This is a genomic window from Hydrogenophaga pseudoflava, assembly GCF_004353865.1.
GTDB lineage: Bacteria > Pseudomonadota > Gammaproteobacteria > Burkholderiales > Burkholderiaceae_C > Hydrogenophaga > Hydrogenophaga pseudoflava.
Map to the genome: position 1 here is coordinate 4,323,818 of NZ_CP037867.1, position 55,779 is coordinate 4,379,596.

The 55,779-nt window shown below is 68.8% G+C and carries 54 protein-coding genes and 1 riboswitch (2 of these 55 only partly in view); of the genes, 31 read left to right on the forward strand and 23 right to left on the reverse strand.

All coding sequences use genetic code 11. From position 1 onward, the window contains the following. Together HPF_RS20830 and HPF_RS20835 are read left to right on the forward strand one after the other, a co-directional pair. Positions 1–285, forward strand: the 3' portion of a protein-coding gene (locus HPF_RS20830; protein WP_066155081.1) for a phage tail protein. The gene continues 258 nt to the left of window position 1, outside the view; 285 of the gene's 543 nt are visible here — the last part of the coding sequence; the start codon falls outside the window, past its left edge; the stop codon is at positions 283–285. 1 nt (position 286) lies between these two features. After that, entirely contained in the window at positions 287–865 is a 579-nt protein-coding gene (locus tag HPF_RS20835; protein ID WP_165961752.1) for a GNAT family N-acetyltransferase, read from the forward strand. On the opposite strand, the gene HPF_RS20840 is transcribed toward HPF_RS20835, so the two are convergent. Then, a complete protein-coding gene (locus HPF_RS20840) occupies positions 858–1,148 on the reverse strand; it encodes a DUF6916 family protein (RefSeq protein WP_066155084.1) in 291 nt (96 codons plus the stop codon). The two genes, HPF_RS20835 and HPF_RS20840, sit on opposite strands and share 8 nt — an antisense overlap. A 106-nt stretch (positions 1,149–1,254) precedes the next feature. On the opposite strand from HPF_RS20840, the gene HPF_RS20845 reads away from it, so the two are divergent. Together HPF_RS20845 and HPF_RS20850 are read left to right on the forward strand one after the other, a co-directional pair. Next, entirely contained in the window at positions 1,255–2,046 is a 792-nt protein-coding gene (locus HPF_RS20845; RefSeq protein ID WP_066155086.1) for an SDR family oxidoreductase, read from the forward strand. A gap of 11 nt (positions 2,047–2,057) precedes the next feature. Beyond that, positions 2,058–2,435 (forward strand): dihydroneopterin aldolase, encoded by a 378-nt coding sequence (locus tag HPF_RS20850; protein ID WP_066155421.1) that lies wholly within the window; start codon positions 2,058–2,060, stop codon positions 2,433–2,435. Positions 2,436–2,527: 92 nt separating this feature from the next. Here HPF_RS20850 and HPF_RS20855 read toward each other — a convergent pair whose 3' ends face one another. Continuing rightward, positions 2,528–3,583: an outer membrane protein gene (locus HPF_RS20855; protein WP_133157713.1), complete on the reverse strand. Its 1,056-nt coding sequence runs from the start codon at positions 3,581–3,583 to the stop codon at positions 2,528–2,530. 238 nt (positions 3,584–3,821) lie between these two features. Between HPF_RS20855 and ttcA the strand changes: the two genes are divergently transcribed. Then, positions 3,822–4,748: a tRNA 2-thiocytidine(32) synthetase TtcA gene (ttcA, locus tag HPF_RS20860; protein WP_133157714.1), complete on the forward strand. Its 927-nt coding sequence runs from the start codon at positions 3,822–3,824 to the stop codon at positions 4,746–4,748. A 40-nt stretch (positions 4,749–4,788) separates the two neighbouring features. Further along, positions 4,789–5,424 (forward strand): DUF4136 domain-containing protein, encoded by a 636-nt coding sequence (locus tag HPF_RS20865; protein WP_165961753.1) that lies wholly within the window; start codon positions 4,789–4,791, stop codon positions 5,422–5,424. Positions 5,425–5,439: 15 nt separating this feature from the next. On the opposite strand, the gene HPF_RS20870 is transcribed toward HPF_RS20865, so the two are convergent. Beyond that, a complete protein-coding gene (locus tag HPF_RS20870) occupies positions 5,440–7,407 on the reverse strand; it encodes a hybrid sensor histidine kinase/response regulator (protein ID WP_165961754.1) in 1,968 nt (655 codons plus the stop codon). 106 nt (positions 7,408–7,513) lie between these two features. Here HPF_RS20870 and HPF_RS20875 point away from each other — a divergent pair, with 106 nt between their 5' ends. Together HPF_RS20875 and HPF_RS20880 are read left to right on the forward strand one after the other, a co-directional pair. After that, positions 7,514–8,155: a histidine phosphatase family protein gene (locus HPF_RS20875; protein ID WP_207959228.1), complete on the forward strand. Its 642-nt coding sequence runs from the start codon at positions 7,514–7,516 to the stop codon at positions 8,153–8,155. Positions 8,156–8,171: 16 nt separating this feature from the next. After that, complete coding sequence (locus HPF_RS20880) at positions 8,172–9,899, forward strand: lysoplasmalogenase family protein (protein ID WP_133157718.1); 1,728 nt, start codon at positions 8,172–8,174, stop codon at positions 9,897–9,899. On the opposite strand, the gene HPF_RS20885 is transcribed toward HPF_RS20880, so the two are convergent. Both HPF_RS20885 and ruvB read right to left on the reverse strand, forming a co-directional pair. Then, on the reverse strand, positions 9,887–10,873 hold the full coding sequence (locus tag HPF_RS20885) for an SPOR domain-containing protein (protein WP_133157719.1): 987 nt from the start codon (positions 10,871–10,873) through the stop codon (positions 9,887–9,889). The genes HPF_RS20880 and HPF_RS20885 overlap by 13 nt on opposite strands. Position 10,874: 1 nt before the next feature. Next, entirely contained in the window at positions 10,875–11,933 is a 1,059-nt protein-coding gene (ruvB, locus tag HPF_RS20890; protein ID WP_133157720.1) for a Holliday junction branch migration DNA helicase RuvB, read from the reverse strand. A gap of 98 nt (positions 11,934–12,031) precedes the next feature. On the opposite strand from ruvB, the gene HPF_RS20895 reads away from it, so the two are divergent. After that, entirely contained in the window at positions 12,032–13,129 is a 1,098-nt protein-coding gene (locus tag HPF_RS20895) for a carbonic anhydrase (RefSeq protein WP_066155114.1), read from the forward strand. Here the strand turns inward: HPF_RS20895 and ruvA are convergent, their stop codons facing one another. After that, positions 13,130–13,708, reverse strand: coding sequence for a Holliday junction branch migration protein RuvA (gene ruvA, locus HPF_RS20900; RefSeq protein WP_133157721.1), 579 nt, complete (start codon positions 13,706–13,708; stop codon positions 13,130–13,132). 37 nt (positions 13,709–13,745) lie between these two features. Here ruvA and HPF_RS20905 point away from each other — a divergent pair, with 37 nt between their 5' ends. After that, positions 13,746–14,720 carry a PhoH family protein gene (locus HPF_RS20905; protein ID WP_079366643.1) on the forward strand — a complete coding sequence of 325 codons (975 nt, stop codon included), beginning with the start codon at positions 13,746–13,748 and terminating at the stop codon, positions 14,718–14,720. A gap of 22 nt (positions 14,721–14,742) precedes the next feature. Further along, on the forward strand, positions 14,743–15,195 hold the full coding sequence (ybeY, locus tag HPF_RS20910) for an rRNA maturation RNase YbeY (RefSeq protein WP_079366642.1): 453 nt from the start codon (positions 14,743–14,745) through the stop codon (positions 15,193–15,195). Here ybeY and HPF_RS20915 read toward each other — a convergent pair whose 3' ends face one another. Genes HPF_RS20915 through HPF_RS20925 form a run of 3 tightly spaced genes read right to left on the reverse strand, consistent with a single transcriptional unit; the run spans position 15,196 to position 17,586 of the window. Continuing rightward, entirely contained in the window at positions 15,196–16,185 is a 990-nt protein-coding gene (locus HPF_RS20915; RefSeq protein ID WP_133157722.1) for a chorismate transformation FkbO/Hyg5 family protein, read from the reverse strand. A 34-nt stretch (positions 16,186–16,219) separates the two neighbouring features. Next, positions 16,220–16,660 (reverse strand): D-aminoacyl-tRNA deacylase, encoded by a 441-nt coding sequence (gene dtd, locus HPF_RS20920; RefSeq protein ID WP_133157723.1) that lies wholly within the window; start codon positions 16,658–16,660, stop codon positions 16,220–16,222. Continuing rightward, positions 16,657–17,586, reverse strand: coding sequence for a cation diffusion facilitator family transporter (locus HPF_RS20925; protein ID WP_066155135.1), 930 nt, complete (start codon positions 17,584–17,586; stop codon positions 16,657–16,659). Before HPF_RS20925 ends, dtd begins: the two co-directional genes overlap by 4 nt. 109 nt (positions 17,587–17,695) lie before the next feature. Here HPF_RS20925 and glgB point away from each other — a divergent pair, with 109 nt between their 5' ends. From glgB to HPF_RS20975, 10 genes are all read left to right on the forward strand, one after another. Beyond that, positions 17,696–19,591 (forward strand): 1,4-alpha-glucan branching protein GlgB, encoded by a 1,896-nt coding sequence (gene glgB, locus HPF_RS20930; protein ID WP_133157724.1) that lies wholly within the window; start codon positions 17,696–17,698, stop codon positions 19,589–19,591. Further along, a complete protein-coding gene (glgX, locus tag HPF_RS20935) occupies positions 19,588–21,774 on the forward strand; it encodes a glycogen debranching protein GlgX (protein WP_133157725.1) in 2,187 nt (728 codons plus the stop codon). Before glgB ends, glgX begins: the two co-directional genes overlap by 4 nt. Continuing rightward, positions 21,771–23,282, forward strand: coding sequence for a 4-alpha-glucanotransferase (gene malQ / locus HPF_RS20940; protein WP_243721633.1), 1,512 nt, complete (start codon positions 21,771–21,773; stop codon positions 23,280–23,282). The genes glgX and malQ overlap by 4 nt, the downstream gene beginning before the upstream one ends. A gap of 36 nt (positions 23,283–23,318) precedes the next feature. Then, positions 23,319–24,578 carry a glucose-1-phosphate adenylyltransferase gene (gene glgC / locus HPF_RS20945; protein ID WP_133157726.1) on the forward strand — a complete coding sequence of 420 codons (1,260 nt, stop codon included), beginning with the start codon at positions 23,319–23,321 and terminating at the stop codon, positions 24,576–24,578. Next, entirely contained in the window at positions 24,575–26,104 is a 1,530-nt protein-coding gene (gene glgA, locus HPF_RS20950; RefSeq protein WP_243721634.1) for a glycogen synthase GlgA, read from the forward strand. Before glgC ends, glgA begins: the two co-directional genes overlap by 4 nt. Positions 26,105–26,136: 32 nt before the next feature. Beyond that, complete coding sequence (locus HPF_RS20955; protein ID WP_133157727.1) at positions 26,137–28,617, forward strand: glycogen/starch/alpha-glucan phosphorylase; 2,481 nt, start codon at positions 26,137–26,139, stop codon at positions 28,615–28,617. Between the two features lie 33 nt (positions 28,618–28,650). Next, on the forward strand, positions 28,651–30,147 hold the full coding sequence (locus tag HPF_RS20960; RefSeq protein ID WP_133157728.1) for a sensor histidine kinase: 1,497 nt from the start codon (positions 28,651–28,653) through the stop codon (positions 30,145–30,147). Further along, entirely contained in the window at positions 30,144–30,770 is a 627-nt protein-coding gene (locus tag HPF_RS20965; RefSeq protein WP_133157729.1) for a response regulator transcription factor, read from the forward strand. Before HPF_RS20960 ends, HPF_RS20965 begins: the two co-directional genes overlap by 4 nt. A gap of 132 nt (positions 30,771–30,902) precedes the next feature. Next, a complete protein-coding gene (locus tag HPF_RS20970; RefSeq protein ID WP_127804163.1) occupies positions 30,903–31,394 on the forward strand; it encodes a GlcG/HbpS family heme-binding protein in 492 nt (163 codons plus the stop codon). Continuing rightward, positions 31,391–32,083, forward strand: coding sequence for an ankyrin repeat domain-containing protein (locus HPF_RS20975; protein WP_127804161.1), 693 nt, complete (start codon positions 31,391–31,393; stop codon positions 32,081–32,083). The genes HPF_RS20970 and HPF_RS20975 overlap by 4 nt, the downstream gene beginning before the upstream one ends. A gap of 295 nt (positions 32,084–32,378) precedes the next feature. On the opposite strand, the gene tyrS is transcribed toward HPF_RS20975, so the two are convergent. Then, positions 32,379–33,641 (reverse strand): tyrosine--tRNA ligase, encoded by a 1,263-nt coding sequence (gene tyrS, locus HPF_RS20980; RefSeq protein ID WP_133157730.1) that lies wholly within the window; start codon positions 33,639–33,641, stop codon positions 32,379–32,381. 167 nt (positions 33,642–33,808) lie between these two features. Between tyrS and HPF_RS20985 the strand changes: the two genes are divergently transcribed. Next, complete coding sequence (locus HPF_RS20985; protein ID WP_424955183.1) at positions 33,809–35,173, forward strand: M23 family metallopeptidase; 1,365 nt, start codon at positions 33,809–33,811, stop codon at positions 35,171–35,173. Positions 35,174–35,248: 75 nt separating this feature from the next. Here the strand turns inward: HPF_RS20985 and erpA are convergent, their stop codons facing one another. From erpA to rplM, 5 genes are all read right to left on the reverse strand, one after another. Beyond that, complete coding sequence (gene erpA / locus HPF_RS20990) at positions 35,249–35,614, reverse strand: iron-sulfur cluster insertion protein ErpA (RefSeq protein ID WP_066155176.1); 366 nt, start codon at positions 35,612–35,614, stop codon at positions 35,249–35,251. 89 nt (positions 35,615–35,703) lie between these two features. Further along, the gene (locus HPF_RS20995; protein ID WP_066155179.1) at positions 35,704–36,102 is read right to left on the reverse strand and encodes a bactofilin family protein; all 399 of its coding nucleotides are present in this window, start codon (positions 36,100–36,102) and stop codon (positions 35,704–35,706) included. A gap of 22 nt (positions 36,103–36,124) precedes the next feature. Beyond that, positions 36,125–36,832, reverse strand: coding sequence for a DUF6776 family protein (locus HPF_RS21000; protein ID WP_066155182.1), 708 nt, complete (start codon positions 36,830–36,832; stop codon positions 36,125–36,127). Positions 36,833–36,925: 93 nt separating this feature from the next. Then, complete coding sequence (gene rpsI / locus HPF_RS21005) at positions 36,926–37,318, reverse strand: 30S ribosomal protein S9 (protein WP_066155186.1); 393 nt, start codon at positions 37,316–37,318, stop codon at positions 36,926–36,928. 10 nt (positions 37,319–37,328) lie between these two features. After that, the gene (gene rplM / locus HPF_RS21010) at positions 37,329–37,760 is read right to left on the reverse strand and encodes a 50S ribosomal protein L13 (RefSeq protein WP_066155189.1); all 432 of its coding nucleotides are present in this window, start codon (positions 37,758–37,760) and stop codon (positions 37,329–37,331) included. Between the two features lie 193 nt (positions 37,761–37,953). On the opposite strand from rplM, the gene HPF_RS21015 reads away from it, so the two are divergent. The 6 genes from HPF_RS21015 to HPF_RS21040 all read left to right on the forward strand — a co-directional run bounded on the left by HPF_RS21015 (position 37,954) and on the right by HPF_RS21040 (position 42,793). Then, positions 37,954–38,868 (forward strand): 23S rRNA (adenine(2030)-N(6))-methyltransferase RlmJ, encoded by a 915-nt coding sequence (locus tag HPF_RS21015; protein ID WP_133157731.1) that lies wholly within the window; start codon positions 37,954–37,956, stop codon positions 38,866–38,868. A 118-nt stretch (positions 38,869–38,986) separates the two neighbouring features. Beyond that, the gene (paaA, locus tag HPF_RS21020) at positions 38,987–40,009 is read left to right on the forward strand and encodes a 1,2-phenylacetyl-CoA epoxidase subunit PaaA (protein ID WP_133157732.1); all 1,023 of its coding nucleotides are present in this window, start codon (positions 38,987–38,989) and stop codon (positions 40,007–40,009) included. Further along, on the forward strand, positions 40,006–40,308 hold the full coding sequence (gene paaB, locus HPF_RS21025) for a 1,2-phenylacetyl-CoA epoxidase subunit PaaB (RefSeq protein WP_133157733.1): 303 nt from the start codon (positions 40,006–40,008) through the stop codon (positions 40,306–40,308). Before paaA ends, paaB begins: the two co-directional genes overlap by 4 nt. Further along, entirely contained in the window at positions 40,308–41,150 is an 843-nt protein-coding gene (gene paaC, locus HPF_RS21030) for a 1,2-phenylacetyl-CoA epoxidase subunit PaaC (RefSeq protein WP_079366625.1), read from the forward strand. Before paaB ends, paaC begins: the two co-directional genes overlap by 1 nt. Before the next feature lie 5 nt (positions 41,151–41,155). After that, complete coding sequence (gene paaD, locus HPF_RS21035; protein ID WP_133157734.1) at positions 41,156–41,680, forward strand: 1,2-phenylacetyl-CoA epoxidase subunit PaaD; 525 nt, start codon at positions 41,156–41,158, stop codon at positions 41,678–41,680. A gap of 3 nt (positions 41,681–41,683) precedes the next feature. After that, positions 41,684–42,793, forward strand: a complete 1,110-nt coding sequence (locus HPF_RS21040; protein WP_133157735.1) for a 2Fe-2S iron-sulfur cluster-binding protein — start codon at positions 41,684–41,686, stop codon at positions 42,791–42,793. A gap of 45 nt (positions 42,794–42,838) precedes the next feature. Here the strand turns inward: HPF_RS21040 and HPF_RS21045 are convergent, their stop codons facing one another. From HPF_RS21045 to ahcY, 7 genes are all read right to left on the reverse strand, one after another. After that, positions 42,839–44,539: an AMP-binding protein gene (locus tag HPF_RS21045; RefSeq protein ID WP_066155210.1), complete on the reverse strand. Its 1,701-nt coding sequence runs from the start codon at positions 44,537–44,539 to the stop codon at positions 42,839–42,841. A 162-nt stretch (positions 44,540–44,701) separates the two neighbouring features. Further along, positions 44,702–45,979, reverse strand: coding sequence for an O-acetylhomoserine aminocarboxypropyltransferase/cysteine synthase family protein (locus HPF_RS21050; RefSeq protein ID WP_066155212.1), 1,278 nt, complete (start codon positions 45,977–45,979; stop codon positions 44,702–44,704). Positions 45,980–46,013: 34 nt separating this feature from the next. Further along, positions 46,014–46,547 (reverse strand): septal ring lytic transglycosylase RlpA family protein, encoded by a 534-nt coding sequence (locus HPF_RS24105; RefSeq protein WP_279512602.1) that lies wholly within the window; start codon positions 46,545–46,547, stop codon positions 46,014–46,016. Continuing rightward, positions 46,544–48,907, reverse strand: coding sequence for an autotransporter outer membrane beta-barrel domain-containing protein (locus tag HPF_RS21060; protein ID WP_133157736.1), 2,364 nt, complete (start codon positions 48,905–48,907; stop codon positions 46,544–46,546). Before HPF_RS21060 ends, HPF_RS24105 begins: the two co-directional genes overlap by 4 nt. 132 nt (positions 48,908–49,039) lie before the next feature. Further along, positions 49,040–49,882, reverse strand: coding sequence for a methylenetetrahydrofolate reductase [NAD(P)H] (gene metF, locus HPF_RS21065; RefSeq protein ID WP_133157737.1), 843 nt, complete (start codon positions 49,880–49,882; stop codon positions 49,040–49,042). Beyond that, positions 49,867–50,628 carry a TlyA family RNA methyltransferase gene (locus HPF_RS21070; protein ID WP_133157738.1) on the reverse strand — a complete coding sequence of 254 codons (762 nt, stop codon included), beginning with the start codon at positions 50,626–50,628 and terminating at the stop codon, positions 49,867–49,869. The genes metF and HPF_RS21070 overlap by 16 nt, the downstream gene beginning before the upstream one ends. Before the next feature lie 6 nt (positions 50,629–50,634). Further along, positions 50,635–52,068 carry an adenosylhomocysteinase gene (gene ahcY / locus HPF_RS21075; protein ID WP_133157739.1) on the reverse strand — a complete coding sequence of 478 codons (1,434 nt, stop codon included), beginning with the start codon at positions 52,066–52,068 and terminating at the stop codon, positions 50,635–50,637. A gap of 74 nt (positions 52,069–52,142) precedes the next feature. Further along, a riboswitch (S-adenosyl-L-homocysteine riboswitch) is annotated at positions 52,143–52,230 on the reverse strand. Positions 52,231–52,285: 55 nt separating this feature from the next. Here ahcY and HPF_RS21080 point away from each other — a divergent pair. Together HPF_RS21080 and HPF_RS21085 are read left to right on the forward strand one after the other, a co-directional pair. Next, positions 52,286–53,098 carry an HAD-IIB family hydrolase gene (locus HPF_RS21080; RefSeq protein ID WP_133157740.1) on the forward strand — a complete coding sequence of 271 codons (813 nt, stop codon included), beginning with the start codon at positions 52,286–52,288 and terminating at the stop codon, positions 53,096–53,098. A gap of 61 nt (positions 53,099–53,159) precedes the next feature. Continuing rightward, the gene (locus tag HPF_RS21085) at positions 53,160–54,413 is read left to right on the forward strand and encodes an MFS transporter (protein ID WP_133157741.1); all 1,254 of its coding nucleotides are present in this window, start codon (positions 53,160–53,162) and stop codon (positions 54,411–54,413) included. On the opposite strand, the gene HPF_RS21090 is transcribed toward HPF_RS21085, so the two are convergent. Beyond that, complete coding sequence (locus HPF_RS21090; protein WP_133157742.1) at positions 54,390–55,484, reverse strand: YeeE/YedE family protein; 1,095 nt, start codon at positions 55,482–55,484, stop codon at positions 54,390–54,392. The genes HPF_RS21085 and HPF_RS21090 overlap by 24 nt on opposite strands. A gap of 134 nt (positions 55,485–55,618) precedes the next feature. Here HPF_RS21090 and HPF_RS21095 point away from each other — a divergent pair, with 134 nt between their 5' ends. Next, positions 55,619–55,779, forward strand: the start of a protein-coding gene (locus tag HPF_RS21095; protein ID WP_066155236.1) for a hypothetical protein. Its footprint extends 247 nt past the window's final position; 161 of the gene's 408 nt are visible here — the first part of the coding sequence; the start codon lies at positions 55,619–55,621; its stop codon lies off the right edge, out of view.

Consider the following 55,779-nt stretch of genomic DNA (forward strand, 5'->3'; position numbering starts at 1 on the left):
GCGCTGACCAGCAACCAGATCCCGGCGCACAACCATGGTGTCAACGCGTTCTCGCAGACTGCTTCAGGCAGTGGCTCGAATTCACCGGTCAGCAACGGCGGGCTTTCATTCCTGGCCACGTCCACGGCATCGAAGAACTTCGTCGCCGCGCCCCTCAACACCAGCCTGGCTCCGAACATGGTCCAGCCCAGCCAGGGTGGCGGACTCCCCCACCAGAACCAGCAGCCGTATCTCGGCGTGAACTTCTGCATTGCGCTGCAGGGAGTCTTCCCCGCTTTCCCCTGACGTGGCATCACCTCTCCTGCCAGGCGTGGTGCCATTTCCGCCCGGCCGCGCAGAGCATCCTCCCCGACCCGCACTTTTCACGGAGTGCGGGTTTTTCCTGCGCCCGCTGCGCGATGCCGATCTGCCCTGGCTGTGCGACCTCTATGCCAGCACGCGTGCCGAAGAGATGGCGCTCGTGCCGTGGCCGGAGCTGGTCAAACGCCAGTTCATGGAGCAACAGTTTGCGCTGCAGCACCGGCACTATGTGACCCACTACCCCGAGGCCGACTTCTGGGCCATCGAGCATCGGCACCACGGTGTGTCGGGCAACTGCTATCTGCTGCGCACGCCGCCCGAGCACCTGATCGTCCACATCAGCCTGTTCCCACGCGCACGCAACGGTGGGCTGGGCTCGGCGCTGATCCGGCAGTGCCAGGCCCAGGCGATGGCCCAAGGTTGCGGCGTGCGCCTCCACGTGTTGCAGTCCAACACCGGCGCACGCAGGCTCTATGAACGACTGGGGTTTGTGGCCGGCGGTGACGAGGGGGCCCACCTGTCCATGCGCTGGACACCCCGGCCGGACACAGGCCCGGTCAGTTGAACACCGCCTGGTACAGGAAGCCGGCTTTCTCGTAGGCGATGGGCACCAGGAAAATCCCGACCTCGCCCACCTGCGGGTGGTGCATCGGGTAGGTTTTTTGCGGGAACACCACGGCCGCGGTGTTGCGGAACAGCAGGGAAAACGGCTTGCGCATCGGATGGGGCGCCGCCGCGCCGATGGGCCGCGCCTCGACCAGCACGAACTCCAGGTTCACGTCGTCCAGCCGGGTGGTGAAGGACTGGTTCACACAGCCCGAAAAGTGTTCCAGCGTCAGCAGTTCCATGCGATGAGCCTCCCTCCCCTGTGTCGGGGCAATGGACGATTATCGTCACGGCACGGCACACCCTGTGCTGCTCGCTACACTGCCAGCCTGCCCCTGCACACCCGACATGACCGCCCACACCTCCTCTGACAACAGGCCGTCGCGCACCGCGCTGGTCACCGGTGCCGGCAAGCGCCTGGGCCGAGAGATCGCGCTCACGCTGGCCCGCGCCGGCTGGAACGTCGCGGTGCACTTCCGGCAGTCGGCCGCCGAAGCCGGGCAGACCGCGCGCGACTGCGACGCGCTGACCGGACGCCCGGGCAGCGCCGCCACCTTCGGCGCCGACCTCGCCGACGAGGCCGCGGTGCGCGCCCTGCTGCCGGCCGTGGTGGCGCACTTCGGCGCGGTCGACGCGGTCGTCAACAGCGCCTCGCTGTTCGAACACGACGACGCGACCAGCTTCGGTTTTGCCACCATGGAAACCCACCTGCGCAGCAACACCGGCGCGCCCATCCTGCTGGCCCAGGCGCTGCACGCGCACCTGGCCACGCGCGATGCGGAGGGCGCGGTGGTCAACCTGCTGGACCAGAAGCTCTGGAACCTCAACCCCGACTTCCTGAGCTACACCCTCTCCAAGGCGGCGCTCGAAGCGGCCACCGGCATGCTGGCGCTGGCGCTGGCGCCACGCGTGCGCGTGGTGGGCGTGGCGCCGGGCCTGACGCTCACCAGCCACCTGCTGAGCGATGAGAAATTCCAGACCCTGCACCGCCAGTCGCCGCTGGGCCGCTCGTCCACCCCGGAGGACGTGGCCGCCACCGTGGCCTTTGCGCTAGGCAACCGCTCGGTCACCGGCACCACGCTGCTGGTCGACGGCGGCCAGCACCTGATGCGCTTCGAGCGCGACTTTTCGATGATGTGAGGCGGATGCCCATGAACTCCACGAACCACGCCGGCACCCAGATCCTCACCCTCACCGGGCTGCGCTTCGACGCCAACCTGGGCATCCTGGAGCACGAGAAGACCAGCCCGCAGCCGATCCAGGTGGATGCCGAGCTCAACCAGGGCACCCAGCCTCTGCTGCCGCACGACGACGACATCAGCCACGTGCTGGACTACCGCAAGGTGCGCCAGATCATCATCGACGAGTGCACCGCCGAACACGTGAACCTGCTGGAGAGCCTGATCGGCAAGCTCACGCGGCGCCTGATGCAGCTGCCTGGCGTGATCGGCGTGCGGGTCAAGATCGCCAAGCTGGAGATCTTCGACGACTGCGAGGTCGCGATCCGCATGGAAAGCGGGCAGTGGTGAGGCGCACGCCGTCCCGGTTCTGAAAAAAGAAAGGGCCCCTCGCGAGGCCCTTTTGATGTGCAGGCTGGTGCTTCAGGCCACCAGCGACGGCATCACTTGAAGTTGTACTGGACGCCGACGCCCAGGTACATCAGCTCTTTCCACGAACGCGCTTCGTCCGAGCTCTTCTTCAGGAACACATCGAAGTCGCTGCGCAGGGACAGGTTCTTGGAGAAGGCGTGGGTCAGGCCCAGGCCCAGGGTCGGGCGGGTCTGCGTGCCTTCGACGGCGTCGGTGTGCTTCACACGGGCCACGCCGGCCTTGCCGAACAGGCGGGTGGCTTCACCCAGGTCGGTGCCGACGGTGCCACGCAGGCCCAGGGCGCTGACCTTGGACTCCAGGCCGTTCTCGAAGTTGTGGCTGCTGCCGAACTGTGCAAAGGCTTCCGCACCCCAGAGCTTGTTGAACTGGTAGCCGGCGCCCAGTTGCAGGGCGGGCTTGGTGTCGTGGTCGTTGTGCTGGGCGATGCCGTCGATCGGGCCGTTGCCGATCAGGTCGCGCTGGGCGCCCAGGGTGCCGAAGACGTACGGGAAGGCCACGACTTCAGCGGCCTTGGGCACCACCGGTGCAGGTGCGGGCACCGGAGCGGGCGCCGGCGCGGCCGCCACCGGGGCGGGGGCGGGTGCAGCAGCAGGCACCGGGGCCGGAGCGGCCACCGGGGTCGGGCGCGGCAGCAGGTCGGAGAAGTGGTTGTCGCACTGGCGCATGGTCACGCGCACGATCTTGCCGCTGGCGTCCTTGTACGCGTTGACTTCCATGGTCGGGCTGAACGGGATCCACTTGCCCTGCAACGCCTTGCTCACGCCGCCGCGGCCGCGGGCCGTGGCTACACCCTTGTCGCAGGCGCCCTTGGCGTAGCTGGGGCTCAGGTCCTTGAGCAGCATCGGCGACACCGAGGCCTCACCGGCGCGCAGCTTGGGCTTCTGCTTGGTCTGGGGCTTGTAGAACTTGGCCGTGCCGCCCTGGATGGCGGCGTCGCAGGCCTCGGGCGTGGCGTAGCCGGTGTTGCCGTCGCGGTCGGTGGTCATGCCGGCGGTCTGGGCGGCGGCGACAGAAGAAACGGTGACCAGGGCGGCGGCCAGGGCCACCCGCTGAAGAGCAAAAGACATCAGAAGACTCCAAATAAAATCGTGGATTCCCGCAACGATCGGACCACCAGTCCGAAGCGGGTTGGGCGGCGCATTGTGCACTGCCCACCCAGACCGAAAGTGTATCTTTCGGCCTACATCGACCCGTGATCGGCCTGCGAGCTGCGGCTTTTCACGTTCAACTTGTGCATTGCAACATACAACAGGACGTCCCTGTGCGTTTCGCGCAACGCCGCCGCCCTGGCCCGAGGCCCGACCCATGACCCCCGAAAAACTCGCCTTCGAAAACCAGAAACTCGAAAAGCGCCTGTGCCGCGAAGTCGGCCGCGCCATCGTGGACTACAACATGATCGGGGAAGGCGACCGTGTCATGGTCTGCCTCTCGGGCGGCAAGGACAGCTACGGCCTGCTCGACATCCTCATGAAGCTGCAGAAGCGTGCCCCGGTGAACTTCGAGCTGATCGCGGTCAACCTCGACCAGAAACAGCCGGGCTTTCCGGCCCACATCCTGCCCGAGTACCTGTCCAAACTCGGTATCAAGTTTCACATCGAGACACAAGATACTTACTCGATCGTCAAGGAAAAGATCGAACCGGGCAAAACCATGTGCAGCCTGTGCAGCCGGCTGCGCCGCGGCATCCTCTATCGCGTGGCGCGCGAGCTGGGCGCGACCAAGATTGCGCTGGGCCACCACCGCGACGACATGCTGCAGACCCTGTTCCTGAACATGTTCTTCGGCGGCAAGCTCAAGGGCATGCCCGCCAAGCTGGTCAGCGACAACGGCGAGTTCATGGTGATCCGCCCGCTGGCCTACGTGCCCGAGAAGGACCTGATCCGCTGGGCCGAACACCGGCAGTTCCCCATCATCCCCTGCACCCTCTGCGGCAGCCAGGAGAACCTGCAGCGCAAGCAGGTGGGCAACCTGCTGCGCGACTGGGACAAGCAGTTCCCCGGCCGGCTGGAGAACATGCTGCACGCCCTGCAGAACGTGGTGCCCAGCCACCTGATGGACCGCTCGCTCCACCCCTTCCAGACCCTGCAGACCACCGGCGCGCCGGTGGAGGACGGCGACCTGGCCTTCGACGAGGAGCCACTGGTGGCACCCGCACCCGCCGCCGACGCGGACGCCGAAGAAGTGAACGTCCGGCCCCGTGCGACGGTCATACCGATTGCCGCCACCACCTGATATGGGTGCTGAGCCAGGCGTCCAACCCGCCGGAGGAACCATGACCCGCCTTGCCCTCGCCCTGCTGACCACCCTCGCCCTGGCCGGCTGCGCCGGCACCTACCGCGTGGACAACGCGGTGCAGAGCTACGCGCACTGGTCGGCCGACATCCCCACCGGCGCCCAGGCCCCGGCCGCCGTGCCCCAGGCGCCACAGACCTACCGCTTCGAGCGCCTGCCCTCGCAGCGGGAGAGAGGGTCCGCCGAAGACCAGAACCGGCTGGAAGCCTGGACCCGGACCGTGCTGGAAACACACGGCTGGACCGTCGCCGAGGCGCCGGCCAACGCCCCCTGGCGGGTGCAGGTCACGGCCACCACCGTGCGCAACGCCCGCAGCCCCTGGGACGACCCATGGCCCAGCTGGCGCTTCCGGGGGCAGGTCGTGGCCGGCAATGGCTATTTCTACTGGTCGCCAATGTTCGTCGTGCCGATGGACATGCCCTGGTACGAGCGCAAGGTGACCGTGGTGATCCGCGATGCAGCATCGGGCCGTGTGGTCTACGAAACCCAGGCCGGCCACGATGGCCGCTGGAACAGCACCCCTGCGCTGTGGCAGGCCATGCTGCAGGCGGCGCTGAACGGTTTCCCGGCGCCGCCTTCCGGCCCGCGGCAGGTCGACATCGACCTGCCGCGCTGAGCCCGGCCGGCGCCTTCAGCGCGGCGGCGCCTCCATCAACGCGCGCACCGCATCGGCCAGCGCATCCATGCTGTCCTGCTTGCCCAACACATCGGACACCCCGGCCGCGGCCGCGGCATCTAGCAGCGCCTCGTTCACATGCCCCGAGACGATGGCGATGCGCAACCCGGGCCGCAGCGCATGCACCGCCTGCGCCAGTTCCACACCGCTCATGCCCGGCATGTTGTGGTCGGTCACGCACAGGTCCACCGGCTCCCGGCTGACGCGGAACCAGGCCAGGGCCTCCTCGCCCGACAGGAAGGTGCTGACCCGGTACCCCTGCTTGCGCAGCAGCCGGCCGGCCAGGAACACCAGCGCTTCGTAATCGTCCACGTAGACGATGTGCCGCCCCGGCGGCGCGGGAACGGCCGGTGGCGGTGCGGCGGGTGCAGGCACCTCGGCGTCCGCGGCACCCGAGGCCAGCGGCAGGTAGACATCGAACCGGGTGCCTTCGCCCGGCGTGCTGTGCAGCGTGATCGCCCCCTGGTGCGCCTTGACGATGCCGTGCACCACCGACAGCCCCAGACCGGTTCCACTGCCCGGCGCCTTGGTGGTGAAGAAAGGCTCGAACACGCGCTGCTGCGTCGCCTCGTCCATGCCCGGGCCGTTGTCGGCCACGCTCAGCAGGACATAGGCGCCGGGCGGCAGGTGGCCCAGCCGCAGGGCCTGCGCCGCGTCCAGTTCCACCTCGTCCAGCCCCACGGTGATGTCGCCCGGCCGCTGGTCCAGCGCCTGCCAGGCATTGGTGCACAGGTTCATCAGCACCTGCTGCACCTGCGTGGCGTCGGCCAGCACCGGCAGCGGCGACGTGGCCAGACGGGCGTTCAGTCGCACGCCCGCGGGCAGCAGCGAGCGCATCAGCCGCAGCGCCTCGTTCACCAGCGGCTTCAGCGGCTGGCGCTGCAACTCCTGCGTCTGGCGCCGGCTGAAGGCCAGGATCTGCTGCACCAGCTGGCGCGCGCGGATGGCGGCACGGTGGATCTCGGCCAGGCTTTCCTGGGCGGCGTGGTCCGGCCCCACATCTTCGCGCGCCAGGGCCAGGTTGCCGAGGATGGCGGCCAGCAGGTTGTTGAAGTCGTGCGCCACGCCACCGGCCAGGGTGCCGATGGCCTCCATCTTCTGCGACTCGCGCAGCTGCGTCTCCAGCGCCCGCTGCTGCGCCTCGGCCTGCTTGAGTTCGGTGATGTCCGTGTGCGTGCCCACCATGCGCAGCGGCCGGCCATCGGCGTCGCGTGCGATCACCATGCCGCGCGACAGCACCCACTTCCACGACCCGTCCTTGCAGCGGATGCGGTGTTCGTTGCGGTAGAGGGCGGTGCGGCCGTCGAAGTGCGCCTGGCGGTCGGCCTGCATCTGGTCCACATCGTCCGGGTGGGTCCGCCCGTCCAGCTCCTGCGCGCGCGGCATCAGTTCCTCGTCGGTGTAGCCGTACATGGCCTTGATGCGCGGCGACACGTATTCGTCGCCGGTCACGAGGTTCCAGTCCCACACGCCGTCCCCGGCGCTGTCCAGCGCCAGCTTCCAGAGCGCCTCACTGTCACGCAGCGCCAGCTCGACCTGCATGCGCTCGCTGATGTCCTCGACCGTGCCTTCGTAATAGAGCAGCCGCCCCTGCGGGTCGTACACCCCGTGGGCGTTCTCGTTTACCCAGCGGTGCTGCCGGTCGCGGTGGCGCACCACCTCGGAGACGAAGCCTCGCACGAAGCCGTCGCGCACGAGTTGCGCCTGGAACTCGGCCCGGCGGCCGGGCTGCACGTACCAGTCGCTGCCGACCCGGTTCACGTCGTCCAGCATGGCCTGCTCGTCGCTGTAGCCGTTGAGCTGCACCAGCGCCGGATTGGCACGCAGCATCACGCCGTCCCTGGAGCTGCGGTAGGCGCCGATGGGCAGGAACTGGAACAGCGACGAGAAGTCCGCCACGCGGGCGTCGTGGTGTTCGGGCATCGCGTTATTGTGTCGCGTCGTCCTCCGGACCGGCCCATCGACCATCCGGTGGTCAGACCGTCCGTCCGGCGCTACAGTGACCGTTTTCTCACCCTGGGGCTTTTTCTTGCACGTCACCCGCATCATCGCCGTGCGCCATGGCGAAACCGCCTGGAACCGCGACACCCGCATCCAGGGCCACACCGACATCGCGCTGTCCGACAAGGGCCGCTGGCAGGCCGAGCGCCTGGCCCAGGCCCTGTGCGACGAACCCATCGCCGCGTTCTACGCCAGCGACCTCTCGCGCGCCTTCGACACCGCCAGCACCACGGCCCGCGCCCACGGCAAGCCGGTGCAGGCCCACCGGGGCCTGCGCGAGCGCGCCTTCGGCCGCTTCGAAGGCCTGACCTGGGCCGAGATCGAGGCCCACCACCCGGAGGACGCACTGGCCTGGCGCAAGCGCGTGCCCGACTTCGCGCCACCGGGCGGCGAGTCGCTGCTGCAGCTGCGCGAACGCGTGGTCGCCGCCGTCGACGAGATCGCCGCGCGCCACCCCGGCGAACAACTGATGCTGGTGGCCCACGGCGGCGTGCTGGACATCCTCTACCGTGCGGCCACACGGCTGGAGCTGCAGGCGCCGCGCAGCTGGGACCTGAGCAACACCGCGGTCAACCGCCTGCTCTGGACACCCGAGGGCCTGGGCCTGGTGGGCTGGGCCGACACCGGACACCTGCAGGACGACGGGGCGCTGGACGAGAGCACCGCCTGAGCCACCGACGCCTGCCATGACACCGAACCAAGTCATCGTACTCGCCACGCCGGTGTTCCTGCTGCTCATCGCCATCGAGTTCTGGGTCGGGCGACGGCGCAGGCGCAACACCTACGCGCTGGCCGACACATTCAGCAGCATCGGCCTGGGCATGCTCAGCCGCATCGCCGACGTGTTCACGTTCGCGCTGCGCCTGGGCATCTACGTCTGGGTGCAGGACCACGCGGCCCTGTGGCGCAACGACGGTTTCTGGACCTCGTCCGCCGGCTGGCTGCTGGCACTGGTGTTCTACGACTTCCTCTACTACTGGAACCACCGCCTGGGCCACGAGGTGGGCCTGCTCTGGGCCGCGCACGTGGTGCACCACCAGAGCCAGCACTACAACCTCTCCACCGCGCTGCGCCAGCCCGCCAGCTACGCGCTGCTGGGCTGGGTGTTCTACCTGCCGATGGCGCTGGCCGGCGTGCCGCCGCTGGTGTTCGCGGTGGTCGGTCTGGTGGACCTGCTCTACCAGTTCTGGATCCACACCGAGCAGGTCGGCTCGCTCGGCCGCTTCGACCGCTGGTTCGCCTCGCCCTCGAACCACCGCGTGCACCACGCCGTGAACGACCGCTACCTGGACAAGAACTACGGCGGCATCCTGATGCTGTGGGACCACCTGTTCGGCAGCTTCGAACCCGAGGACCCGGAAGAACCCTGCGTCTACGGCACGCGCAAGCCGCTGCAGAGCTGGGACCCGGTCTGGGCCAACGCCGAGGTCTACGCGGGGCTGGCCCGCGACAGCGCGCGCACCGGCCGCTGGGGCGACCGGCTGCGCACCTGGATCAAGCCCCCCGGCTGGCGCGCGCCCGATGTGGCGGCGCGCTGGCCGACCCCGGCCTTCGACCTCGGCGCCGTGCAGCGCTTCGACCCGCCCGCCTCGCGCGGCGCGCAGGCGCTGGCGGCACTGGTGTTCGTGCTGCTGCTCGGCGGCGTCGCCTTCTTCCTCTGGACCGCCGACGCGCGCGCCCTGCCGGGCAACCTGGCCTGGACCGCCGCCCTGCTGGCCGGGCTCTGGGCGCAGGGCGCGCTGCTGCAGGGCCGCATAGGCCCGGGAATGGTGCTGATGGTGCTCAGCGCCGCGTTGGCCACACTCGCCGCCGCGGAAGGCTGGACCGAACTGCACCGGGTGTTCAAGCCGCTGACCATGCTGGTCGTCATCGGTCTGGTGCTGCGCGCGGACGTCCGCCACAAGGGCTGGCTGCTGGCCGCGCTCGCAGGCTCGCTGGCCGGCGACGCCTTCCTGATGTTCGAGGGCTTCTTCATCGCCGGCCTGGCGTCGTTCCTGCTCGCGCACCTGGCCTACATCGCCCGCCTGCGGTCCGACGCGCCCTGGTTCGCTGACCGGCGGGCGCTGGGAGCGGTGGGCGCTGTGGGTCTGGTGATGTACGCGCTGCTCTGGAGCGGAGGGCCGTGGAGCGGCGGTCTGCCGCCGGGCCTGCGGGCGCCAGTGGCGGCCTATGTGCTGGTCATCGCACTGATGGTGTCGCAGGCGCTGGGGCGGGCCCGCGTGCACGCCGATCCGGCGGCCTGGCGCGTGGCCGCGGGCGCCCTGTGTTTCATGCTCAGCGACACCCTGCTGGCGACCGACCGCTTCCTTGTGCCGCTGCCAGCGCGCGACCTGTTGGTGCTCGCCACCTACTACGCAGCACAGTGCCTGATGGTGGCCGGCCTCCTGGGCAAGGCGCCGCGTCAGGGGACGTAGACGCGGGCCTCAAGTCCCAGGGCCCGAACCTTTGCCGCGGCCTGCTCGGCTTCTTCGCGCCGTTCGAAGGGCCCCACCCGCACGCGGGTGAGCGGACCACGGGCCGACTCGATCGGGTCATCCAGCACCGGCAGGCCGGCTTCGAGGAGCCTGGCCTTCGCCCGCTCGGCGTTGGCCTCCCGGGCGAACATGCCGACATTGACACCGAAACCACGCGGCCTGGACCGGAGCACCGGGTCCGGCTCCACAGGGGGGGGTGCCGGCGCAGGCGACGCAGGCATGGCGGCCGCGGTTTCGACAGGGACTTGAACAGGAAGAACGGTGGTCGGCACCGGAGCATCCACCGCTGGCGTTGCCACGGGCAATGGCGAGTCCAGCGACGAGGGCTGCTGCGGCGCCGGCGGCTGAAACTGCACAGCCTCCGCAAGGGACGGGCGCCACTGCTGCCAGATCACACCGGACAGCAAGGCCACCACCACCAAGGTAGCCGCAGCAGCCACCATGCCCGACACGCGCCAGCCGTACTCGGTGCGCCCGAGCCGCTCCACCGCGTCCTGGAAGCTGTCGGCCTGGGCAACGGCGGCGGCCACCCGGTCGCGCAGGCCCCGGTGCAGCCAGGCCATACCCCAGAGGCCGGGCAACGCGCACCACAGAACCAGGACCGACGCCGTCAGACCGACCCGGATGCCCGTGGGCACGCCGTCGGTGCGCGTCCACAGCCAGCCCAGGGCCACGGTGGCGGCAAGCGCCAGCCCCGCCTGCGCGAGCGCAGCGCTCCACAACCGCCAGTACACCAGCCAGGCCAGCTGACCCAGCGCTGCGCGGGTGTTCCAGACCATGGCCGAACGCCCGCGTTCCTCGAACCGCGCGATGATGGGCAGGTAGGCGATGGCACCGGCAGGACCCAGCGCGGCTCGGTACAGCGACGCTGCGCTGGCCGGCATGCCCGTCGGGTCGTCCTGCCCGGTATCCACGTCAGACGGCGTCTGGGAACAGGACGTCGCCCGCCGCCGGCGGCGCCACGCCCAGGTGACGGTAGGCTGCCAGCGTGGCGGTGCGCCCGCGCGGCGTGCGCTGCAGGTAGCCCTGCTGGATCAGATAGGGCTCGATCACGTCTTCGATGGTGTCGCGCTCCTCGCCAATGCTGGCTGCGATGTTGTCCAGCCCCACGGGCCCACCGTCGAAGCGGTGGATCACGGCTTCCAGCAGCTTGCGGTCCATCAGGTCGAAGCCCTGTGGATCGACGTCAAGCATGGTCAGTGCCCGGCCTGCGATGTCGGCGGTGATGCGGCCGTCGCCCTTGACGTCGGCGTAGTCGCGCACGCGGCGCAGCAGGCGGTTGGCGATGCGGGGCGTGCCACGCGAGCGGCGCGCGATCTCGAACGAGCCTTCGGCGTCGATCGGCGCGTTCAGCAGGCCGGCGCTGCGCGTGACGATGCGCGAGAGCTCCTCGGCGGTGTAGAACTCCAGTCGCGCCACGATGCCGAAGCGGTCGCGCAGCGGGTTGGTCAGCATGCCGGCGCGGGTGGTGGCGCCGACCAGGGTGAAGGGTTGCAGGTCGAGCTTGATCGAACGCGCCGCCGGGCCTTCGCCGATCATGATGTCGATCTGGTAGTCCTCCAGCGCGGGGTAGAGGATTTCTTCGACGACCGGCGACAGGCGGTGGATCTCGTCGATGAACAGCACGTCGTTGGGTTCGAGGTTGGTCAGCAGCGCCGCCAGGTCCTTGGGCTTTTCCAGCACCGGGCCACTGGTCTGGCGCAGGTTCACGCCCAGCTCCTGCGCAATGATGTGGCTCAGCGTGGTCTTGCCGAGGCCGGGCGGGCCGAACAGCAGCACATGGTCCAGCGCCTCAGCGCGCTTCCTGGCGGCGCCGATGAAGATCTCCAGCTGCTCGCGCACCTTCATCTGGCCCACGTATTCGTCCAGCAGCTTGGGGCGCAGGGCGCGCTCGATCGCTTCTTCCTTGGGCGAAAAAGTGGTGGCGGAAACGACCCGCGGAGCGGGGGCGAAATCGTCGGTCTGGATGCTCACGGAGCCGACTATACAGGCCCGTTTCCGGGGCGTTGCTCAAGTCGGGAGCGCCGCCTGCCGATACCCGAAAGACCCCCGTTTTTCGCCGCCACCCGACCATGAACCGCACCGCCGCCCACCGCCCAGCGACCCCGACGCTGATCCGGACCGCCCTCGCTTCGGCACTGGTCATGGCAGCGGCCTGGTGCCTGACGGCACCGGGCACGGCCCGGGCCTCCGATGCTCCCAGCCACTCCGCGCCGCCGCCGGCTCCCATCGCGATGCCGGTGGGCACGGCCAAACCCGGCGCCCAGCCCCGGAACGCCGCGGCGACCCCGGCCGGCGCAACGGCCGCCGAGTCCCGCTCCGACCCGCAGGCGGTCGCCGCCAAGATCAAGGCGGTGCTGGACAAGCACCGCGGCACCGAGGTCGCACCGCCCGCCAACCACCAGACCGCCGACCGGGTGGCCAAGGCCATCCGCAACGGCCACGCCGCGCCCGAGGCCCACGGCAGCCCCGCGTCCAAGGGGCACGACCCGCACTGGTCCTACGAGGGCGCCTACGGCCCCGAGCACTGGGCCCGCGTGAAACCCGAGTTCAACGTCTGCGCCATCGGCAAGCGACAGTCGCCCGTGCATATCCAGGAGACCACGACGCTGCAGGGCCCGGCCGAGCCGCTGCAGTTCGACTACCGACCCACTGGCGGCAGCGTGGTGAACAACGGCCACACCATCCAGGTCGACCTGGAGCCGGGCAACACCCTGAGCGTGCGCGGCGCCACCTACGAGCTGCTGCAGTTCCACTTCCACCACCCGTCGGAAGAGCGGGTCAACCACCGCAGCTTCGCCATGGTCGCGCACCTGGTGCACAAGAACCACGAAGGCCAGCTGGCGGTGGTGGCGGTGCTGATCGACCCGGGCGCGGCCAACGGGCTGATCAACAAGGTGTGGACCCACATGCCGCTGGACAGCGGCGACCGGGTGCGCCTGCCCGCCGGGCTGATCGACCTGCGCGAACTGCTGCCCGCCGACCAGCGCTACTACCAGTTCATGGGCTCTCTCACCACGCCGCCCTGCACCGAAGGCGTGCTGTGGAACGTGCTCAAGACCCCGGTGACCGTGAGCCGGGAGCAGCTCAAGCTGTTCTCGCAGATTTTCCCGAACAACGCCCGCCCGGTGCAGGCTCTCAACGGGCGGATCGTGCGCGAGGCGCAGTGATCACTTCGCCAGCGACTTCAGCGCCAGCTTGATGCCCTCGCTCACGCCTACGCCGGCTGGCAGCGCCTTGAGCGCCGCCGCGGCGTCCTTCTCGTTGTAGCCCAGGGCCATCAGCGCCTGCTGGATGTCGCCGGCCGCGTCGCCCACGGCGGCGGCTGCGCCCGGCAGCGGCAGGTCGGCGCCCAGCTTCCCCTTGAGTTCGAGCAGCAGGCGCTCGGCGGTCTTCTTGCCGATGCCCGGCACCTTGACGATGCGACCTGCCTCCTGCGCCGTCACCGCCTGTGCCAGCTCGGCGACGGACAGGCCCGAGAGCACCGAGAGTGCGGTGCGCGGACCGATACCGCTGATCTTGATGAGCTGGCGGAAGGCCTCGCGCTCGGCCGCGCTGCCGAAGCCGTAGAGGATCTGCGCGTCCTCGCGCACCACGAAGTGCGTCAGCAGCGACACCTTCTCGCCCGCCGCCGGCAGGTTGTAGAAGGTGCTCATGGGCACGTCGACCTCGTAACCGACCCCGTGGCAGTCGATCAGGATCTGGGGCGGATTCTTTTCCAGCAACGTGCCGGTCAGCTTGCCTATCATTGAGGTCCTTTCACCAATCAGCCCGGGATTATCTGTTTTGATCCTCCGCCACACCTTCTCGCCGCCCGACAACACCCGCATGGCCCACCTGTGCGGCCCGATGGACAGCCACATCCGCAGCATCGAGGCGGCGCTGCAGGTCAAGGTCGCGCACCGCTTCGAACAGTTTCGGATCGAAGGCCCCAAGGCCAAGGCCAACCAGGCGCTGGAGGTGCTGCAGGCGCTGTACGAGATGGCGAAAAAGCCCATCCCCGAAGAAAAGGTGCAGCTCATGCTGGCCGGCGACACGGCGCTGCCGCCCGGCGGCGACGAGGCCACCGCAATGCAGACGCGCCGCGGCGAGGTGCGCGGGCGCACGCCCAACCAGGCGCGCTACCTGGACAACATGGCCACGCACGACATCACCTTCGGCATCGGCCCGGCCGGCACCGGCAAGACCTACCTGGCGGTGGCCTGCGCGGTGGATGCGCTGGAGCGCAGCGCGGTGCAGAAGATCGTGCTGACGCGCCCGGCCGTCGAGGCCGGCGAGAAGCTGGGCTTCCTGCCCGGTGACCTGGGCCAGAAGGTCGACCCCTACCTGCGCCCGCTGTACGACGCGCTGTACGACCTGATGGGTTTCGACAAGGTGCAGAAAGCCTTCGAGCGCCAGCAGATCGAGATCGCGCCGCTGGCTTTCATGCGCGGGCGCACGCTCAACCACGCGTTCGTGATCCTCGACGAGGCGCAGAACACGACCGTGGAACAGATGAAGATGTTCCTCACCCGCATCGGCTTCGGCAGCAAGGCCGTGGTCACCGGCGACGTGAGCCAGATCGACCTGCCGGTGACGCAGCTCTCGGGCCTGATCGACGCCGAGCGCGTGCTCAAGCGCGTGACCGGCATCGCCTTCAACCGCCTGACCAGCGCCGACGTGGTGCGCCACCCGCTGGTCGCCCGCATCGTCGACGCCTACGAGGCGCGCAGCCCCGGCGTGGCAGAAGCCCCGCGCGGCGGCCGCCGCAAATCCAGCTGACCGACTGCCCGACGCACCGACCATGGCCCTGCCTTCGCTTTCGCTTTCCCTGCAGTTCGGCGACCTGAAAGACGCCGCCCGCCACCGCGCCGCGCTGCCGCGCCACACCGTGATCCGCTGCATCCGCCATGCTCTCGAAGCCGACGCCGAGATCACCGTGCGCATCGTCGACGCCGACGAGGGCCAGGCGCTCAACCGCGAGTACCGCGGCAAGGACTACGCGACCAACGTGCTGACATTCGACTACGCCATCGAGCCGGTGGTGATGGCCGACCTGGTGCTGTGCGCGCCGGTGGTGGCGCGCGAGGCGAAGGAACAGAAGAAGACCCTGGCCGCGCACTACGCGCACCTGCTGGTGCACGGCACCCTGCACGCCCAGGGCTGGGACCACGAGACCGGCGAAGCAGACGCCGAGGCGATGGAAGCGCGCGAGATTGAAATCCTCGCCGGACTGGGCATCAAGAACCCGTACTGATCAGCGGACGCACTGTCCTTCGATCTCGACCAGCAGATCGCTGCGGCAGACATCGGCCAGCACATAGGTCACCGGCGCGTCACCCAGGCGCTGCGCGACCACCTCGCGCACGGTGGCCAGGTCGGCCGGGTGGCGCACATAGGCCCGGTAGCCCAGGTCGCCCAGCGCGAACGGCCCGCTGCGGGACTTCAATGACGCCTGCGCCAGCACCGCCGCGATGTTGTCCAGGCTCTCCACGGTCTGCGCACGCACGTCGCCCGGGTGCACGGTCTCGTGCCCGACGATGCTGGCGGTGCCCGAGACGAACAGGATTTCCTGCCCCGGTGGGTGCACCAGTGCCGCGCGCGAGAAGGTCGGGCTGCGCGGGCCGTAGCGGTCCGGGTAGAGGAAGGCGCTGACCTGGCGCGGGTTCTCGACCGGCACGATGGGCGTCGGCCCGGCCAGGAAGGCCACCGTCAGCGGACCGGACGCCACGCCCAGCGCGCAGGCCGCCGGCACGCGCCCCACCACGCTGCGCGCCCCGGCCTCGAAGGCATCGCCGCGGCCGATGTTGAACTGGCGGTAGCGCTCCAGCCCGTCGGCTTCGCCGTTGATGTCGGCCATGTAGTTCCACAGCCGCCAGAGGTGGGGCAGGCCCTGGGCATCGAGCAGCTGGAAGATGCGTGCGTAGATGTCGAAGGCCGCCTGCTGCAGGGCGCTGCGGCCGGGCTCGGGAACCACGCCAGCCTCCGGCACATCGATCACCCCGAACAGCAGGTCGCCGCTGCGGCGCCACACCACCCCCTCATGCTCGCCGGTCAACACCGGCGCACCGTCCGGCAGCAGCCAGCACTCCCGCAGCGCCTCGCCACCGTCCAGCACCGGGGTCGGCAGGTGCTGCAGCGGCCAGGCCACCGCGGGCGGCGACGCGGCGCCGACGTGAAAGCCACCCAGCACCTGCCCGGTCGGCAACGAAGAAAAGGAACGGAGGCTCAGGAGCGACAGGCTCATGCGGTCAACAGCGAAAGAAACAGGAAGAACGCGCTCAGTGCATGCGCATCGGGATGGTGACCGGGCCGTCGTTGACCAGGTGCACCTGCATGTCGGCGCCGAAGCGCCCGGTGGCGACCTGCGGGTGCTGCGCCCGCGCCAGCCCGACGAAACGGTCGTACAGCGCCTCGCCCAGGGCCGGTGGCGCTGCGCCGGTGAAGCCCGGCCGGTTGCCGCCGCTGGTGTCGGCCGCCAGGGTGAACTGGCTGACGATCAGCAGGCCGCCGCCCTCGTCCTGCACGCTGCGGTTCATCTTGCCGGCCTCGTCGGCAAAGATGCGCAGCTTCAGGATCTTGGCCAGCAGTTTCTGCGCCACGGCCTCGGTGTCCGCAGGCTCGGCACAGACCAGCACCAGCAGGCCGGCGCCGATCTGCCCGACCGTCTCGCCAGCGATGTCGACGCGGGCCTGGCTCACCCGTTGCAGCAGCGCGATCATTTCAGGTCCGCCTCATCGTAGAAATGCGCCTCCACGTCCGAGGGCAGCAGCTGAATGCTGGCGCGCAGCCCCGGCACCGCGCTCATCAACGCCTGTTCCACGCTGGTGCGCACCGCAGCCGCACGGCCCAGGGTCCAGGCCGCGGGCATGTGCATGTGCAGGTCCACGAAGCGCCGCTGGCCCGCCTTGCGGGTGCTGACGTGGTCGAAGCGGATGATCTGCGTGTCGCCGCGCGTGTGGGCAAAGCCGGCCAGGGTCTGTTCGATGGTGGCCAGCACCTCGGGCTCGACCGCCTCGTCCATCAGGCCCTGGGTCGAGCGCCAGATCAGGTGGAAGCCTTCCTTGAGGATGTTCAGCGCCACGCCGATGGCCACCACCGGGTCCAGCCACATCCAGCCCGTGAGCTGCACCAGCGCGATGCCCGCCACCACGCCGGCCGAGGTCCAGACGTCGGTCACCAGGTGTTTGCCGTCGGCCTCCAGCGCAATCGAGCGGTGCTCCTTCGCCGCGCGGAACATCACCCAGGCCAGCAGGCCGTTGAGCGCCGAACTGGCCACCGACAGCGCCAGCCCCCAGCCTACCTGCTCCAGCGGCTGCGGGTCGAGCAGGCGCTGACCGGCGGTCCAGACAATGCCCAGCGCCGCGACGATGATCAGGATGCCCTCGAAGCCCGAGGAGAAGTACTCGGCCTTGTGGTGGCCGTACGGGTGGTCGTCGTCGGCCGGACGCGCGGCGATGGTGACCATGACCAGGCCGAACACCGCGCTGGCCAGGTTCACCAGCGACTCCATGGCGTCCGACAGCAGACCGACCGAGTCGGTGACCCACCAGGCCAGGGTTTTGAGGGTGATGGTGATGACGGCCACCACCACCGACGCCATGAGCAGGCGGCGGGGTGTGAGCCAGGATGAAACAGAAGGACTCATGGTCCGATTGTCGCCCGGCGATCTGGTGAAACTTTGGCGCCTGAAGCGTGTAATTTTGTAACCACCCGGTATCCATTCGGTGCCAGAATGGCCCGGGAGCGACACAAGCATGAACCACCCCACCCCCGCTGACGACACGTTCTGGATCGGTCCCACCGACGCCTGGCTGCTGGCCGAGGGCAGGCACCTGCGACCCTGGCAGAAGCTGGGTGCCCACCCCACCATCCTGGGGGGGCAGAGCGGTGTGGCCTTCGCGGTGTGGGCACCGGCCGCCCGCTGGGTCGGGCTCAGCGGCGACTTCAACGGCTGGCAGCCGCAAGGCATGCGCCACCGGCCCGAGTGCGGTGTGTGGGAACTGTTCGTGCCCGGCGCGGGCGTGGGGGCCTGGTACAAGTTCCAGGTCGAAGGGGCCGACGGCCGCACCGTGATGAAGACCGACCCCTATGCGCGCGAGACCGAGCTGCCGCCCGGCAACGCGGCCCGGGTCTGCGAGCCGCTGCGCAGCGCCCCCGCCCCGTCCGGCCCGCACCAGAGGCCGCCCGTGCCGATGTCGATCTACGAGGTGCACGCCGGCTCCTGGAAGCGCCCCGGCGGCCGGGACGTGATGCCCACCTGGGACGACCTGGCGCAGCACCTCGTGCCCTACGCCTCCAGCCTGGGCTTCACCCACCTGGAGCTGCTGCCGGTCAGCGAACACCCCTTCTACGCCTCCTGGGGCTACCAGCCCACCGGCCTGTACGCACCCACCGCGCGCTATGGCCGGCCCGACGGCTTCCGGCGCTTCGTCGACGCGGCCCACGCCGCCGGCCTGAAGATCATCCTGGACTGGGTGCCGGCGCACTTCCCGGCCGACGAACACGCGCTGGCCCGCTTCGACGGCACCGCGCTGTACGAACACGCCGACCCGCGCGAGGGCTTCCACCGCGACTGGAACACCCTGATCTACAACTTCGGCCGCCACGAGGTGAAGAACTTCCTGGTCGGCAATGCGCTGTACTGGATCGAGCAGTACGGCATCGACGGGCTGCGCGTGGACGCGGTCGCCTCCATGCTCTACCGCGACTACAGCCGTCCTGCGGGCGAGTGGGTGCCCAACAAGGACGGCGGGCGCGAGAACTACGAGGCCATCGCCTTCCTGCGCGAGGTGCACGAGGTGCTGCAGCGCGAGGCGCCGCAGGCCATGACCGTGGCCGAGGAGTCGACCGCCTTCCCGCAGGTCACCGGCGCGGTGCAGCAAGGCGGCCTGGGCTTCGACCACAAGTGGAACATGGGCTGGATGCACGACACCCTGGCCTACATGTCGCAGGACCCGGTGCACCGGCGCTGGCACCACCACAAGATGAGCTTCGCGATGATGTACGCCTACAGCGAAGACTACGTGCTGCCGCTCTCGCACGACGAGGTGGTGCACGGCAAGGGCTCGCTGCTGGGCAAGATGAGCGGCGACCCCTGGCAGAAGCTGGCCAACCTGCGCGCCCTGTACGCCTGGATGTACGCGCACCCGGGCAAGAAGCTGCTGTTCATGGGCGCCGAGCTGGCCCAGCCCACCGAGTGGAACCACGACGCCGAGCTGCCCTGGCACCTGCTGGAGCAGCCGGCCCACGCCGGCGTGCAGAACCTGGTGCACGACCTCAACAGGCTCTACCGCCAGGAGCCGGCGCTGCACGCGCGCGACACCGACCCCGACAGCTTCCGCTGGCTGGTGGTGGACGACGCCGACCAGTCGGTGCTGGCCTTCGTGCGCTTCGGGCGCGCGCTGGAGGACACCCTGGTCGCGGTGGCCAACTTCACACCCGTGGTGCGGCACGACTACCGCGTCGGCCTGCCGCACGACGGCGCCTGGACCGAGCGCCTGAACACGGATTCGAGCCACTACGGCGGCGGCAACGTGGGCAACCACGGGCGGGTGCAGGCGCAGCACCAGCCGCTGCATGGCCAGGGCTGGTCGGCGCCGCTGACCCTGCCTCCTTTGGGCGTCCTCTGGCTGCAACCCGAGAAAACATGACACACACGGCCGCACCGGCGCTCGGCGCACATCTGGTCTGCGAACACGGCCAGGACGGTGTGCGTTTTGACGTCTGGGCGCCCGAGGCCACGGCGGTGGAGGTGCAGCTGTTCGGACCGGACCGCACGCCCACCGGCGTGCTGCCGCTGGACGCGGCGGGCGATGGCCTCTGGTCGCGCTTCGTGCCCGGCCTCGGCGCCGGCCAGCCCTACGGCCTGCGCGCCCACGGCCCCTGGAACCCCGAGGCCGGGCAGCGCTTCAACCCGGCCCGACTGCTGATGGACCCCTGGGCGCCCGGCTTCGTGGGCGACACCGCCCGGCTGGCGCTGCAGACCGGCCACGCGGTGGCCAACCCGCTGCAGCCGGTGGAGTCCTGGGCGCAGCACCGGCCCGAACCGGCGGACAACGCTTCGTCCATGCCCCGCTGCCTGGTGGTCGACAGCGCGGCCGAACTGGCGGCGGGTGCCGCGATCACCCCCGGCCCCGGCACCGCACCCGACCGCGTCGTGCTCTACGAGGCGCACGTGAAGGCGCTGACCCGGCTGCACCCCGAGATCCCGCCCGCGCAGCGCGGCACCTACGCCGGCCTGGCCCACCCCGACATGCGCGAACACCTGCGCCGCCTGGGCGTGACCACGGTCTGCCTGCTGCCGGTGTACGCCTTCACCAGCGAGCGCCACCTGCTGGCGCGCGGCCTCACCAACCACTGGGGCTACAACACGCTCAACGCCTTCACACCGCACGCCGGCTACGCGGCCTGCACGGCGGGGCGCGACCCGGTGGACGCGGCCGAGGCGCATGCGGTGCGCGACGAGTTCCGCGCCATGGTCGATGCCCTGCACCGCGACGGCATCGAGGTGGTGCTGGACGTGGTGTTCAACCACACGGCCGAAAGCGATCTCGACGGCCCCACGCTCTCGTGGCGCGGCCTGGGCCAGAACCACTGGTACGCCATGGGCGAGCGCGGTGTGCCGCACAACTTCAGCGGCACCGGCAACAGCCTGAATGTGAGTGAACCGCGCGTGCTGCAGTGGGTGATGGACAGCCTGCGCTGGTGGGTCGCGGCCTACGGCGTCGACGGCTTCCGCTTCGACCTGGCGGTCTCGCTCGGCCGCGACGCCTCGCAGGGTCATCGCTTCCAGCGGCATCACGCGCTGCTGGCCGCGATGCGGCAGGACCCGCTGCTGCGCGGCGTGCGCCTGATCGCGGAGCCCTGGGACATCGGCCCCGACGGCCACCGCACCGGCGGCTTCGCGCCCGGCTGGCTGGAATGGAACGATGCCTTCCGCGACGGCGTGCGCGCCTTCTGGCTCGGCCACCCGGCCACGCGCGGCGAGCTCGCCACCCGCGTCTGCGGCAGCAGCGACAAGTTCCGCCACAGCGCCCGCACGCCGCTGGCCAGCGTGAACCTGCTGACCGCCCACGACGGCTTCAACCTCGCCGACCTGACCGCCTACGCGCGCAAGCACAACCGGGCCAACGGCGAAGACAACCGCGACGGCCATGGCCACAACCTCTCGGCCAACGGCGGCACCGAAGGCCCCACCGACCAACCGGCCGTGCTGCGGCGGCGCGGTCTCTGGCGCCGCGCGCTGCTGGCCACGCTGTTCTGCGCCCAGGGCACACCGCAGCTGCTGGCCGGCGACGAGATCGGCCACAGCCAGCGCGGCAACAACAACGCCTACTGCCAGGACAACGCCCTGACCTGGCTGGATTGGCCGCACGCCGACCCGGCGCTCGCAGGCTTCGTGGCCGGCCTCACCGCCCTGCGCCGCGCCCACCCGGGCCTGCGGCAGGCGCGCTGGTTCGACGGCCGGCCGCCCTCGGATGGCGCCACACCCGACATCGCCTGGTTCGACACCGACGGCGCGCCGCTGAGCGCCCCCGCCTGGCGCAGCCAGGAGCACCGCACGCTGGCCGCCATCATCACGGTCGGCGAGGGCGGCCAACCCGCGCAGGAATCCCTGCTGGTGGTCTGGCATGCGGGCGAAGCCGCCGAGTTGCAGTTGCCACCAGGGCTCTGGGGGCTGCGGCTGGACAGCGCCCGGGCGCTGGTGGTCGCGGGTCCCGACGCCCCAGATGGCCCCAGTATCGAAGGCCGGCTGCTGCTGAGCGAGCCGACGGTGTGCGTGCTGGTCCGGGCCTTGCATGGCCGGTCGAACCCCACCGACCCCGTTTCATGAACTCCACCATCCACCCCCTGCTCGCGCGCCGCACCAGTGGCGTGCTGCTGCACATCACCAGCCTGCCCGGCCCCCACGGCTGCGGCGACCTTGGCCCCGCCGCGCGCCACTTCGTCGACTGGCTGTCCGCCGCCGGCCAGTCGCTGTGGCAGGTGCTGCCGCTCTCGCCTGCCGGCCCCGGCAACTCGCCCTACCAGAGCGTTTCGGCCTTCGCCGGCAACCCGCTGATGGTCGACCTCGACGACCTGGTGCGCCAGGGCTGGCTGCCCTGGACACCGCGCCAGGGCTTCGACCACCACCGCTGCGACTTCGAGCGCGTCGCCCCCTGGCGCATGGCCTGCCTGCGCAAGGCCTGGAACGGCTTTGCCGAGCGCGCCAGCGACGAGTGCCGCGCCGCCCTGGCCGACTTCTGCGCCGAACACGCGCACTGGCTGGACGACTACGCACTGTTCATGGTGCTGGACGAGCGCTACGGCGGCCCCTGGTCGCGCTGGCCCGCGCCGCTGGCCCGGCGTGAGGCCGCCGCGCTGGACGAGGTGCGCGCGCAGTCGGCCCACGCCCTGGGCTTCTGGCGCTTCGTGCAGTGGCGCTTCTGGGTCCAGTGGCAGGGCCTGCGCGACTATGCGCGCTCGCAAGGTGTGCACATGGTCGGCGACGCCCCGATCTTCGTCGCCCACCACAGCGCCGACGTCTGGGGCCACGCCGAGCAGTTCCTGCTGGACGAGCGGCTGGAGCCGCACGTGGTGGCCGGCGTGCCGCCCGATTACTTCAGCCCCACCGGCCAGCGCTGGGGCAACCCGCTCTACAACTGGGACACCATGGCGCACCACGGCTACCGCTGGTGGAAGGACCGGCTGGCGCACCAGTTCCGGCAGGTCGACATCGTGCGCCTGGACCATTTTCGCGGCTTCGAGTCGCACTGGGAAATTCCCGCCAGCGAACCGACCGCGGTGGCCGGCCAGTGGCAGCCGGGGCCGGGCCTGCGCTTCTTCGACGCCATCACCGACGAGCTCGGTCCGCTGCCCATCATCGCGGAGGACCTGGGCCTGATCACCCCCGAGGTCACTGCGCTGCGCGAGGCCTGCGGCTTCCCGGGCATGCGCATCCTGCAGTTCGCCTTCGGCAGCGGGCCGAAGAACCCCTACCTGCCGCACAACCTGGAGCGCCACGCCGTGGCCTACACCGGCACCCACGACAACGAGACCACCGTCGGCTGGTGGGCCAGCGCGCCGGCCGGCGAACGCCACGCGGCGCTGGACTACCTGGGCCCCTGCATCGCCACCGAACCGCACTGGACCCTGGTGCGCGCGGCCTCGCAGTCGGTGGTCAACACCGTGGTGGTGCCGTTCCAGGACGTGCTCGGCCTGGACACCCGCCACCGCATGAACACCCCCGGCATGGCCACCGGCTGCTGGGAGTGGCGCTTCGAATGGAATCAGGTCAACCACGAGCCGGCCGAACGCCTGGCCGCTATGACCCGTGCCCATGGGCGATGGCAAGCACCCTGAACACCCCCTTCACCACAACAACCACCGGAGACACCCATGGACAAAACCTCTCCCCAGCAACTGGCGCGTCGCACCATCGGTCTGGTGCTCGCCGGCGGCCGCGGTTCGCGGCTGAAGGCGCTGACCGACCGGCGCACCAAGCCGGCCGTGTACTTCGGTGGCAAGTTCCGCATCATCGACTTCGCGCTCTCCAACTGCCTGAACTCCGGCGTGCGCCGCATCGGCGTGCTCACCCAGTACAAGTCGCACTCGCTGCTGCGCCACCTGCAGCGCGGCTGGAGCTTCCTGCGCAACGAGTTCAACGAGTTCATCGACCTGCTGCCCGCCCAGCAGCGCATCGACGAGGACAGCTGGTACCTGGGCACGGCCGACGCGGTCTATCAGAACCTGGACATCCTGCGCGCCCACAACCCCGAGTACATCCTGATCCTGGCCGGCGACCATATCTACAAGATGGACTACGCCGAGCTGATCGCCGACCACGTGGCGCAGGGCAAGAAGTGCACCGTGGCCTGCATCGAGGTGCCGATCGCCGAGGCCAGCGCCTTTGGCGTGATGGCCATCGACCCCATGCGCCAGATCGTCGAGTTCGTCGAGAAGCCGGCCAACCCGCCAGCCATGCCCGGCAAGCCGGAGGTGTCGCTGGCCAGCATGGGCATCTACGTGTTCGACGCCCCGGCGCTGTTCGCCGCGCTGGAGCAGGACGCGGCCACCCCCGGCTCCAGCCGCGACTTCGGCAAGGACGTGATCCCGGCCATGGTGGCCGAGGGCCAGGCCGTGGCGCACCCCTTCGGCATGTCCTGCGTCAAGAGCTCGCCCGAGGCGCCAGCCTACTGGCGCGACGTCGGGACGGTGGAGGCCTACTGGGCCGCCAACCTGGACCTGACCAACACCATTCCCGAGCTGGACATGTACGACCGCGACTGGCCGATCTGGACCTACCAGGAGCAGTTGCCGCCGGCCAAGTTCGTGTTCAACGACGACGGCCGCCGCGGCATGGCGGTGGACTCGCTGGTCTCGGGCGGCTGCATCATCTCGGGCGGCTCGGTGAACCGCTCGGTGCTGTTCTCCAAGGTCCACATCCATTCCTACGCCGAGGTCGACGAGGCGGTGCTGCTGCCCGAGGTCGACGTCGGCCGCGGCTGCAAGCTGCGCAAGGTGGTGATCGACAACGGCTGCGTGATCCCGCCGGGCATGCAGATCGGCTACGACGCGGACGAAGACGCCAAACGCTTCTACCGCTCGGAGGGCGGCGTGGTGCTGGTCACGCGCGCGATGCTTGAGGCCCTGAAGTGAGCCTGCGCGTCCTCTACGCCTGCTCCGAGGTCTTTCCGCTGCTCAAGACCGGCGGTCTGGCCGACGTGAGCGCGGGCCTGCCGCCGGCGCTGGCGGCGCAGGGCGCCGACGTGCGCCTGCTGCTGCCGGCCTTCCCGTCCATCGTGGCGGGTGTCGTGCCCGAGGGGCCGAGCCTGCTGGTGCCCAGCGGCGACACCGTGGGTCTGCCGCACGGCCTCGGCCCGCAGCCCGGCACCGTGAACGGCCCCACCCCCTGGCTGCAGCGTGGGTACATCGAGGCGTCGGGCCTGCCGGTGTGGCTGCTGCACGCGCCCGGCCTGTACGACCGGCCCGGCAACCCCTACCAGGACGCCAGTGGCAAGCCCTGGCCCGACGCGGCCGAACAGTTCGCCTGGCTGGGCTGGGCCGCCGCTCTGCTGGGCACCGGTCTGGACAGCGGCTGGGTGCCCGACGTGGTGCACGGCCACGACTGGCACACCGGCCTGGCCTTCGCCTACCTCCACCGGCTGGTGGCGGCTGGCCACCGCCGCCCGGCCGGCGTGTTCACCGTGCACAACCTGGCCTACCAGGGCGTGTTCGGCCCGCAGGTGCGCGAGCGCCTCGGCCTGCCCGACGAGCTGTTCCACCTGCACGGCCTGGAATTCCACGGCCAGGTCTCGTTCATGAAAGCCGGCCTGCAGTTCGCCGACGCCATCACCACCGTCAGCCCGACCTACGCGCGCGAGATCACCGGCGCCGAACAGGGCTGTGGCCTGGACGGCGTGCTGCGCGAGCGGCGCGACCGCCTGCACGGCATCCTCAACGGCGTCGACGATGCGGTCTGGGACCCGGCGAACGATGCCCTCGTGCAACCCGACTTCAGCGCCGACGACCTGCGTGGCAAGGCGGCCGCCAAGGCGCGGCTGCAGCAGCGCCTTGGCCTGCAGGTCCTGCCCGACGCGCTGCTGTTCTGCGTCGTCAGCCGCCTGACCGAGCAGAAGGGCCTGCACCTGCTGCCCGGCGTGGTCGACGAGCTGGTGCGCCGCGGCGGCCAGCTGGCCGTGCTCGGAGCGGGCGACCCGCTGATCGAGCAGGCGCTGCAGCACGCGGCGCAACGCCACCCGGGCGCGGTCGGCCTGCACATCGGCTACGACGAGGGCCTGGCCCACACCGTCATCGCCGGCAGCGACGTGATCCTCGTGCCCTCGCGCTTCGAACCCTGCGGCCTGACCCAGCTCTACGGCCTGCGCTACGGCACGCTGCCCCTGGTGCGCGCCGTCGGCGGCCTGGTCGACACCGTCACCGACAGCAGCCTGGAAAACATCGATGACGGCCGCGCCAGCGGCTTCGTGTTCCACGAGTTGACTGAAGACGACCTGCTCGCGGCACTGCGCCGCGCCTTCGCCCTGCGGCGCCGCGAGGCCGACTGGCGCGCGGTCCAGCGCCACGCCATGTCGCTGCGCTTCGACTGGGCGCGCGCCGCCACCGACACCCTCAAGGTCTACGCACTGGCCCGTGCCGACGCCACTGGCACGGCATCTGCTTGATCCGACCACCTCCTGCCCTGTACTGCACCGCCATGCCCAACACCCTCCTGACGCCCGCCACGGGCACCGCCACCGCCCCGTTCGAGTACGAACAGCTGGAGAACAGCGTTGCGGCATTGCGCGTGTCCATCGCCAACCGGCTGGTCTACGCCGTCGGCAAGGACCTGCGATCGGCCACCCGCCGCGACTGGCTGTTCGCCCTGTTCCATGCGGTGCGCGACCGCATGATGCACAAGTGGCGCGAGACGCTGGCGGTCTCGCAGGACAGCGACGCCAAGCGCGTCTACTACCTCTCGATGGAGTTCCTGACCGGCCGGGCGCTCACCAACGCCCTGCTCTCGGTCGGCATCTACGACGACGCCAGGGAGGCCTGCACCCAGCTGGGCGCCGACTTCGACGCCCTGATCGACCTGGAGACCGACGCCGGCCTGGGCAACGGCGGCCTGGGTCGGCTGGCCGCCTGTTTCCTCGACTCCATGGCCACGGTCGGCCTGCCCGGCATGGGCTACGGCATCCGCTACGACTTCGGCATGTTCGCGCAGAAGATCGTCGACGGCCGACAGGTCGAGGAACCCGACTACTGGATGGTCAACGGCAACCCCTGGGAATTCATGCGCCCCGAGTTCAGCTACGAGGTGCAGTTCGGCGGCCGGCTGGTGCAGGAGGGGGACCACGTGCGCTGGGTCGACACCGACGACGTGATCGCCACCGCCTACGACACCGGCGTGCCCGGCCACGAACTCACCAGCGTCTCCACGCTGCGCCTGTGGACCGCGCGCGCCACCAGCGGCATCAACCTCGACGCCTTCAACAAGGGCGACTACATGCGCGCGGTGGAGGCCAAGAACGAATCGGAGAACGTCTCGCGCGTGCTCTACCCCGACGACTCCACCGAGCACGGCAAGGAGCTGCGCCTGCGCCAAGAGTATTTCTTCGTCAGCGCCTCGCTGCAGGACATCCTGCGCCGCTACCTCAAGAGCCACGGCAGCTTCGAGCAGCTGGCCGAAAAGGTCGCGATCCACCTCAACGACACCCACCCCGCGCTGGCAGTTCCCGAGCTGATGCGCCTGCTGGTGGACGAGTACCAGGTCGAGTGGGACGCCGCCTGGGCCCTGTGCCAGCGCATCTTCAGCTACACCAACCACACGCTGATGAGCGAGGCGCTGGAGACCTGGCCGGTGGACCTGATGGGCCGGCTGCTGCCGCGCCACCTGCGCATCATCTACGACCTCAACGCCCGCTTCCTGGCCGAGGTGCATGACCGCTTTCCCAACGAGAACGACCTGCTGCGCCGCGTCTCCCTGATCGACGAACACGGCCAGCGCCGCGTGCGCATGGCCTACCTCTCGGTGCTGGCCAGCCACAAGATCAACGGCGTCTCGGCCCTGCACAGCGACCTGATGGTCAAGACTATCTTCGCCGACTTCGCGCGCCTGTGGCCCGATCGTTTCAACAACAAGACCAACGGCATCACACCGCGGCGCTGGCTCTCGCAGGCCAACCGCCCGCTGTCGGCGCTGATCGACGCTCGCATCGGCACCACCTGGCGCCGCAACCTCGACGAGCTGAAGCAGCTGCGGCCGCTGGCCGACGACGCGGAGTTCCAGAGCGCCTTCCGCCTGGCCAAGACCCAGAACAAGAAGCGGCTGGCCGAGCGCATCGCGCAGGAGACTGGCATCGTCGTCAGCACCGACAGCCTGTTCGACGTGCAGATCAAGCGCATGCACGAGTACAAGCGCCAGCTGCTCAACCTGCTGCACGTGGTCACGCGCTACCAGCAGATCCTGGCCCACCCCAACGCCAACTGGGTGCCGCGCACCGTGGTCTTCGGTGGCAAGGCGGCCTCGGCCTACTACATGGCCAAGCTGGTGATCAAGCTGATCAACGACGTGGCGCGCGTGGTCAACCACGACAAGCGCGTGGGCGACAAGCTCAAGGTGGTGTTCATGCCGAACTACCGCGTCTCGCTGGCCGAGGTGATCATCCCCGCCGCCGACCTGTCGGAGCAGATCTCCACCGCCGGCACCGAGGCCTCGGGCACCGGCAACATGAAGTTCGCGCTCAACGGCGCACTGACCATCGGCACCTGGGACGGCGCCAACATCGAGATCGCCGAGAACGTGGGGCTGGAGAACATCTTCATCTTCGGCCACCGCACCGAGCAGGTCGCGGCCCTGCGCGCCAGCGGCTACAACCCGCGCCGCTACTACGACCACAACTACGACCTCAAGACCACCATCGACCGCATCGCCGAAGGCGCCTTCAGCCCGGAAGAGCCCAACCGCTTCCACGACATCACGCGCACCCTGCTGGAGTCGGACTACTACCTGCTGCTGGCCGACTACGCCGACTACATCGCGACCCAGCAGAAGGTCGACGAGCTCTACCGCCGCCCGAACGAATGGGCGCGGCAGGCGATCCTCAACGTCGCCGGCATGGGCATGTTCTCGTCCGACCGCACGATCCGCGAGTACGCCGACGACATCTGGAAGGTCAAGCCCCTCTTCCAGTGACGCGGGCGCAGCCCGCATGACAGAATCCGCCGCATGCGGAACAGCGGCGGATCGTTGCGGTGGTGGTGGCTCGGCGGCGCGGTGCTTTCCGCTGCAGGCTCGGTCATGATCGCCCGCCAGTCCATCGACGAACAGCGCGCGCTGTTCGAGACCGACGCCCGCATCGTGCACCGCCTGCTGAGCCAGCAGGTGGTGCAGCACGATGCCATTCTCGACACCCTGGCCCTGCTGCAACCCGCGCCCGGCGCGCCCGTCAGCGCCGCGCCCGAACAGCGGCTGCCGTCCCTCTATCCCCACATCCTGTCGGTGCAGCGGCGCGAGCACGGCGCGGCCTGGGCCGACCCCGATCTGGCCTCGGCGGAGCAGCGCTCGGCGCAGGACCGCCGGCCGGCCCTCGTCCGCCCGGACCTGGCCTCGGGCCGCTACCGCCTGGTGCTCGCCGCCCTGCCCACCGCCTACGCGCTGACCATCGACCTGCGCGGCATGGTGCCCTGGTCCGAATGGCCGATGAAGCCCGAAGCCAGCCCGGTGCGCGTGGTGCTGGAGCACGAAGGCCAGCGCGTGGAACTGCAGTCCGGCGATGCGGCGGCTCTGGCCCGCTCGGGCGGCTGGCGCTTCGAATTCCACAAGCACCTGGCCGCTGCCAGCCAGCCCTTCGGCGTGGTGGCCGAACAGCGGCTGGGCTGGTCGCAGCTGCCCTGGGGCCTGATGCTGGCGTGGACCGCCCTGGTCGCGACCGCGCTGACGCTGGGCGCGCAGTGGCAGCGCCAGCGCACCGCACGCCGACGCGCCGAGGAACTGCTGCGACTGGGCCAGGTGGCGCGCCTGAACACCCTGGGCGAACTGGCGGCCGGCATGGCGCACGAGCTCAACCAGCCGCTGACCGCGGTGCTGGCCAACACGCAGGCGGCGCAGCGTCTGCTGGCCGAGAACCCGCCCGAGCTGGACACGGCGCGCCAGGCCATGGCGCAGGCGGTGGACCAGTCGCGCCGCGCGGCCGAGGTGGTGGGCCGCCTGCGGCGCACGGTGGAACGGCCCGGCACGCCAGACGGTGCGACGACCGCCGCCGTGCTGTCGCTGGATCTGGCCGAGGCGGCGCGGCGGGCGGTGCACCTGCTCGAACCCGAGTGCCGGCGGCGCGGTGTCGTGGCGCAGGTGCAGGCCGACGCCGCCGTGACGGTCGCCGGCGACCCGGTGGCGGTCGACCAGATCGTGCACAACCTGCTGATGAACGCCCTGCAGGCGATGGACGCCGTGCCCGTGGCGCAGCGCGCGCTGCAGCTGACCCTGCGCCGCGACGGGGGCGTCGGCGAGCTTGCCGTGGCCGACCGCGGCCCGGGCATCGCGCCGGGGGCCCTGCCGCGCCTGTTCGAACCGTTCTTCTCCACCCGCGACGGCGGCCTGGGCCTCGGCCTGTCGCTGTGCGAGACCCTGGCCCAGGGCATGGGCGGCTCGCTCGCCGCCGCCAATCAGCCCGGCGGCGGCGCGGTGTTCACGCTGCGCCTGCCACTGTCCAGGGGCACCGCATGACCAGCCTCTCGCCCACCATCCACCTGATCGACGACGACGCCGCGGTGCGCGAAAGCCTGGCGCTGCTGATCGGCACCGTGGGCCTGCGCGTGACGACCTGGGCCGACCCGCAAGCCTTCCTGGACGGTTTCGACCGCGAGGCGATCGGCGCCATCGTGCTGGACGTGCGCATGCCCGGCATCAGCGGCCTGACCGTGCTCGACACCCTGGTCGCGCAGGGCGTGGACCAGCCCGTCATCATGCTCACCGGCCACGGCACGGTGGAGATGTGCCGCCGCGCGTTCAAGGCCGGCGCAGCCGAGTTCCTGGAGAAACCGGTCAACGACGAGCTGCTGATCGAGGCGCTGCAGAACGCGGTGCGCCAGCACGTGCGCACCCGCGAACGCCACCAGGCCGACCGCGCGGCGCGCGAGCGATATGCGCAGCTGTCCGAGCGGGAGCGCGAGGTGCTGGGCCTGATCGTCGCCGGCCTGACCAACAAGGAGATCGGCCGCGCGCTCGACCTCTCGCCGCGCACCGTCGAGACCCACCGCGCCAACCTGTTCGCCAAGCTGCAGGCGGAGTCGCTGGCGCAGCTGATCCGCCACTACGCGGCGCTGGTGGACGAGGCGTCTGCCGGCTGATGGTCCTGCCTTCGATGCCACTCCGTAGTTCTACGGAGCCCGGCGCGTAGCCGTCCGAATGTTGCGAACGGGCGCGAATTTCTACAGTTCTCTCACGGTTGATTGAACCGCACCCACCCGAAGGAGAACCCCATGAAAGCCATTGTTTCCGCATCCGCCGTCGCCCTGTCCCTGATCGCCGGTGCCGCCAGCGCACAGGCTGTGCGAACCGAAAAGAACATGTCGCTGGAGCTGGCCAACCAGATCGCCGCCGCCACCGTGGCCGCCTGCGCCGCGAACAACTACAACGTCACTGCCGCCGTGGTCGACCGTGCCGGCGTGCTGCGCGCGCTGCAGCGCGCCGACAACGCCGGCCCGCACACGGTGGATGCCGCGCAGGGCAAGGCCTACACCTCGGCTTCCGCCCGCAACACCACGGCCGCGATGCTGGAGAACGTGCAGAAGAACCCCGGCGCTGCCACGCTGGTCGACATCCCCGGCTTCCTGGTGCTGGGCGGCGGTGTGCCGGTCAAGGTCGGCAACGAAGTGATCGGCGCGGTGGGTGTGGGTGGCGCGCCCGGCGGCCATCTGGACGAACAGTGCGCGAACGCCGGCATCGCCAAGGTCGCGGACCTGCTGAAATGAAGACGCCGCTGCGGGCCATTGCCCTGGCCCTGTCGCTCGCACTGGGCAGCGTCGGCGCGCAGGCCCAGGTGGCACCGAGCGCGGCCGAGGCAGCGGCGTACACCGGTCTACACGCCGCGGCGCACAAGGGCGACGTGGCCAAGATCCAGCGTCAGGTGGCCTCGGGTGCGGCGCTGAACGCCACCGACGCCTACGGGCGCACACCGCTGCATGTGGCGGCGTTCGCCCGCCAGCGCGAGGCGATCCGCGCGCTGGCGAAAGCCGGCGCCGATCTGAACACGCTGGAGAACGACCGCTACGACGCCGTCACCATCGCGTCGGTTGCGGATGACGAAGCCACGCTGAAGGTGCTGCTGGAACTGGGGGCGAGCGCGAAGCAGGTGACCAGCCGCTACGACGGCACAGCCCTGATCGCGGCGGCGCACCTGGGGCATGACGGCGTGGTCCGGCAGCTGATCGCGGCCGGTGCGCCGCTGGACCATGTGAACAACCTGCACTGGACGGCGGTGATCGAGTCGATCGTGCTGGGCGACGGCGGAGCGCGGCACCAGGCGACGCTGAAGGCGCTGATCGACGCGGGGGCCAACCTGCAACTGGCGGACCGCAGTGGTCAGACGCCACTGGTGCTGGCGAAGGCCCGTGGGTACTCAACCATGGTTTCTATGCTCGAGAAGGCTGGGGCGCGTTGAGCCCCTGGCTCTCCCGTATCGCTTCATGGGACGAGCGCCAGCGGTGGCCGGCTCCGCTCATGTCCCCCGGCTTGGGCTGCGCCCAAGCCTCCTCCTTTACTTCGCTGCGCCGGTCACCGCTGTCACTCGTTCCGCAAACGCGCGGACGTACCCACGGCTGCACACCCACATCACCTCGGATCGGGGCGACAGTGCGTTCTGTGCAGTGAGGTAAAGGAGGAGGACCGGCGCAGCCGGTCCGGGGGACACGAACGGAATAGAGCGCGCTGGCGCCCCGATCCCGCGAGGTACTGGTTTACGTCAGCGTGACGCGAGCGAACTTCCGCTTGCCCACCTGCACCACGTACACACCTGCGCCCAGCTTCAGCCCCTTGTCGCTGACCACCGACGAGTCGATGCGCACACCGCCGCCGTCTATCAACCGGTTGCCTTCGCCATTCGACGCCACCAGACCAGCGGCATTCAGCAACGCCGCCACGCCCATCGGCGCGCCCGACAAAGTCACTTCAGGAATCTGATCCGGCACCCCGCCCTTGCTGCGATTGATGAAATCCTGCTCGGCCGCCTCGGCCGCCGCCGCGCTGTGGAATCGCGCCGTGATCTCCTTGGCCAGCATCACCTTCGCATCCTTGGGGTTGCTCCCGCCTTCCACTTCCTTCTTCAGCGCTTCGATCTCGGCCATCGACTTGAACGACAGCAGCGTGTACCAGCGCCACATCAGCGTGTCCGAGATCGACAGCACCTTGGCGAACATGGTGTTGGGCTCTTCGGTGATGCCGATGTAGTTGTTCTTGGACTTGGACATCTTCTCGACGCCGTCCAGACCTTCGAGCAGCGGCATGGTCAGGATGCACTGCGGCTCCTGGCCGTACTCCTGCTGCAGGTGGCGGCCCATCAGCAGGTTGAACTTCTGGTCCGTGCCGCCCAGCTCCAAGTCGGCCTTGAGCGCCACCGAGTCATAGCCCTGCATCAGCGGGTACAGGAACTCGTGCACGCTGATCGGCGTGCCGGCGGTGAAGCGCTGGTGGAAGTCGTTGCGCTCCATCATGCGCGCCACCGTGTACTTGGCGGCCAGCTGGATCATGCCCATCGACCCCAGTGGTAGCGACCACTCACTGTTGTAACGGATCTCGGTTTTTGCGGGGTCCAGTACCAGGCTGGCCTGCTTGTAATAGGTCTCGGCGTTGGCCTTGATCTGCTCGGGCGTGAGCGGCGGGCGGGTGCTGTTGCGGCCGGAAGGGTCGCCGATCAGGCTGGTGAAGTCGCCGATCAGGAAGATGACCTGGTGACCCAGGTCCTGCAGCTGGCGCATCTTGTTGAGCACCACCGTGTGACCGATGTGGATGTCCGGTGCCGTCGGGTCCAGTCCCAGCTTGATGCGCAGCGGCACGCCCGTCTGCTCCGACTTCGCCAGCTTTTTCACCCAGTCGTCCTGGGGAATCAGTTCGTCGCATCCCCTCAACGTCACCGCCAGCGCCTCGCGGACACCGTCCGTCGGCTGGAGGCCTCCGCCGACCGGCAAAGACACGCCTGAAACATCGGTATCGCTGTGATTCATAAGGGTTTTTTCAGATGCGGACACCCCTCTCGGGGCTACAATTGCAGGTTTGGCGAGCCCGGATTTTAGTGGGCCCGCGCCCTGGGTCTGCTCCATGGCAACCGAACAAGGGCAGGTTCTTCTGACGCCAGGCGGCTTCGTTCGCCGCTTTTTGCCGGACACCGATTTTGAAGCTCACGCACCACAACAACAGACTGCCCACCCTGGCGCGATCCACCAGCAATTCCTTGCTGTCCAGCCTTACAAGTCATCCCCGCCGCGTGATGGCGGGCATCGGTGTGCTGCTGCTGGGCACCGGCGTCACGGCGTTCGGCATTGCCCCGCTGGCTCCGGACGCGTCCCTTCTGCCCGTGCAGCAGGTGGTCGAAGAAATCCAGTCCCAACCGTTCGCCCCCCACGAAGGCGCCTCGCTTGATGCTTGGTCGCTCTTTCGCAGCGACACCCTTCGGCGCGACGACACCCCTCAGAGCCTGCTGCAACGCCTCGGCGTGAGCGATGCTGCGGCGGCCGCCATGTTGCGCAGCGACAGCAACGCGCACCAACTGTTCGCTGGCCGGGCAGGCAAACTGGTCACGGTGGAAGCCAACAGCCGGCAGGAACTGATCCGTCTGACCGCGCGCTGGCTGCCGGACGACGGTCGCGTTTTCCAGCGCCTGGTAATCGAACGCCAGGGCGGTAGCTTCAGCTCCCGCGTTGAGAGTGGTGAGCTGAACGTCCAGTCGCGGCTGGCCAGCGGCGTGATCCGCAGCTCTCTCTTTGCAGCCACCGACGAGGCCGGTCTGCCGGACAGCGTGGCGGTGCAACTGGCGGAAATGTTCTCCGGCGACATCGACTTCCGCCGCGACCTGCGCGAGGGAGACCGCTTCTCCGTGGTGTACGAGAGCCTGGAAGCCGACGGTGAAGCGCTTCGGGCCGGCCGCGTGCTGAGCGCCGAGTTCATCAACAACGGCCGCGAACACGAGGCCGTCTGGTTTGAAGAACCCGGACTCCAGGGCGCCTATTACGGCTTTGACGGGCAAAGCTCGCGCAAGTCCTACCTGGCCTCGCCGCTGGAGTTCTCCCGCGTGAGCAGCGGCTACGGCATGCGCTTCCACCCGATCTCCGGCAAGCAGAAGGCCCACCTCGGCGTGGACTATGCGGCGCCCACGGGCACGCCTGTCCGCACCATCGCCGACGGCGTGGTGACCTTTGCCGGCTGGCAGCGTGGGTATGGCAACACCATCGAGGTGCGGCACCGCGACAACCAGACCACACTGTTTGGCCACCTCAGCCGCATAGACGTCCGGGCGGGCCAGAAAGTCGCGCAGGGCGAGTTCATCGGTGCCGTCGGCTCCACCGGGCTTTCCACGGGCCCGCACCTGCATTTCGAGTTCCGTGACAACGGCGTTCACCAAGATCCGCTGGCCATCGCCCGCCGTAGCGAGAACATCCCCGTGAGTCCGGCGGCCCGCGCCCGTTTCGACGCCGTGGCCCAGTCGATGCGCATGCAGCTTGATGCCGCGGCCACCGTTCAACAGGCCAGCGCCGAGTAAGTGTCGCGTCCGCCAACCAACAAAAAAGGGAGCCATTGGCTCCCTTTTTTGTTGTGCCGATCCTGACAGCAGGTATCAGGCGCTGAAACTGGACCCGCAGCCGCAGGTGGTGGTGGCATTCGGGTTGCGGATCACGAACTGGGCGCCTTCGAGATCTTCCTTGTAGTCGATCTCGGCACCCACCAAGTACTGATAGCTCATCGCGTCGATCAGCAGGGACACGCCGTTTTTGGTCATCTGCGTGTCATCTTCGTTGACCACTTCGTCGAAGGTGAACCCGTACTGGAAGCCGGAGCAGCCACCGCCCTGCACGAACACGCGCAGCTTGAGATCCGGATTGCCCTCTTCAGCCACCAGATCGGCCACTTTGGCGGCGGCACTGTCGGTGAAGATCAGCGGGGCGGGCATTTCGGTCTGGGTGGTTTCGGCGACGGCGCTCATGGTGTTCCTCGGTACGGTGGGGCGATGGCGTGCAAGCCAAGCTCACACGTTCAAGCTCGAATGGTAGGGCAAATCACTCGGAATTGTGCTCAGGCGTTGTTTGCCGCCAGTTTCAGTGTGGGTTTGTCCTCGAGGTCGCCGGTCATGGGCTTGAGCTGGCCCGCAATGGTGGCGCCCTGGTGCATCTCCAGCGACTTGTAGGACACATCGCCCTCGATGCGGGCCTTGGGTTGCAGCTCCAGCAGTTCCAGTGCGAACACCGGTCCTTTGACCGTGCCGTTGATGATCACGTGATCGGCGTGGATCTGGCCCGTCACGCTGGCCAACTCGCTGATCACCAGGATGCTGGGCTGCTCGTCGCTGGCACGGATGTCGCCCACGACATCACCATCCACGCGAAGGCCATCGTGAAACAGCACGTTGCCCTCGATCCGGGTGCCCTGCGCGATCAGGCTTTTGATGGGAGGCTGTTTCTTCTTGTTGAACATGTCGTGCTCCGGTGTGGCGGAATCAGAGTTTGATGGTGTGAAGGGCCTTGACGGCTCCACCCTGGAGGATTCTGGCGGTCACGGTTTTTACCACGGCCCGCGAAGGAACGTCCACGAGCCCTTCCTGCCGCAGATAGCCCTTGATCAGGACCGCCTGCGGCGTCGCTGCATGCTGCGCCGACCACGGGTTGCCATCCAGCGTGCCAGCGAAACTGATCTCCATCTGCCCTTTGAAGTCAGGGGCATTCTTTTCGGCCTGGATCATCAGGACCTGCCATTTGAGCTGGGTTTCTGCGACCCGTTCGATCTGGAGGCCCCGGATGCTCGGCGCACCCGACCCGGTGCCTGGGATCAGGCGCTCGAAAAAGCCCAGATCGCTGCGCAGCGCCAGGTTGTCGGCCTGCAACTGCCGGATCTGCAGCAGCAGTTGCTCTTGCGCAGTCTTCTCGGTGGTCAGCAAGCTCTCAGAGGTGTTGGCCACCGATTGCGCCTTGCCCAGCGCCTCCCGCAGTTGGCTCACTTCCGTGCGCAACTGCTCCAGCTCCTGTTTGGCGTTGCGGTCCAGCCCCGCAATTTCCTTGCCGAACTCGAAAGCCCAGAGCGCCAGCGCCCCGGAGAACCCCAGCACGACCGCGGCCAGCAACCAACGCAGCGGCCAGGGCATGGTGCTGCGGATGGCCATGCGCGGTGCACTGACCGTCAACCGTCTGCGCAGCAGGCGCAATCTCATGGGACTGGTCCTTTCAGGAAACGGGTGGTCACAAAAAACAAAAACCGCCCCAAGACGAGCTTGAAGGCGGTTGTTGTGGCAGTGAGCGGCGTGTTAACGCTTGCTGAACTGCTTGGCGCGGCGCGCAGAACGCAGACCGACCTTCTTACGCTCGACCTCACGGGCATCGCGGGTCACGAAGCCGGCGTTGGACAGCTCGGACTTCAGTGCGGTGTCGTAGTCGATCAGGGCGCGGGTGATGCCATGGCGGACCGCGCCGGCCTGGCCGGATTCGCCACCACCGTGCACGTTCACCTGGATGTCGAACGTCTCGGCGTTGTTTGTCAGCAGCAGAGGCTGCTTGGCAATCATGATCGAGGTCTGGCGGCCGAAGTACTGTTCGATGTCCTTGCCGTTGACCGTGATCTTGCCGGTGCCTTTTTTCAGAAACACACGGGCGACGCTGGATTTGCGACGGCCGGTGCCATTGTTCCATTCACCAATCATCGTCGGCTCCTCAGATGTCCAGCACTTGCGGCTGTTGGGCGGTGTGCGGGTGCTCGGCGCCGCCGTACACCTTGAGCTTCTTGATCATGGCGTAGCCCAGAGGACCCTTGGGCAGCATGCCCTTGACGGCCTTCTCGAGCGCGCGGCCGGGGTGCTTGGCCTGCATGTCGCGGAAGCTGGTGGCGTAGATACCGCCCGGGAAGCCCGAGTGACGGTAGTACATCTTGTCGGTGTTCTTGGTACCGGTCACACGCAGCTTGGCTGCGTTGATGATGACGATGAAGTCACCGGTGTCGACGTGAGGCGTGTAGATGGCCTTGTGCTTGCCGCGCAGACGGAGGGCCACTTCACTGGCGACCCGTCCGAGAACCTTGTCGGTTGCGTCAATCACAAACCACTCGTGCTTCACGTCAGCGGGCTTGGCGCTGAACGTTTTGGTCATGAGTTTTCTCTTGCGAGTTGGTTTGGCGGACCCTTTTCCACGGTCGGTCGTTCTCTGACGGAACGCTCTTAGGTGGTGTTGATGGCTTCGTCGCGGGGCCACGAAATCGCTGCGAAGCCGAGCATTGTACGATTTTTCACCACCGGCTGGCAAATAGGGCCCGTAACAGGCCGGCCGGCGCTACCATCGCCCGATGTTCAGTTACCGCCACGCCTTCCACGCCGGCAACCATGCCGACGTGCTCAAACACATCACCCTGATGGCCACCCTGCGCCATCTGATGAAGAAGGAGGCGGGCATCACCCTGGTCGACACCCACGCCGGCGCCGGCTTGTACCGGCTGGACGGCGACTACGCCGAAAAAGGCGGGGAAGCCGCAGACGGCATCGTGAAGCTGATGGCGGCGATGCGGCCAGCCACCGGCACGCCGCCCGCGACCACCGCGGCGCTTGATGACTACCTCGACCTGATCGCAGGCTTCAACCCGGACGGCCAGTTGCGCGTCTACCCGGGCTCGCCATTCGTGATGCAGGCTCTGATGCGCACCGAGGCACGCGACCGCCTCAAGCTGTTCGAACTGCACCCGACCGACAGCCGCACGCTGAACGCCAACATCGCCCAGCTCGAAGCCGGGCGCCAGATCGCGGTCGCGACGCAAGACGGATTCGAGGGCCTCAAACCCCTGCTGCCCCCGCCGCCATCGGTGTCGGGCTCCAAACGCGCGCTGGTGCTGATCGATCCGAGCTACGAGATCAAGAGCGATTACGCCAAAGTGAGTGCCTGCATACAGGAATGCCTCAAGCGCTTTCCAACCGGCACCTACCTGGTGTGGTACCCGATCATTCCCCGGGCCGAGGCGCACGACCTGCCGCGCAGGCTCAAGACCCTGTGCAACCACGCCAAACGCCCCTGGTTACATGCCACGCTGAACATCAGCCACGGCCCGCTGGCCCTCGGCGAGCGGCCGGGACTGACCGCCAGCGGCATGTTCGTGATCAACCCGCCGCACACGCTGAAGGCCGAACTGCAGGCCACGCTGCCGCTGCTGGTGACGCTGTTGGGACGTGGCCGCGGCCAAGCGCAGTCCGTGGAAGCGGGCGGCGCCTGAAGCCGGGAAACGGGCCACGGGTAATTCCCGATCCGCGCCCTGCGAATTAACCAACCGATCGGTCGGCTAATTCCATATACTGCGCATCCACCCCGCTTGGCGGGTGCAGGAGACGCGCATGTACACCCAATCCTTTTCCGTCGCTGATGGCGACGCCAAGGGCGCACCGAAGGCGGCGGCCACGCCGATCCGCGCCGAGGACGCCGCGCTGCAGGCGCATTTCGACACCGTGATCGACGCCGACGGCAAGATCGAGCCGCGCGACTGGATGCCCGAGGCCTATCGCAAGACCCTGGTGCGCCAGATCAGCCAGCACGCGCACAGCGAGATCGTCGGCATGCTGCCCGAGGGCAACTGGATCAGCCGCGCGCCCAGCCTCAAGCGCAAGGCCATCCTGATCGCCAAGGTGCAGGACGAAGGCGGCCACGGTCTCTATCTGTATTCGGCGGCAGAGACCCTGGGCACCAGCCGCGACCAGATGCTGGACGCGCTGCACAGTGGCAAAGCCAAGTACAGCTCCATCTTCAACTACCCGACGCTCAACTGGGCGGATGTAGGCGTGATCGGCTGGCTGGTGGACGGCGCGGCGATCATGAACCAGATTCCGCTGTGCCGCTGCAGCTACGGCCCTTATGCCCGCGCCATGATCCGCGTCTGCAAGGAAGAGAGCTTCCACCAGCGCCAGGGCTACGAGGCCCTGCTGGTGATGATGCAGGGCACGGCCGAGCAGAAGGCCATGGTGCAGGACGCTGTCAACCGCTACTGGTGGAAGTGCCTGGCCATGTTTGGCCCGCCGGACGACAACAGCCCCAACAGCGTGCAAGGCATGCGCTGGGGCATCAAGCGCATCAGCAACGACGACCTGCGCCAGAAGTTCGTGGACGCCACCGTGCCGCAGGCCGAGGTGCTGGGCGTGACCCTGCCCGACCCCGACCTGAAATGGAACGAGGCGCGCGGCCACTGGGACTACGGCCAGATCGACTGGGACGAGTTCTGGGCCACCGTCAATGGCCACGGCCCAATGAACAAGGAGCGCCTGGCCACCCGCGTGAAGGCGCACGAGCAAGGCGCCTGGGTGCGCGAGGCCGCGCTGGCCCATGCCCGCAAGCAGCAGCAACGTCAGCAGAAGGAGGCCGCATGAACAACGCAACACCGGCATTGAAGGAATGGCCCCTCTGGGAGGTCTTCGTCCGCAGCAAGCAGGGCCTGGAACACAAGCACTGCGGCAGCCTGCACGCCAGCGATGCGCGCCACGCGCTGCAGATGGCGCGCGACGTCTACACCCGCCGCCAGGAAGGCGTGAGCATCTGGGTCGTGCCGTCCACCGCCATCACGGCCAGCGAGCCTGACAGCAAGGACAGCTTCTTCGACCCGGCGGCCGACAAGGTTTACCGCCACCCGACCTTCTACGAGATCCCGGACAAAGTGGGGCATATGTGATGAAGGCGCCGGTCGACTACATCCTGCACCTGGCCGACAACGCCTTGGTGCTGGGCCAGCGCAACGCCGAGTGGTGCGGTCACGGCCCCATCCTCGAAGAGGACCTGGCCCTGGCCAACAACAGCCTGGACCTGATCGGGCAGGCGCGACTGCTTTACCAGCACGCGGCCGACCGGATCAACGGCGACGGCGCACTGGCGCAGCGATTCGCCCACCTGCAGGGCGCGCGGCAGGACGGCCGTGTGACCGAGGACACCCTGGCCTACTTCCGCGACACCGCCGAGTTCCGCAACCACACGATCATGGAACTGCCGCACCACGGCCCGCTGGTCGGCTACGCCGTGGCTGAGCGCGACTACGCGACCACCATCGCGCGCAACTTCCTGGTCAGCGCGCTGATGGTGCTGGTGTGGGACCGCTTGCAGTCGTCGAAGGATGCGCAACTGGCCGGCATTGCCGCCAAGTCGCTCAAGGAGGTGCGCTACCACCTGCAGCACGCCAGCGACTGGCTGGTGCGTTTGGGCGACGGCACCGACGAATCGCACCGCCGCGCGCAGGACGCCATCGACCACCTGCTGCCTTTCTGCGAAGCCTTCTGGCAACCCGGCCCGACCGAGCAGGCAGCGGCGCAGGACGGCACGGGTGTGGACATCAACACCCTGCGCGAGCCCTGGAATCTGCTGGTCAACGAGACGCTGAGCGAGGCCACGCTGACCCGCCACGACCAGCCCCACCAAGGCTATGTGGCGCAGGGCCACGTGGGTGTGCATTCGGAGCACCTGGGCTTTCTCCTGGCCGAGATGCAAAGCCTGGCCCGCGCCCACCCGACCGCGGTCTGGTGAACACCATGGGCGCAACCACCGAGTCGTCGCTGCAGGCCCTCGAGCGGGCGCTGGCGCACCTGGCCGACCCCGAGATCCCGGTGGTCAGCCTGAGCGAGCTGGGCATCCTGCGTGAGGTGCGCGAGGGCAGCGACGGTGTGCCTGAGGTGGTCATCACCCCCACCTACAGCGGCTGCCCGGCCATGGGCCAGATCGAGGACGATATCGTCACCGTGCTGCGCGAGGCCGGCTTGCCCGGCCGCGTGGTGACCCAGCTCTCGCCGGCTTGGACCACCGACTGGATGAGCGATGCCGCCAAAGAGAAGCTGCGTGCCTACGGCATCACGCCGCCGCAATGCGGCAGCAGCCGAGCAGCGCCATCGGGCGTGCTCCAGTTCAGCCGCCATGCAGCGCGACCCGTGGACGTGCCCTGCCCTCGATGCGGATCGCACAACACGACGCAGACCGCCCCCTTTGGCTCCACGGCCTGCAAGGCGCTGTACCGCTGCCTGGACTGCCTGGAACCCTTCGACTACTTCAAGCCGTACTGAACCATGAGCACCGCCGCCGCCCGCTTCCACGACCTCACCGTCTCGCGCATCGACCCCGAGGCCGCCGGCGCCGTCGCCGTCTCTCTGGCCATCCCCGAAGCCTTACGCGACACCTTTGCCTTCGAGCCCGGCCAGTTCCTCACCCTGCGCGCAAACATCGGAGGCCAGGACGTGCGGCGCAGCTACTCGATCAGCAGCCCGCGCAGCCGGCTGGCGACACACGGCGAAGTGACGCTGGGCATCCGGCCGGTGGAAGGCGGCGTGTTCTCCAACTGGGCGGCCACACAGCTGCGGTCAGGGGATACGCTGCGCGTGATGCCCCCCGACGGCCGCTTCACCATCCACAAGCCGCGCGCGATCCACCGCGTGGGCTTTGCGGCGGGCTCGGGCATCACGCCCATCCTGTCTATCATGGCCAGCACGCTGGAGGAGTCGCCCGACGCCAAGTTCACCCTGGTCTACGGCAACCGCCGCATGGCCAGCGTGATGTTCAACGAAGCGCTGCAGGACCTGAAGGACCGCTATCCCGGCCGCCTGACCCTGATCCACGTGCTCTCGCGCCAGGCGCAGGAAGTGCCCCTGCTCGAAGGCCGCATCGACGGTGACAAGGTGCGCGAGATCATCGGCGCACTGCTGCCGGTCGGCAGCATGGACGAGGTGTTTGTGTGTGGCCCCGAGGCCATGATCGAAGCCACCGAGAAAGCGCTGCTGGACGCTGGCGTGCGACCCGACCGCATACACACCGAACGCTTCACGTCACCGACGCTGGAGGCGCTCCCGGCTGCGCAACGCCAGGCCGCCGTGCTCGGTCATCCGGCCGTGCGCACCGACGGCGAGGTGGCGCTGACCGTGGTGCTCGACGGCAAGCCGCACCAACTGCGCATGGGCAAGGACGAGCACGTGTTGGACGTGGCGCTGAACGCCGGGCTGGACCTGCCCTGGTCGTGCCGGGGCGGTGTGTGCTGCACATGCCGCGCCAAGGTGATGGAGGGGGCGGTGACCATGGACAAAAACTTCACGCTCGAACCCTGGGAGACGGAAAAAGGCTTCGTGCTCAGCTGCCAGGCCCGGCCGACCACCGACACGTTGGTGGTGAGCTACGACGAGCGCTGAGCGCGGCGCCTGGCGCAAGGCCCGGCCACCCGACGCCAGCGGGTGTCAAGCGTTTGCGGGCGGTTCCGACGGGACCGTTGCAGCCCCGACGTCGCGCAGTTCGCGGCGCAGGATCTTGCCGATGTTGGTCTTGGGCAGCGGCTCGCTTCGAAACGCCACCACGCGCGGCATCTTGTAGCCGGTCAGGTGCTGCTTGCAGTGCGCGAGCACATCGGCTTCGGTCAGGTCCGGGTCGCTGCGCACGACCACCACCTTGACCGCTTCGCCCGAACGCTCGTCGCGCACGCCGACCGCCGCGGCCTCCTGCACACCGGGGTGCAGGGTCAGCACGTCCTCGATCTCGTTGGGGAACACCTTGAACCCCGAGACCACGATCATGTCTTTCTTGCGGTCGGTGATGCGGATGCTGCCGCGCTCGTCCATCACCCCCATGTCGCCGGTGCGCAGCCAGCCATCGGCGATGAACGCCTTGGCCGTCTCTTCGGGGTGGTTCCAGTAGCCCTGCATCACCTGCGGGCCGCGCAGGCAGATTTCACCGACCTCGCCCATGCCCAGATGCGCGCCATCGTCGTCGAGGATGGCCGCCTCCGTGCTCGGCAGTGGGACGCCGATCTGCCCGCTCCACTCCGGGATGGTGACCGGGTTGGCGATCGCCACCGGCGCGCTTTCGGTGAGGCCGTAGCCTTCCACCAGCGGCACGCCGGCCCGCGCTTTCCAGCGATGGGCCACCACCTGCTGCACCGCCATGCCGCCAGCCACCGCCAGCTTCAGCGGGCGCAGGTCCACCCGGGCAAAACCGGGTGCATCGAGCAGGGCACGAAAGAGGGTGTTGACACCGATGATCGCGGTGAAGCGGGTCTCCCGCAGCACCTGCAGAAAGGCCGGCAGATCGCGCGGATTGGGAATCAGCACCGCCTGCGCACCCTTGCTGAAAAAGGACAGCGCACCGGTCAGCGCGAACACGTGGTACAGCGGCAGCGGCAGGATCAGCGTCTCCTCGCCATCGTTCAGGTTGGGCGACATCCAGGCACCCACCTGGAGCACGTTGGCCACCATGTTGCCGTGGCTGAGCATGGCCCCTTTGGCCACGCCGGTGGTGCCACCGGTGTACTGCAGGAAGGCGAGATCACCGTGCTGGAGCGGCACATCGTCCAGCGTCTGTGCACGACCGGCGGCCAGTGCCCGTCGAAAGTCCACCGCACCCTTCAGCCGCCAGGGCGGCACCAGCTTCTTCACATGCTTGACCACGGCGTTCGTCAGCAGCCGCTTCACCACAGGCAGCAAGTCCCCCACCTGCGTCGTCACCACCGTGCGCACAGGGGTCGATGCGATCACCTGTTCCAGCGTGTGCGCAAAGTTCTCCAGCACCACGATGGCCCGGACATCTGCGTCTTTCAACTGGTGTTCCAGCTCGCGCGGCGTGTAGAGCGGGTTGACGTTCACCACCACCATGCCCGCGCGCAACACACCGAACAGCACCACCGGGTACTGCAGCAGGTTGGGCATCATGAGGGCGACGCGGTCGCCACGCTGCAGACCCGCCACCTTCTGCAGCCAGGCCGCGAACGCGCGGCTGGCGTCGTCGAGCTGGCGAAAACTGATCGTCGCGCCCATTGAGCGGTAAGCCGGCCGGTCGGCAAAGCGCTCGCAACTCGATGCCAGCATGTCCTTGAGCGACGCAAACCGGTGAACGTCGATCTCTGCCGGTACCCCGGCCGGGTATTGACTGAGCCAGGGTCTGTCCATGTGTCCACCTCGTTCTTGCGACAAGCCGCCGCGCCACCGCGACCAGCAAGGGCCAATATGCCACGCGCACGCCGCTGGCGGCCGCGCGAGATCAAGGCCGGTGCAGCCCGGAGACAGAAAAAAACCCGCCGAAGCGGGTTTCACGGGCACGCGGGCGGTGGCTCACACCTTCGCCAGCGCCTGCTCCAGATCGGCCATCAGGTCGTCGATGTGCTCGATGCCGATGGACAGGCGAACCATGTCTGCGCTCACGCCGGCCTTCTTCATTTCGTCCGGGTTGAGCTGGCGGTGCGTGGTCGAGGCCGGGTGGCAGGCCAGCGACTTGGCGTCGCCGATGTTGACCAGACGAGTGAAGAGTTGCAGCGCGTCCTGGAAACGCGTGCCGGCAGCGATGGCGTCATCAGATTTCAGGCCGAAGCTGATGATGCCGGAGGCTCGGCCGCCCATGTACTGCTGCACCAGCGCGTGGTCTTTGTGGCCGGGCAGGCCGGCGTAGTTGACCCAGGCCACCTTGGGGTGGTCCTGCAGGTGGTTGGCGATCCTGACGGCGTTGTCGCAGATGCGGTCCATGCGCAGCGCCAGGGTCTCGATGCCCTGCAGGATCTGGAACGCGTTCATCGGCGAGAGCGCCGCGCCCATGTTGCGCAGTGGCACCACGCGGGCGCGGGCGATGTAGGCGGCCGGGCCCAGGGCCTCGGTGTAGACCACGCCGTGGTAGCTCACGTCGGGTTCGTTCAGTCGCTTGAAGCGCGCCTTGTGCTCGGCCCAGGGGAACTTGCCGCTGTCGACGATCGCACCACCGATGCTGGTGCCGTGGCCGCCCAGGTACTTGGTCAGCGAGTGCACCACGATGTCGGCGCCGTGCTCGAACGGACGGCACAGGTAGGGGCTGGTCACGGTGTTGTCCACGATCAGCGGCACGCCGGCCGCGTGCGCCACCTTCGCAAGCGCGCCAATGTCGGTCACGTTGCCCAGCGGGTTGCCCACCGATTCGCAGTAGATGGCCTTGGTGCGCTCGTCGATCAGCGCGGCGAACGCGGCCGGATCACGCGGGTCGGCGAAACGCACCGTGATGCCCTGCTGCGGGAAGGTGTGCGCGAACAGGTTGTAGGTGCCGCCGTAGAGCGTCGAGGCCGAGACGATGTTGTCGCCCGCTTCGGCGATGGTCTGGATGGCGTAGGTGATGGCCGCCATGCCCGAGGCCACGGCCAGCGCACCGATGCCGCCTTCCAGCGCCGCGAGGCGTGCCTCCAGCACCCCGTTGGTGGGATTCATGATGCGGCTGTAGATGTTGCCCGCGACCTTGAGGTCGAACAGGTCGGCACCGTGCTGGGTGTTGTCGAAGGCGTACGCGACGGTCTGGTAGATCGGCACGGCGACGGCCTTGGTGGTGGGATCGGGCGTGTAGCCGCCGTGCACGGCGATGGTTTCGATTTTCATGCGGGTCTCCTTGGGGTGCTGGATGAACAACCGGTCATTCTGGCAGCAACTCGACCTGGGTCACGCCTCGGCCCTGCAGCCCCAGCGCGTTGAACGCGGCCTGGCTGAGGTCGATGACGCGCGAGCGCTTGAAGGGGCCACGGTCGTTGATGCGGACCACCACCTCCTTGCCGGTGACCACGCTGCGCACCCGCACGCGTGTGCCAAACGGCAGCGTCCGGTGCGCGGCGGTCATGGCGTGCCGGTCGTAGCGCTCACCGCTGGCGGTGCGACGGCCGTGGAACTTGCTGCCATACCAGGACGCCAGCCCCTTTTCGAGAACGCCTGCGGAGTCGCGGGACCCGTCCGGGCTGCGAGCCCCGTCAACGGACCGTTCGGCGGCTGCGGACCCGGTGGGATCTGCCAGGGTGTCGCCGTTGCGGGTCGGGGGAATGGCGGGGCCGTGGGGCACCACCGGCAGCGGGTCGGTGGCGGCCCCGGCTGGAACCGGGCCGGCGAGCGGCGTGGCACAGCCCGCCAGCACCGCCATCAGCAAAGACGGCGCGAAGAACCGCGCGCAGCGTTTCAAAAGCGCCAGTCCAGACGCAGGCTGACGCTCTGATCGGTCATTTTCCCGCGCAGGCTCAGGTCGTAGTGCACGCGCATTTCCATGGCATCGCCGACCTTGTGGGCCACACCCAGCCCCAGCTCGGCCAGGGTGCGCCGCTGCTCCGATCCGGGGGTTGAAAACACCGGACCACCCCCGACGAACTGGGCCGAGGTGCTGTCGCGACCGCCGGACAGGTCGTACCCGACAGCGGCCTGCGCCAGCAGATGGCTCTGCGCACCCAGCGGATGGCGTGCCTCCACGCCCAGCTTGGCGACCAGTTCCTCGGCCTTCTGGGCGGCGACCCGCAGATCCAGCGCCCCGGCACCTGTTTCGGTGTACGCGTTGTTGCGCGCGCGGCGCCAGTCGAGACCCACCGAGGGCGTGACCGAGGTGGTGGCCAGGGTCATGGGGCGCCCCATGCTCAGCCCCAGATGCGAGGCGTGCCCGCGGTAGCTGGCCTTGGCCAAGCGCCCGATGAATCCCAGGTTGCGCTCGGACTTGACCGAACTGCGCGTGGCGTCGGCCTGCCATTGCAGGCGCCATGCCGAGAGGTCGTAGGAACCATAGCCCAGCACCTGGACACTTTCCAGATCGCTGCGGTGCCCCAGCGCGAAGTCACGACCGTCCACACGGCCATCCAGGTAAGCCAGTCCGAAGCCCAGGGTGCTGCCGGACACCATGGACGCCTGGTAACCACCCGCCAGACCTTGTGTGCGCACCCGGTAACCGCTGGCTTGGCGGTAGCGGTCCTGATCCACCCGGTGGTTCAGCGGCTGGACCCAGAGTCCCGTGCCGGGCTTCGCGTCGGCGCCGTCCGGACCACCCACGGCCTGCTGCCCGACCACGGCCGAACCGGTGCTCGAGACATGTGCCAGCAGGGCCTGGGCCGCGTTGCCATGCATCGAGGGCATGGCCTGCCCGACGGCCCTCGCCACCGACGCGTCGTCGGGCAGGCGCCCCAGGGCCGTCACCACGACATCCCAGTCCGTGCCTGTGCGCCCGCCGCGGATGTAGCCATCCAGCACCTGGGCGGTCGGTACACCGTTGATCAGACCCGCCCGGATGGTCGCCGGCACGATGCCTTGCCCAGGGGGGGGCGCGGGCGCAGGCTGGGGTGCGGCACCACCGCCCCGGCCGCCGCCACCCGGAGAAGGCGTGGGGGCTGGAGCCGGGGGAGGCGCGGGGGGCGGCTCCGGGTCTGTGCCCGCAGCCTCGACCAGCAGGTCCACCTGGCTGCCATTGGTCTGCGACTGGAAGTTGAACAAGGCGCTGTTGTCGGACACATTCGTGGCCGGCGCGGCGTTGGTGAGGGCGCCCCCGGCGGTCAGCACACCCGCCAGCGTATCGCCCGCAGCGAGGGTGTTCGTGCCGTTGACGTCCACCACAAACGTGGCGCTCGGCTGCAGATCCACGTCGCCGGACACCGTCAGGCGTCCGAAGCTGGAGGAGCTGCTGGCCCCCAGGCGCAAGGCCCCGGACTGCATGTAGTTGCCCGTGATCTGGGCGTGGACGCCCTCGGGAACGTGCAGGGTGCCGGCGTTGCGGAAAGCGTCCGGCGTGAGGGAGTAGGCCTCAATGACATGGGAAGAGGACCCCACCACCAGGCGCGCACCCGACTGGATGCGGAACAGGCTGGATCTGAAGGTGTTTTCGGTGGTGAAGACGGCGCCGGAAACAACGTTGACAGAGCCGCTCGAACCCACGATGTTGACCGGCCCCGTGATGCGCGCCGAACCGCCGCTCAGGTTGAGCGCCGTGTTGCTGGCCCGGATCCCGCCCAGGATGCGCCCCGCATTGTTGAGGGTGCCGAGCGTGCCGTAGGACTCAATGGCATTGGTGCTTCCCGAACCCGCCTGGATCTCGGCGCCCGCCTCGTTGTTCAGGACGGTGATCGTGCCAATGTTGTCGTTGTAAACGCCGAGGGCGAATGGCCCGGCACCGATGCGCCCACGGTTCGTGATCTGGGTGATCGTCCCCTGGTTCCAGATGCCGTCGGACGGGTTGCCGACGATGTCGCCGTCGTTGGTGATCTGAACACCAGTCTGCCCCGAAACGACCCGCACCCCCACGACCGTACTCGCGCCGTCGCCGGTGATGCTGCCGGTCCCGGTGACAGACAGCGCGTCACCGCTCTGCAATTGGCATTCGCCGATTCGAGGATCCGACACCTCGATCGCACCCGACCCGACACACGAGCCGGTGCCGGCCAGCGCGGTCGCAGCGGGCAGCCCCACGGCCAGGACGGAGGCTGTCGCGAGCCCGGTGGCCGCCTGACGCAGATCGCGGCGCCTGGCGCGCGCGTTGCCGGACCGGGGGGAGTGTGCTTGCTTGTTTTTCATGGATGGACCCTGGGTGAAGTCGGCACAGAAGGCGTCGGCATTGCCGGCCCTCAAGCAATGGATATTATCTTCTTACACCTCTGTCCAGCTTTTCCCCTTGCCCAGGGACCACATGAAAGGTCTCGGCGGGCGTCAGTGGTGAGGCAGTTGCCCCGCCAGCCGCCGCGCGATCTCCAGCGTCGCCACGCTCTGGTTCATGGTGTAGAAGTGCAGCGCGGGCGCACCGGCACTGCGCAGCCGATCACACAGATCGGTCACCACATCCAGCCCGAAAGCCTTGATGGACTCGGTGTCGTCGCCGAAGGCCTGCAGGCGCAGCCGGATCCAGCGCGGGATCTCGGCGCCGCAGGCGTCCGAGAACCGCAGCAGCTGCGAGGAACTGGTGATCGGCATGATCCCGGGCACCACCGGCACATCGGCCCCGTGCCGGCGTGCCTCGTCCACGAAACGGAAGTAGGCGTCGGCGCTGTAGAAATACTGCGTGATGGCCGAGTCGGCGCCCGCCTTCACCTTGGTCACATAGGCCTGCAGGTCCGCCTCGGGTGATTTGGCCTGCGGGTGGATCTCCGGGTAGGCGGCCACCTCGATGTGGAAGTCGCGTCCGGTCTCCTCGCGGATGAAGGTCACCAGATCACTCGCATGCTGGAACTCGCCGCCCAGGCCGTAGCCACTGGGCAAGTCGCCGCGCAGCGCCACCAGGCGCCGCACGCCCATTGCCTTGAGCGTGGCCAGCTGCTCGCGCACGCCGGCCTTGGTGGCGCCGATGCACGAGAAGTGCGAGGCCGCGTCCACGCCTTCGGCGAGGATCGCCTGCACGGTGTCGAAGGTGCCCTTCTGGGTGGAGCCACCGGCGCCATAGGTCACCGAGCAGAACTCGGGCTTCAGGGCATACAGCTTCTGGCGCACCACGCGCAGCTTCTCGGCACCCTCGGGCGTCTTGGGCGGAAAGAATTCAAAACTCAGGGGCAGGCCCATACGAAGAACTCCCGGTTGCCATCACCGCCGGTGATGGCGCTTTCAAAATAGTCCCGCAGGCGCAGGCCGTTGTCGTCGCAGGCCTGTGCGATGCGTTGTTGCACGAGCGCGTGGCTCGCGGTGTCTTTCACCAGCCCGCCCTTGCCGATGTGTTCGGGCTGCAGTTCGAACTGCGGCTTGACCAGCATGAGCAGGCTGGCACCCGGCTTGAGCAGCGGCACGAGAGCTGGCCACACCAGGGTCTGCGAGATGAAGGACAGGTCGCCGACGATCAGGTCGAAGGGCGCGGCCGCCGTGTCTCCACCCAGCGCCGCCAGTTGCGCCGCCGTCAGCTCGCGCGCGTTGCACTTCTCGATGCAGACCACGCGCTTGTCGGCGCGCAGCTTCGGATGCAGCTGGCCTTGGCCAACGTCCACGCCCACCACCTGCGCCGCGCCGCGCTGCAGCAGGCAGTCGGTGAAGCCGCCGCTGCTCTGTCCCACGTCGAGGCAGCGCAGGCCGGTCACGTCGATCCCGCAGTGCGCCAGTGCGCCGTCGAGCTTGAGCCCGCCGCGCGAGACGAAGCGCGACTCCGCCGTGTCCAGCAGTTGCAGTTCCGCCGTCTCGCGCAGCTCTTCGCCGTTCTTGGCCACGGCCTTCCAGTCGCCGCCAGGCAGGCGCCAGCGCACGCCCGCGGCGATCAGCCGCTGGGCCTGCGAGCGCGACGCGGCCAGCCCCCGATCAACGAGCAACTGGTCAGCGCGCATCGGTGATCAATACCGGTACGTATCGGGCTTGTACGGACCCTGCTTCGGCACGCCGATGTAGGCCGCCTGCTCGTCGCTCAGCTCGGTCAGCATCGCGCCGACCTTCTTCAGGTGCAGGCGCGCGACCTTCTCGTCCAGGTGCTTGGGCAGCACATAGACCTTGCCCACGTCGTAGCCCTCGGGGTGGGTGAACAGCTCGATCTGCGCGATGGTCTGGTTGGCGAAGGAGTTGGACATCACGAAGCTGGGGTGACCCGTGCCGCAGCCCAGGTTCACCAGACGGCCCTTGGCCAGCAGGATGATGCGCTTGCCGTCCGGGAAGATCACGTGATCGACCTGGGGCTTGATCTCTTCCCACTGGCACTTCTCTTCCAGCTTGGCGACCTGGATCTCGTTGTCGAAGTGGCCGATGTTGCAGACGATGGACTGGTCCTTCATCGCGGCCATGTGTTCGTAGGTGATCACATCGCGGTTGCCGGTGGTGGTCACGAAGATGTCGGCCTTGTCGGCCGCCCATTCCATGGTCACGACCTTGAAGCCTTCCATCGCGGCCTGCAGGGCGTTGATGGGATCGATCTCGGTCACCCACACCTGGGCGCTGAGGGCACGCAGGGCCTGGGCCGAGCCCTTGCCCACGTCGCCATAGCCAGCGACCACAGCCACCTTGCCGGCGATCATCACGTCGGTGGCGCGCTTGATGCCGTCGACCAGCGATTCGCGGCAGCCGTAGAGGTTGTCGAACTTGCTCTTGGTCACCGAGTCGTTGACGTTGATGGCGCGGAACATCAGCGTGCCCTTGGCCGACATTTCCTTGAGGCGGTGCACGCCGGTGGTGGTCTCTTCGGTCACGCCCAGGATCTGCGCGCTCTTGCGGCTGTACCAGGTGCTGTCTTCGGCCAGCTTGGCCTTGATGGCGGCGAACAGGATGCGCTCTTCCTCGCTGCCGGGGTTGGCCAGCACGGACAGGTCCTTCTCGGCGCGCTTGCCCAGGTGCATCAGCAGCGTGGCGTCGCCGCCGTCGTCCAGGATCATGTTCGGGCCTTCGCCTTCGCTGCCCTTGGGGCCGAAGTCGAAGATGCGGTGGGTGTAGTCCCAGTAGTCCACCAGGGTCTCGCCCTTGACGGCGAACACCGGCGTGCCGGCAGCGGCGATCGCGGCGGCGGCGTGGTCCTGGGTGGAGAAGATGTTGCACGAGGCCCAGCGCACGTCGGCGCCCAGGGCCTTGAGGGTCTCGATCAGCACGGCCGTCTGGATGGTCATGTGCAGCGAGCCGGTGATGCGCGCGCCCTTGAGCGGCTGCTTGGCCGCGAACTCTTCGCGGATGGCCATCAGGCCGGGCATCTCGGTCTCGGCGATCTTGATTTCTTTGCGGCCCCAGTCGGCCAGGCCGATGTCGGCGATGACGCAGTCGGTGGCGACGGCGGGAATGCGTGCGTTCATGGTTCGCTCCATTGAAGGTTGATGAACCACTTCACGGGCGAGAGGGGGACAAAAAAAAGCCCATCGCACAGAGAAGTGGATGAGCGTCGTTGCATGGATGTCCGAGCCTCACGAACCGCGCCGACCGGGGGTCGGGGGTGCGCTGCAACGCTCCTCGGATGGTCGCGATTCTACCGCAGGCGCCGATTTTGGGCATCTGCGAAACTGGCGGGCCTTTATGACCCATTCCCCGCTTTCCGACTGGCCGCTGGCCGAGCGCGCGCGCATCCACGGCGTGCTCACCGACATCGACGACACCCTGACGACCGACGGCGTCATCACGCCCGACGCGCTGGCGGCGCTGCACGCCTTGCGCGCCGCGGGCCTGCCGGTGTTCGCCATCACCGGGCGGCCCGCGGGCTGGAGCGAGCCCTTCGCGCTGGCCTGGCCGGTGAACGCCATCGTGGCGGAAAACGGCGCGGTGGCGCTCTGGCGCGGCGCCGACGGTGCGCTGCAAAAGGACTGGCTGCAGGACGAAACCACCCGCAGCGCCAACTTCGCCCGCCTGCAGGCGGTGGCGCAGCAGGTGCTGGCCGAGCTGCCGCACGCCCGCCTGTCGCAGGACAGCCCCGGGCGCGAGACCGACATCGCCATCGACCACAGCGAGTTCGCCCACCTCCACGAGGCCGACATCCAGCGCGTGGTGGCGCTGATGCGCGAAGGCGGGCTGAACGCCACCGTCAGTTCCATCCACATCAACGGCTGGATCGGCGAGCACCACAAGCTCGAAGGCGCTCGCTGGATCGTGCGCCAGCGGCTGGGCCGCACCCTCGACGCCGAGATCGACCACTGGGTCTATGTCGGCGACTCGACCAACGACGCGCTCATGTTCGGCCACTTCCCGCACAGCGTGGGCGTGGCCAACATCGCGCGCTTCTGGGACCAGCTCGCGCAGCGCCCGCGCTATGTGACCTCGGGAGAACGCGGCGCCGGTTTTGCCGAGGTCGCGCAGGCGGTGCTGGCCGCACGCCCGGCCGGAGCCCGCGCATGAGCGCCGCCGGTCCGATCCCAAGGCGCTCAGCCCCGCAGTGCGCAGCACGGAGGGTCGTCCAGTGAGCGGCCCGCTCCTGCCCCCGCCGTCCACCCCCGCCCCGGCAGCGCCACCCGCGCTGGCGCGCCGTGGACTCTGGGCCATTTTCATCGCCACCTTCTGCGAGCTGGTCGGCTACTTCATGCTCATGCCCTGGCTGCTGCTGCAGCTCAAGGACGGCGGCGAGTCCACCGCGCTGGCAGGGCTGTTCGCGGCCAGCGGCTGGGTCGGCGTGTTCTTCATGACACCCTTCGCCTCGGCCATCACCCAGCGCCTGGGCCGGCGGCCCACGCTGTGGCTGTCGGCGCTCATCCCCGTGGTCTCCACCACCGGCTTCCTGCTCACCGACGCCCTGCCCGTCTGGTTCGCCTGCGAGTTCATCGCCGGCGCGGCCTCCGGCCTGCGCTGGGTGCTGGCCGAGGCGGTGGTGGCCGAGTTCGCGCCGCCCCACCAGCGCGGGCGCATGGTGGGCCTGTTCGAAACCATGGTCGGCACCACCTTCGTGATCGGCCCGGCCCTGCTGGCGCTGGTGGGCCCCACCAGCCCGGTGGCGCTGTGGATCGTGCTGTGCTTTCTGGTGCTGGGCCTGCTGGGCAGCCTGTGGATTCCGCGCCTGCCGGCCGCGGCCGACGCGCACGAGGCGCGCGTGGGCCTGCACGGCGTCTGGCACGCGCTGCGCGCGCACCCGCTGATCATGACGGTCGGCTTCGTCGGCGGCTTCTTCGAAAGCGGCCTGACCTCCATCCTGCCACTCTACGGCCTGGCGCTGGGCATGGGGGCCGCGGCGGCGGCGCTGCTGGTGTCGGCCAGCGGCCTGGGCAGCGCGCTGATGATGCTGCCCGCCGGCATGGCGGCGGACCGGCCCTCGCTGCAGCAGCGCCACGGCGGCGAACACGGCGCCCGGGTGCTGATCCTGCACGCCTGTGCCCTGATCACCCTGCTGGCCACCGTGCTGATTCCCTTCGTGGCCGGCGCCCCCTGGCTGGCGGCGGCGGTGGCCTTCGTCTGGGGCGGCGCGGGCGGCAGCCTGTACACGCTGGCCATGATCGACATCGGCTCGCGGGAGGAAGGCATCACCCTGGTCAACAGCACGGCGGTGCTGGTGCTGTCGTACACGCTGGGCGGCGTGCTGGCGCCCGCGCTGGGCGCCGCCATGCTGGACTGGGCGCCGGTGATCGGCTTCCCGGCGCTGCTGCTGGCCGTGGCCGGGCCCGGCTGGTGGCTGCTGCGGCGCGAGCACCGCAGGCTGCGCTCAGGGCGCCGCGGCCGCGCCTGATGGCGCACCGGCCGGTGCAGCCGGCCGGGGACGGTCCAGCACCCGGTCGGCCAGACCACCGCCGACCCACATGCCCGCCAGCGTGAGCCAGGCCGTGACGGCGAAGATGGCGCCGCCGGTCATGCCAGCCCCCACCGCGCAGCCGCCGGCCAGCATGGAGCCGAAGCCCATGAGGATGGCGCCGATGATGTAGCGCGGCATGGTGTAGCCGCCGCCGAAGCCTTCGAGCTTCCAGTCGCCGCCCACCAGCGCGCCGATCAGCGAGCCCAGGAACACGCCCGGCATCAGGCCCAGGTCGAAGTTCCAGGGCTCGTCCGGGTTGCTCAGCACGCGCATCAGCCACTCGGCCGAGGGGCCGCTGAAGGTCATTCCCTGCACCTGCACCGGCTCGAAGGAATGCGCCAGCACCTGGTAGGTGGCCAGCCAGGCCAGTGCCACGGCCAGCCCGGTGCCGATGCCGCCCAGCCACTTCCAGACGCCCCAGCCGCTGTAGTAGGCGAAGAAACCCGCCGTCACCATCCACACCGCGCCAAACGCCAGGCCGTCGTTCGGCCCCACGCCGACCAGCGCCAGCAGGCTGCGCGCCGGCCCGCCGTCCACCACCCACCACCCGGCGATCGCTTCGCGCCAGGGCGCGAGCACGCCGGCCAGCGAGGCCTGCGCCGTGACCGCGAAGATCAGCCCCGAGAGCAGCGCGCGCAGGTTGCCGTTGGCCGAGAGCACCAGCAGGCGGCTGGCACAGCCGCGCGTCATGACCATGCCGACGCCGAAGATCAGACCGCCGACCAGCGCGCCCGACAGACTGCCTTTGGAAGCGAGCTGCCGCGCCGTGCTGACGTCCAGCAGGCCGGACACCACGAACAGCTGCACCGCCACCACCGCGGTGGAGAACGCCAGCAGCCACACCGCGAGCTTTTCACCGAACCGGCCGTGCCAGAACTCGATGACCGCCGCCCGCAGGCAGAACTTCGAGCGCTGGGCGAAGAAGCCGAACAGCAGCCCGCTGAGCAGGCCGCCCACCAGCAGCACCCGGGGCTCTCCGTAGTGTTCGATCCAGGCGGTCCAGTCCATGCGATCCTCGTTTATCAAAACATGCGAATTTACGGATGTTATGCCTGTTCTCGCCCATTTTTCTTGATGCGGCGCAACATGTGACGGGGCGCTAAGCTCCCTGGCGGGCAGTGCCCCCACATGAAAGGACTCCCATGCCCATCCCCTGGCTGACCGCACTGAAGGTGATTCCCTGGGGCGACGTGATCGAACACGCGCCCAAGGTGCTCAAGGGCGCGCGCGACCTGCTGAACCAGCAGCGCCAGCGGCGCCGCGAGGCCGCCGAGCCCGCCCCCGCCCCGGACGCCGCCGTCAT

What these genes read in the sequence shown, in the direction of transcription:
- metF (WP_133157737.1), bottom strand. Translation starts at nt 49,882, where the DNA reads ATGGGCCTGCCCCTGAGTTTTGAATTCTTTCCGCCCAAGACGCCCGAG.
- HPF_RS20850 (WP_066155421.1), top strand. Translation starts at nt 2,058, where the DNA reads ATGAACTCCACGAACCACGCCGGCACCCAGATCCTCACCCTCACCGGG.
- ybeY (WP_079366642.1), top strand. Translation starts at nt 14,743, where the DNA reads ATGGCCCTGCCTTCGCTTTCGCTTTCCCTGCAGTTCGGCGACCTGAAA.
- HPF_RS20865 (WP_165961753.1), top strand. Translation starts at nt 4,789, where the DNA reads ATGACCCGCCTTGCCCTCGCCCTGCTGACCACCCTCGCCCTGGCCGGC.
- HPF_RS20870 (WP_165961754.1), bottom strand. Translation starts at nt 7,407, where the DNA reads ATGCCCGAACACCACGACGCCCGCGTGGCGGACTTCTCGTCGCTGTTC.
- ttcA (WP_133157714.1), top strand. Translation starts at nt 3,822, where the DNA reads ATGACCCCCGAAAAACTCGCCTTCGAAAACCAGAAACTCGAAAAGCGC.
- HPF_RS21045 (WP_066155210.1), bottom strand. Translation starts at nt 44,539, where the DNA reads ATGGACAGACCCTGGCTCAGTCAATACCCGGCCGGGGTACCGGCAGAG.
- glgX (WP_133157725.1), top strand. Translation starts at nt 19,588, where the DNA reads ATGACACACACGGCCGCACCGGCGCTCGGCGCACATCTGGTCTGCGAA.
- HPF_RS20895 (WP_066155114.1), top strand. Translation starts at nt 12,032, where the DNA reads ATGAACCGCACCGCCGCCCACCGCCCAGCGACCCCGACGCTGATCCGG.
- rplM (WP_066155189.1), bottom strand. Translation starts at nt 37,760, where the DNA reads ATGACCAAAACGTTCAGCGCCAAGCCCGCTGACGTGAAGCACGAGTGG.
- rpsI (WP_066155186.1), bottom strand. Translation starts at nt 37,318, where the DNA reads ATGATTGGTGAATGGAACAATGGCACCGGCCGTCGCAAATCCAGCGTC.
- HPF_RS21070 (WP_133157738.1), bottom strand. Translation starts at nt 50,628, where the DNA reads ATGCGCGCTGACCAGTTGCTCGTTGATCGGGGGCTGGCCGCGTCGCGC.
- HPF_RS21000 (WP_066155182.1), bottom strand. Translation starts at nt 36,832, where the DNA reads ATGAGATTGCGCCTGCTGCGCAGACGGTTGACGGTCAGTGCACCGCGC.
- HPF_RS20960 (WP_133157728.1), top strand. Translation starts at nt 28,651, where the DNA reads ATGCGGAACAGCGGCGGATCGTTGCGGTGGTGGTGGCTCGGCGGCGCG.
- HPF_RS20880 (WP_133157718.1), top strand. Translation starts at nt 8,172, where the DNA reads ATGACACCGAACCAAGTCATCGTACTCGCCACGCCGGTGTTCCTGCTG.
- ahcY (WP_133157739.1), bottom strand. Translation starts at nt 52,068, where the DNA reads ATGAACGCACGCATTCCCGCCGTCGCCACCGACTGCGTCATCGCCGAC.
- HPF_RS21015 (WP_133157731.1), top strand. Translation starts at nt 37,954, where the DNA reads ATGTTCAGTTACCGCCACGCCTTCCACGCCGGCAACCATGCCGACGTG.
- paaD (WP_133157734.1), top strand. Translation starts at nt 41,156, where the DNA reads ATGGGCGCAACCACCGAGTCGTCGCTGCAGGCCCTCGAGCGGGCGCTG.
- HPF_RS21080 (WP_133157740.1), top strand. Translation starts at nt 52,286, where the DNA reads ATGACCCATTCCCCGCTTTCCGACTGGCCGCTGGCCGAGCGCGCGCGC.
- HPF_RS20970 (WP_127804163.1), top strand. Translation starts at nt 30,903, where the DNA reads ATGAAAGCCATTGTTTCCGCATCCGCCGTCGCCCTGTCCCTGATCGCC.
- dtd (WP_133157723.1), bottom strand. Translation starts at nt 16,660, where the DNA reads ATGATCGCGCTGCTGCAACGGGTGAGCCAGGCCCGCGTCGACATCGCT.
- paaC (WP_079366625.1), top strand. Translation starts at nt 40,308, where the DNA reads ATGAAGGCGCCGGTCGACTACATCCTGCACCTGGCCGACAACGCCTTG.
- HPF_RS20845 (WP_066155086.1), top strand. Translation starts at nt 1,255, where the DNA reads ATGACCGCCCACACCTCCTCTGACAACAGGCCGTCGCGCACCGCGCTG.
- glgC (WP_133157726.1), top strand. Translation starts at nt 23,319, where the DNA reads ATGGACAAAACCTCTCCCCAGCAACTGGCGCGTCGCACCATCGGTCTG.
- HPF_RS20925 (WP_066155135.1), bottom strand. Translation starts at nt 17,586, where the DNA reads ATGAGTCCTTCTGTTTCATCCTGGCTCACACCCCGCCGCCTGCTCATG.
- paaA (WP_133157732.1), top strand. Translation starts at nt 38,987, where the DNA reads ATGTACACCCAATCCTTTTCCGTCGCTGATGGCGACGCCAAGGGCGCA.
- HPF_RS21090 (WP_133157742.1), bottom strand. Translation starts at nt 55,484, where the DNA reads ATGGACTGGACCGCCTGGATCGAACACTACGGAGAGCCCCGGGTGCTG.
- ruvA (WP_133157721.1), bottom strand. Translation starts at nt 13,708, where the DNA reads ATGATAGGCAAGCTGACCGGCACGTTGCTGGAAAAGAATCCGCCCCAG.
- paaB (WP_133157733.1), top strand. Translation starts at nt 40,006, where the DNA reads ATGAACAACGCAACACCGGCATTGAAGGAATGGCCCCTCTGGGAGGTC.
- HPF_RS20965 (WP_133157729.1), top strand. Translation starts at nt 30,144, where the DNA reads ATGACCAGCCTCTCGCCCACCATCCACCTGATCGACGACGACGCCGCG.
- HPF_RS20915 (WP_133157722.1), bottom strand. Translation starts at nt 16,185, where the DNA reads ATGAGCCTGTCGCTCCTGAGCCTCCGTTCCTTTTCTTCGTTGCCGACC.
- malQ (WP_243721633.1), top strand. Translation starts at nt 21,771, where the DNA reads ATGAACTCCACCATCCACCCCCTGCTCGCGCGCCGCACCAGTGGCGTG.
- HPF_RS21060 (WP_133157736.1), bottom strand. Translation starts at nt 48,907, where the DNA reads ATGAAAAACAAGCAAGCACACTCCCCCCGGTCCGGCAACGCGCGCGCC.
- HPF_RS20955 (WP_133157727.1), top strand. Translation starts at nt 26,137, where the DNA reads ATGCCCAACACCCTCCTGACGCCCGCCACGGGCACCGCCACCGCCCCG.
- HPF_RS20975 (WP_127804161.1), top strand. Translation starts at nt 31,391, where the DNA reads ATGAAGACGCCGCTGCGGGCCATTGCCCTGGCCCTGTCGCTCGCACTG.
- HPF_RS21050 (WP_066155212.1), bottom strand. Translation starts at nt 45,979, where the DNA reads ATGAAAATCGAAACCATCGCCGTGCACGGCGGCTACACGCCCGATCCC.
- HPF_RS21040 (WP_133157735.1), top strand. Translation starts at nt 41,684, where the DNA reads ATGAGCACCGCCGCCGCCCGCTTCCACGACCTCACCGTCTCGCGCATC.
- HPF_RS20995 (WP_066155179.1), bottom strand. Translation starts at nt 36,102, where the DNA reads ATGTTCAACAAGAAGAAACAGCCTCCCATCAAAAGCCTGATCGCGCAG.
- tyrS (WP_133157730.1), bottom strand. Translation starts at nt 33,641, where the DNA reads ATGAATCACAGCGATACCGATGTTTCAGGCGTGTCTTTGCCGGTCGGC.
- erpA (WP_066155176.1), bottom strand. Translation starts at nt 35,614, where the DNA reads ATGAGCGCCGTCGCCGAAACCACCCAGACCGAAATGCCCGCCCCGCTG.
- HPF_RS20855 (WP_133157713.1), bottom strand. Translation starts at nt 3,583, where the DNA reads ATGTCTTTTGCTCTTCAGCGGGTGGCCCTGGCCGCCGCCCTGGTCACC.
- glgB (WP_133157724.1), top strand. Translation starts at nt 17,696, where the DNA reads ATGAACCACCCCACCCCCGCTGACGACACGTTCTGGATCGGTCCCACC.
- HPF_RS20840 (WP_066155084.1), bottom strand. Translation starts at nt 1,148, where the DNA reads ATGGAACTGCTGACGCTGGAACACTTTTCGGGCTGTGTGAACCAGTCC.